The organism is Agarivorans sp. DSG3-1 (assembly GCF_046774965.1).
Classification (GTDB): Bacteria; Pseudomonadota; Gammaproteobacteria; order Enterobacterales; family Celerinatantimonadaceae; genus Agarivorans.
In genome coordinates, this window is sequence record NZ_CP177241.1 from 2,705,368 (window position 1) to 2,762,438 (window position 57,071).

General features: G+C 44.3%; 54 protein-coding genes (2 of these 54 only partly in view). 28 read left to right on the plus strand and 26 right to left on the minus strand.

What is annotated here, in order from left to right:
* The 3 genes from ACLD71_RS12665 to ACLD71_RS12675 form a co-directional block, all read right to left on the minus strand.
* On the minus strand, positions 1-657 hold the 5' portion of the coding sequence (locus ACLD71_RS12665; RefSeq protein ID WP_411990925.1) for an SDR family oxidoreductase. It extends 177 nt beyond the left edge of the window; only the first 657 of its 834 coding nucleotides appear in the window; its start codon is at positions 655-657; its stop codon lies off the left edge, out of view.
* A complete protein-coding gene (locus tag ACLD71_RS12670) occupies positions 654-1,322 on the minus strand; it encodes a PilZ domain-containing protein (protein WP_137672656.1) in 669 nt (222 codons plus the stop codon). The genes ACLD71_RS12665 and ACLD71_RS12670 overlap by 4 nt, the downstream gene beginning before the upstream one ends.
* Before the next feature lie 224 nt (positions 1,323-1,546).
* Positions 1,547-1,765 carry a DUF1127 domain-containing protein gene (locus tag ACLD71_RS12675; RefSeq protein ID WP_137672657.1) on the minus strand — a complete coding sequence of 73 codons (219 nt, stop codon included), beginning with the start codon at positions 1,763-1,765 and terminating at the stop codon, positions 1,547-1,549.
* 94 nt (positions 1,766-1,859) lie between these two features.
* Between ACLD71_RS12675 and ACLD71_RS12680 the strand changes: the two genes are divergently transcribed.
* Positions 1,860-2,810 carry a LysR substrate-binding domain-containing protein gene (locus ACLD71_RS12680; RefSeq protein WP_411990926.1) on the plus strand — a complete coding sequence of 317 codons (951 nt, stop codon included), beginning with the start codon at positions 1,860-1,862 and terminating at the stop codon, positions 2,808-2,810.
* A gap of 37 nt (positions 2,811-2,847) precedes the next feature.
* On the opposite strand, the gene ACLD71_RS12685 is transcribed toward ACLD71_RS12680, so the two are convergent.
* A complete protein-coding gene (locus ACLD71_RS12685; RefSeq protein WP_137672659.1) occupies positions 2,848-3,570 on the minus strand; it encodes a DUF3108 domain-containing protein in 723 nt (240 codons plus the stop codon).
* A gap of 124 nt (positions 3,571-3,694) precedes the next feature.
* Complete coding sequence (adhE, locus tag ACLD71_RS12690) at positions 3,695-6,367, minus strand: bifunctional acetaldehyde-CoA/alcohol dehydrogenase (RefSeq protein ID WP_137672660.1); 2,673 nt, start codon at positions 6,365-6,367, stop codon at positions 3,695-3,697.
* Positions 6,368-6,929: 562 nt separating this feature from the next.
* On the opposite strand from adhE, the gene ACLD71_RS12695 reads away from it, so the two are divergent.
* The 5 genes from ACLD71_RS12695 to oppF all read left to right on the plus strand — a co-directional run bounded on the left by ACLD71_RS12695 (position 6,930) and on the right by oppF (position 12,480).
* Positions 6,930-8,558 (plus strand): ABC transporter substrate-binding protein, encoded by a 1,629-nt coding sequence (locus ACLD71_RS12695; RefSeq protein WP_137672661.1) that lies wholly within the window; start codon positions 6,930-6,932, stop codon positions 8,556-8,558.
* A 102-nt stretch (positions 8,559-8,660) separates the two neighbouring features.
* On the plus strand, positions 8,661-9,581 hold the full coding sequence (gene oppB, locus ACLD71_RS12700) for an oligopeptide ABC transporter permease OppB (protein WP_137672662.1): 921 nt from the start codon (positions 8,661-8,663) through the stop codon (positions 9,579-9,581).
* Positions 9,582-9,590: 9 nt separating this feature from the next.
* Positions 9,591-10,499 (plus strand): oligopeptide ABC transporter permease OppC, encoded by a 909-nt coding sequence (gene oppC / locus ACLD71_RS12705; RefSeq protein WP_137672663.1) that lies wholly within the window; start codon positions 9,591-9,593, stop codon positions 10,497-10,499.
* 15 nt (positions 10,500-10,514) lie between these two features.
* Entirely contained in the window at positions 10,515-11,489 is a 975-nt protein-coding gene (locus ACLD71_RS12710; RefSeq protein WP_411990927.1) for an ABC transporter ATP-binding protein, read from the plus strand.
* A gap of 1 nt (position 11,490) precedes the next feature.
* Positions 11,491-12,480, plus strand: a complete 990-nt coding sequence (oppF, locus tag ACLD71_RS12715; protein WP_137672665.1) for a murein tripeptide/oligopeptide ABC transporter ATP binding protein OppF — start codon at positions 11,491-11,493, stop codon at positions 12,478-12,480.
* 75 nt (positions 12,481-12,555) lie between these two features.
* On the opposite strand, the gene ACLD71_RS12720 is transcribed toward oppF, so the two are convergent.
* Positions 12,556-13,512, minus strand: a complete 957-nt coding sequence (locus ACLD71_RS12720; protein ID WP_411990928.1) for a 3'(2'),5'-bisphosphate nucleotidase CysQ — start codon at positions 13,510-13,512, stop codon at positions 12,556-12,558.
* The gene (locus ACLD71_RS12725) at positions 13,512-14,495 is read right to left on the minus strand and encodes a phosphotransferase (RefSeq protein ID WP_411990929.1); all 984 of its coding nucleotides are present in this window, start codon (positions 14,493-14,495) and stop codon (positions 13,512-13,514) included. The genes ACLD71_RS12720 and ACLD71_RS12725 overlap by 1 nt, the downstream gene beginning before the upstream one ends.
* A 281-nt stretch (positions 14,496-14,776) precedes the next feature.
* On the opposite strand from ACLD71_RS12725, the gene ACLD71_RS12730 reads away from it, so the two are divergent.
* Positions 14,777-17,977, plus strand: a complete 3,201-nt coding sequence (locus tag ACLD71_RS12730; RefSeq protein WP_411990930.1) for a diguanylate cyclase — start codon at positions 14,777-14,779, stop codon at positions 17,975-17,977.
* A gap of 129 nt (positions 17,978-18,106) precedes the next feature.
* Positions 18,107-19,117: an MBL fold metallo-hydrolase gene (locus tag ACLD71_RS12735; protein WP_411990931.1), complete on the plus strand. Its 1,011-nt coding sequence runs from the start codon at positions 18,107-18,109 to the stop codon at positions 19,115-19,117.
* A 62-nt stretch (positions 19,118-19,179) separates the two neighbouring features.
* Here the strand turns inward: ACLD71_RS12735 and ACLD71_RS12740 are convergent, their stop codons facing one another.
* On the minus strand, positions 19,180-19,557 hold the full coding sequence (locus ACLD71_RS12740; RefSeq protein WP_411990932.1) for a cellulase family glycosylhydrolase: 378 nt from the start codon (positions 19,555-19,557) through the stop codon (positions 19,180-19,182).
* A gap of 383 nt (positions 19,558-19,940) precedes the next feature.
* Entirely contained in the window at positions 19,941-21,320 is a 1,380-nt protein-coding gene (locus ACLD71_RS12745; RefSeq protein WP_411990933.1) for a glycosyl hydrolase family 8, read from the minus strand.
* A 397-nt stretch (positions 21,321-21,717) separates the two neighbouring features.
* On the opposite strand from ACLD71_RS12745, the gene ACLD71_RS12750 reads away from it, so the two are divergent.
* The 3 genes from ACLD71_RS12750 (at position 21,718) to ACLD71_RS12760 (ending at position 23,612) form a co-directional block, all read left to right on the plus strand.
* Positions 21,718-22,593, plus strand: a complete 876-nt coding sequence (locus ACLD71_RS12750) for a WYL domain-containing protein (protein WP_411990934.1) — start codon at positions 21,718-21,720, stop codon at positions 22,591-22,593.
* A gap of 10 nt (positions 22,594-22,603) precedes the next feature.
* Positions 22,604-22,822 (plus strand): DUF6500 family protein, encoded by a 219-nt coding sequence (locus ACLD71_RS12755; RefSeq protein WP_137672673.1) that lies wholly within the window; start codon positions 22,604-22,606, stop codon positions 22,820-22,822.
* 97 nt (positions 22,823-22,919) lie between these two features.
* Positions 22,920-23,612: a cation transporter gene (locus tag ACLD71_RS12760; protein ID WP_411990935.1), complete on the plus strand. Its 693-nt coding sequence runs from the start codon at positions 22,920-22,922 to the stop codon at positions 23,610-23,612.
* Positions 23,613-23,663: 51 nt separating this feature from the next.
* Here ACLD71_RS12760 and ACLD71_RS12765 read toward each other — a convergent pair whose 3' ends face one another.
* Positions 23,664-24,041, minus strand: coding sequence for a hypothetical protein (locus ACLD71_RS12765; RefSeq protein WP_137672675.1), 378 nt, complete (start codon positions 24,039-24,041; stop codon positions 23,664-23,666).
* 438 nt (positions 24,042-24,479) lie between these two features.
* Positions 24,480-25,370 (minus strand): NAD(P)-dependent oxidoreductase, encoded by an 891-nt coding sequence (locus ACLD71_RS12770; protein WP_137672676.1) that lies wholly within the window; start codon positions 25,368-25,370, stop codon positions 24,480-24,482.
* A gap of 320 nt (positions 25,371-25,690) precedes the next feature.
* Between ACLD71_RS12770 and ACLD71_RS12775 the strand changes: the two genes are divergently transcribed.
* Positions 25,691-26,173 (plus strand): pyrimidine dimer DNA glycosylase/endonuclease V, encoded by a 483-nt coding sequence (locus ACLD71_RS12775; RefSeq protein WP_174235934.1) that lies wholly within the window; start codon positions 25,691-25,693, stop codon positions 26,171-26,173.
* Between the two features lie 136 nt (positions 26,174-26,309).
* A complete protein-coding gene (locus tag ACLD71_RS12780) occupies positions 26,310-27,674 on the plus strand; it encodes a PLP-dependent aminotransferase family protein (RefSeq protein WP_411990936.1) in 1,365 nt (454 codons plus the stop codon).
* Position 27,675: 1 nt separating this feature from the next.
* Here the strand turns inward: ACLD71_RS12780 and ACLD71_RS12785 are convergent, their stop codons facing one another.
* Positions 27,676-28,038: a winged helix-turn-helix transcriptional regulator gene (locus tag ACLD71_RS12785; RefSeq protein ID WP_137672679.1), complete on the minus strand. Its 363-nt coding sequence runs from the start codon at positions 28,036-28,038 to the stop codon at positions 27,676-27,678.
* A 156-nt stretch (positions 28,039-28,194) separates the two neighbouring features.
* On the opposite strand from ACLD71_RS12785, the gene ACLD71_RS12790 reads away from it, so the two are divergent.
* Both ACLD71_RS12790 and ACLD71_RS12795 read left to right on the plus strand, forming a co-directional pair.
* On the plus strand, positions 28,195-28,875 hold the full coding sequence (locus ACLD71_RS12790) for a glutathione S-transferase family protein (protein ID WP_137672680.1): 681 nt from the start codon (positions 28,195-28,197) through the stop codon (positions 28,873-28,875).
* A gap of 40 nt (positions 28,876-28,915) precedes the next feature.
* A complete protein-coding gene (locus ACLD71_RS12795; RefSeq protein ID WP_411990937.1) occupies positions 28,916-30,004 on the plus strand; it encodes an alkene reductase in 1,089 nt (362 codons plus the stop codon).
* Between the two features lie 96 nt (positions 30,005-30,100).
* Here the strand turns inward: ACLD71_RS12795 and ACLD71_RS12800 are convergent, their stop codons facing one another.
* Both ACLD71_RS12800 and ACLD71_RS12805 read right to left on the minus strand, forming a co-directional pair.
* Complete coding sequence (locus tag ACLD71_RS12800) at positions 30,101-30,559, minus strand: invasion associated locus B family protein (RefSeq protein WP_137672682.1); 459 nt, start codon at positions 30,557-30,559, stop codon at positions 30,101-30,103.
* A gap of 56 nt (positions 30,560-30,615) precedes the next feature.
* Positions 30,616-31,854: a nidogen-like domain-containing protein gene (locus tag ACLD71_RS12805; protein WP_137672683.1), complete on the minus strand. Its 1,239-nt coding sequence runs from the start codon at positions 31,852-31,854 to the stop codon at positions 30,616-30,618.
* A 292-nt stretch (positions 31,855-32,146) separates the two neighbouring features.
* On the opposite strand from ACLD71_RS12805, the gene ACLD71_RS12810 reads away from it, so the two are divergent.
* Positions 32,147-32,689: an NUDIX hydrolase gene (locus ACLD71_RS12810; protein WP_411990938.1), complete on the plus strand. Its 543-nt coding sequence runs from the start codon at positions 32,147-32,149 to the stop codon at positions 32,687-32,689.
* 6 nt (positions 32,690-32,695) lie between these two features.
* Here the strand turns inward: ACLD71_RS12810 and ACLD71_RS12815 are convergent, their stop codons facing one another.
* On the minus strand, positions 32,696-33,322 hold the full coding sequence (locus ACLD71_RS12815) for a class I SAM-dependent methyltransferase (protein WP_411990939.1): 627 nt from the start codon (positions 33,320-33,322) through the stop codon (positions 32,696-32,698).
* 107 nt (positions 33,323-33,429) lie between these two features.
* Here ACLD71_RS12815 and ACLD71_RS12820 point away from each other — a divergent pair, with 107 nt between their 5' ends.
* Entirely contained in the window at positions 33,430-34,314 is an 885-nt protein-coding gene (locus ACLD71_RS12820) for a LysR family transcriptional regulator (protein WP_174235935.1), read from the plus strand.
* Between the two features lies 1 nt (position 34,315).
* On the opposite strand, the gene ACLD71_RS12825 is transcribed toward ACLD71_RS12820, so the two are convergent.
* From ACLD71_RS12825 to ACLD71_RS12855, 7 genes are all read right to left on the minus strand, one after another.
* Positions 34,316-34,804, minus strand: a complete 489-nt coding sequence (locus tag ACLD71_RS12825) for an ureidoglycolate lyase (protein WP_137672687.1) — start codon at positions 34,802-34,804, stop codon at positions 34,316-34,318.
* A complete protein-coding gene (gene alc, locus ACLD71_RS12830) occupies positions 34,804-35,820 on the minus strand; it encodes an allantoicase (RefSeq protein ID WP_137672688.1) in 1,017 nt (338 codons plus the stop codon). Before alc ends, ACLD71_RS12825 begins: the two co-directional genes overlap by 1 nt.
* Positions 35,821-35,971: 151 nt before the next feature.
* Positions 35,972-36,799, minus strand: coding sequence for a MurR/RpiR family transcriptional regulator (locus ACLD71_RS12835; protein WP_137672689.1), 828 nt, complete (start codon positions 36,797-36,799; stop codon positions 35,972-35,974).
* A gap of 39 nt (positions 36,800-36,838) precedes the next feature.
* The gene (locus ACLD71_RS12840; RefSeq protein WP_137672690.1) at positions 36,839-37,567 is read right to left on the minus strand and encodes an amino acid ABC transporter ATP-binding protein; all 729 of its coding nucleotides are present in this window, start codon (positions 37,565-37,567) and stop codon (positions 36,839-36,841) included.
* Entirely contained in the window at positions 37,554-38,204 is a 651-nt protein-coding gene (locus ACLD71_RS12845) for an amino acid ABC transporter permease (protein ID WP_411990940.1), read from the minus strand. The genes ACLD71_RS12840 and ACLD71_RS12845 overlap by 14 nt, the downstream gene beginning before the upstream one ends.
* Positions 38,205-38,216: 12 nt before the next feature.
* Positions 38,217-38,885, minus strand: a complete 669-nt coding sequence (locus tag ACLD71_RS12850) for an amino acid ABC transporter permease (protein ID WP_411990941.1) — start codon at positions 38,883-38,885, stop codon at positions 38,217-38,219.
* A 15-nt stretch (positions 38,886-38,900) separates the two neighbouring features.
* Positions 38,901-39,686, minus strand: coding sequence for a transporter substrate-binding domain-containing protein (locus tag ACLD71_RS12855; RefSeq protein WP_411990942.1), 786 nt, complete (start codon positions 39,684-39,686; stop codon positions 38,901-38,903).
* Positions 39,687-40,128: 442 nt separating this feature from the next.
* Here ACLD71_RS12855 and ACLD71_RS12860 point away from each other — a divergent pair, with 442 nt between their 5' ends.
* From ACLD71_RS12860 to ACLD71_RS12885, 6 genes are all read left to right on the plus strand, one after another.
* Entirely contained in the window at positions 40,129-40,827 is a 699-nt protein-coding gene (locus ACLD71_RS12860; RefSeq protein WP_411990943.1) for a spondin domain-containing protein, read from the plus strand.
* A gap of 13 nt (positions 40,828-40,840) precedes the next feature.
* A complete protein-coding gene (locus ACLD71_RS12865) occupies positions 40,841-41,548 on the plus strand; it encodes a spondin domain-containing protein (RefSeq protein WP_137672695.1) in 708 nt (235 codons plus the stop codon).
* A 79-nt stretch (positions 41,549-41,627) separates the two neighbouring features.
* Positions 41,628-42,329 carry a response regulator transcription factor gene (locus ACLD71_RS12870; RefSeq protein WP_303516178.1) on the plus strand — a complete coding sequence of 234 codons (702 nt, stop codon included), beginning with the start codon at positions 41,628-41,630 and terminating at the stop codon, positions 42,327-42,329.
* The gene (locus ACLD71_RS12875) at positions 42,319-43,812 is read left to right on the plus strand and encodes a sensor histidine kinase (RefSeq protein WP_137672697.1); all 1,494 of its coding nucleotides are present in this window, start codon (positions 42,319-42,321) and stop codon (positions 43,810-43,812) included. The genes ACLD71_RS12870 and ACLD71_RS12875 overlap by 11 nt, the downstream gene beginning before the upstream one ends.
* Positions 43,813-44,043: 231 nt before the next feature.
* Positions 44,044-44,235 carry a hypothetical protein gene (locus ACLD71_RS12880; protein ID WP_411990944.1) on the plus strand — a complete coding sequence of 64 codons (192 nt, stop codon included), beginning with the start codon at positions 44,044-44,046 and terminating at the stop codon, positions 44,233-44,235.
* An 18-nt stretch (positions 44,236-44,253) separates the two neighbouring features.
* A complete protein-coding gene (locus tag ACLD71_RS12885; protein ID WP_411990945.1) occupies positions 44,254-45,462 on the plus strand; it encodes an MFS transporter in 1,209 nt (402 codons plus the stop codon).
* Between the two features lie 137 nt (positions 45,463-45,599).
* Here ACLD71_RS12885 and ACLD71_RS12890 read toward each other — a convergent pair whose 3' ends face one another.
* From ACLD71_RS12890 to ACLD71_RS12900, 3 genes are all read right to left on the minus strand, one after another.
* The gene (locus ACLD71_RS12890; RefSeq protein ID WP_137672700.1) at positions 45,600-46,460 is read right to left on the minus strand and encodes a DUF2971 domain-containing protein; all 861 of its coding nucleotides are present in this window, start codon (positions 46,458-46,460) and stop codon (positions 45,600-45,602) included.
* Complete coding sequence (locus ACLD71_RS12895; protein ID WP_137672701.1) at positions 46,420-46,686, minus strand: hypothetical protein; 267 nt, start codon at positions 46,684-46,686, stop codon at positions 46,420-46,422. The genes ACLD71_RS12890 and ACLD71_RS12895 overlap by 41 nt, the downstream gene beginning before the upstream one ends.
* Positions 46,687-47,325: 639 nt before the next feature.
* Complete coding sequence (locus ACLD71_RS12900) at positions 47,326-48,774, minus strand: polysaccharide lyase family 7 protein (RefSeq protein ID WP_235836173.1); 1,449 nt, start codon at positions 48,772-48,774, stop codon at positions 47,326-47,328.
* A 612-nt stretch (positions 48,775-49,386) separates the two neighbouring features.
* Here ACLD71_RS12900 and ACLD71_RS12905 point away from each other — a divergent pair.
* The 4 genes from ACLD71_RS12905 to ACLD71_RS12920 all read left to right on the plus strand — a co-directional run bounded on the left by ACLD71_RS12905 (position 49,387) and on the right by ACLD71_RS12920 (position 56,187).
* Positions 49,387-50,049: a hypothetical protein gene (locus tag ACLD71_RS12905; RefSeq protein ID WP_137672702.1), complete on the plus strand. Its 663-nt coding sequence runs from the start codon at positions 49,387-49,389 to the stop codon at positions 50,047-50,049.
* Entirely contained in the window at positions 50,021-50,764 is a 744-nt protein-coding gene (locus ACLD71_RS12910; protein ID WP_161985117.1) for a DUF3307 domain-containing protein, read from the plus strand. Before ACLD71_RS12905 ends, ACLD71_RS12910 begins: the two co-directional genes overlap by 29 nt.
* Positions 50,765-50,799: 35 nt before the next feature.
* Positions 50,800-52,749, plus strand: coding sequence for an ATP-dependent DNA helicase RecQ (locus ACLD71_RS12915; RefSeq protein ID WP_137672704.1), 1,950 nt, complete (start codon positions 50,800-50,802; stop codon positions 52,747-52,749).
* 432 nt (positions 52,750-53,181) lie between these two features.
* Entirely contained in the window at positions 53,182-56,187 is a 3,006-nt protein-coding gene (locus ACLD71_RS12920) for a carbohydrate-binding protein (RefSeq protein WP_411990946.1), read from the plus strand.
* Positions 56,188-56,246: 59 nt separating this feature from the next.
* Here ACLD71_RS12920 and ACLD71_RS12925 read toward each other — a convergent pair whose 3' ends face one another.
* Positions 56,247-56,636, minus strand: coding sequence for a ribosome recycling factor family protein (locus ACLD71_RS12925; RefSeq protein WP_411990947.1), 390 nt, complete (start codon positions 56,634-56,636; stop codon positions 56,247-56,249).
* Between the two features lie 146 nt (positions 56,637-56,782).
* On the opposite strand from ACLD71_RS12925, the gene ACLD71_RS12930 reads away from it, so the two are divergent.
* Positions 56,783-57,071 carry the 5' portion of an STAS/SEC14 domain-containing protein gene (locus tag ACLD71_RS12930; RefSeq protein WP_137672707.1) on the plus strand. It continues 92 nt past the right edge of the window, so 289 of the gene's 381 nt are visible here — the first part of the coding sequence; its start codon is at positions 56,783-56,785; its stop codon lies beyond the right edge, outside the window.

A 57,071-nucleotide genomic window follows, 5' to 3' on the forward strand; every position in this document is an offset into this window, starting at 1 on the left:
TTCTTGCGCTAATCGCTCAAGCGTTTGCTGGTAAGCTTGCTGGTGGCGAGTATTGTTAGCATCGATATGTTGCTCAAAAGCGCGTTTGGCATTTTGTCTAAACTGGCTAGTAATAGGACCGGGTTCGATAAGTGATAAGTGCAGCGGCGTGTCAGATAGTTCCAAACGCAGCGTATCGGTATAACCTTCTAGGGCAAATTTACTGGCGTTGTAAGCTCCACGGTACTTCATGGCCACCAAGCCTAATACCGAGCTGTTTTGTATGATACGACCATGTTGCTGTTTGAGCATGTGTGCTATGGCCAAACGGCTTAGGTGGTGCCAGCCAAAAAGATTGGTTTGAAACTGCTCACGTAAGGCCTGGGTAGGTAAATCTTCTAATGCCCCTGGCTGGCCATAAGCGCCGTTGTTAAACACTGCGTCGAGCTGGCCATTGCTAAGGTTTAAGGCTTGTTGCCAAGCTGACTCTATAGAAGTATCACTGGCCAAATCTAGCTGCACGCAGTGAAGGCCAGCTTGCTGGAGACGCAGAACATCATCAGCCTTTCGGCAGGAAGCAATAACCTTATAACCGCGCGAATGAAGTTGCTGGGCGCAATACAGACCAATGCCTGAACTACAACCAGTAATTAAAATGGAACGGGAGGTTTGGCTCAAGCAATACCCTGTATTTTCTTCTCATAGGCTTTATCAACTAATTGCCTATCAATTTGTTCATTTACAATCTCGTAATCTTGAACAAACTGGCAGCCGAGTGCAAATTCATTACGCTCGTTCGGAGTGTTTTTTATTTGGCAGGTAAGAATTATCGGGTCATCTCGTTTAGGAAAGCGAGTTTGTAACTGAAGGTTCTTATCTTTAAGCACATTGATATTAAATTTGTTAGCCGCGCTAGGTACAAACTTACAACCGCGTGAGGAGATGTCTTTTAGTACACCGCGTAATACGTGTTTAGAGTCTAAGTGTAAGGTAGCGGGTTGGTAACACTCGTAACGGTCGTATTTACGCAGTGGCATAGACATAACATTTTGCGGATATTGTAAAATCATCCAACGGGCAGGTTCATTAATTAGCGTGACAATTTCAGAGCGGAAGGCAATAAGTTTGCCGTCCCAATGAAAACGCGCGTTGACTTCGCAGCCTTCACTAATAATGTTAATACCTGAGTTTGCGTCCCCGCCATTGAGGCGACAAATAATATAGCTGGTTTGATCAACACCAATCCAATGGCCCTTAAAGTCAGCGGCCTTTTTGAAACGAGTGGTAATGCTTAGGTTAATCCCGCAATTAGGCGGTACTTTGTGAAATTGTACTTGATCCATAAAGAAGAAACGCTAAATCCATTTATTGCTGCCACTAGAGGCGGGCGGCGTGGCTTAATTTCGATGATTCTAGCGGAAAACAATCAAAAAAAACATCTTGTAAAAATATATCTCAGAGCAGATTTTATTTTGTAAAAACTCAATTAGTTTAGGGCTTTAAATAAAACACATTAACATCAACGAATTATAAAGCCCTTATGATAAATACCTTTGTTTGCGTAGACTTAGTATTTCCAAAATGGTTTTTCCGCTTCGTGCATCGCTTCGGCTCTGCTTACCCCAATGTCTTTAAGTAAGTAGTCTGGAAGTGACGCTAGCTCTTTGCGGCTTTTTCTGCGTAACAGTAAGCGGCTAATGTAGTTTGGCAAGCGTGTAATGCTTAATTTAATTACATCATAAACACTGTGTTGAACGTGACGGTTGGCCTGATTTAAGTAACTCATGATGAACTCCTTTTGTGTTGATGGTTAAAAAGTACGCTAAATTGGGGTAAGCTGACAAACGACTAAAATTGACTTTCGGTTAAGGAAAACTTAAGTGAGTGAGCGTTTGCCACCCTTGCAGGGCTTGTACTATTTTTATCTGGCGGCAGAGACGGGCAGTTTTAAACAAGCTGCCGAGAAACTGTTTGTTAGTGCCGCAGCCATGAGCCAGCAAATTCGCCAGTTAGAAGAGAGAGTTGAGGTACAGTTGTTTGAGCGGCAACATCGTAAGGTAGTGCTAACGCCGGAAGGTGTTACCTTGCATCACTATGCCAAACAGGCTTTTCGTAGCCTGCAGGATGGGGTACGACAAATTAGCCAAGACCCAGATCCACTCAGCTTATCGTTATCGGTATTGCCATCGTTCGCTCAGCATTGGCTGGTGCCACGGCTTGGTGAGTTTAGCCAGCAGCATCCAGATTTGTCGGTAATGCTTATGCCCAAAAACAGCTTGATTGATTTTCGCCAGGATCGCGTGGACTTATGTGTACGTTATGGCTTGGGTGATTACGAAGGATTGCATTCGGTTAAATTGATGGATGATCATCTTTATCCAGTATGTCATCCCTTGTATTTAAAGCAGCACCCCATTGAATCGCTCGATAACTTAAGCGAACACACCGTGATAGATGATGCGAGGCCAGATATGAACTGGCAACATTGGCTGCAAGTGGCTGGTTATGAATCAAGTACAGCTAAGGCTAATTTACGTTACCAGGGCGCTCATGTGGTTATTGAGGGGGCGTTAGCGGTGCAAGGAATAGCCTTAGTAAGACATAGCTTGGCATGGAAATATATTCAGCAAGGTGTGTTAGTAAAGCTAGGAAAGGTAGAAGTGAAGCCGCGTTACAGCTATTACTTGGTTGCACCTAAACCCTATTTTAATCGTGACAAAATAAAGCAGTTTAGCGACTGGATTCAGTTGCAAGCGCATCAGTTTTGGGCAGAAGCAGAGCAGCAGCGTGTTCAAAGTAAAATAGTGAACACGCAGGTGATGAAGTATTAACGGTAGGCTTTAGTTCTTTCGATTTAGTTTTTCTGATTTAGTTCTTAACGATTTGTTGATCGTCTAAACCTTGAATATCAAGTCGAGTGGCCTCAAGGGTTGCCCAGCTTTTACCGTTACGAATAATCTCAGCTTTAACCAGATGGTAATCTAACTCTGGCGCTAGCCATAGCCAAGTGCTGCGGCCTTCTCGTTTCTTTTGTTCAACTTTTAAGGCTTGAAAAGTGCCCAAGTTAGTTTCAACGGTTTCTTCCGCCACCACGGTAAAGCGGTAGTTATCTACCTCGTCAATCACGTTGTAGTGATAGTCTAAATCGGTTAGGCCTTTCTTTAAGTCATTCTGTAGTTGTACTGAAAAGCCCGCCGCATCCATTAACTGGTGTACATCTTCTGGCGCTTCAAAATGATGGCGCTCGCCATCAACATCTACAATTAATCCACCCTTTCTATCGGGATGCCCTGTGACCTGGGTAGTAGAAAAAAGACCGCTTTGCTTCAGCACAAAACCTAAAGTTTGTACGTCTTGTTCATGATAGGTAAAACGCGAGGTATCGTCGTACTTTAAACCGCCAGCGAGGGCAGTGCCAATGCTTTTAATTTGATAGGTATCGTTACCTAAATCGATAAGTTGACGATAGCCTTTTGCAATAGGGATGCCTTTAAAGTTCGCGCTATATTCAGCCTCAAAGGGCAAAACCTCGGCTAGGCTGGCGGTGCTAATTAACAAAGCCGATAGAGCAATAGCTTTTGAAAGTGACATAACAATAACCCCAGAATATCTTTAAATGAGTATAGCTGCCCGATATGACAAAGCGTAAGGCGAATTTTAAAGTAAAAAAAAGGCCCCGTAAACGGAGCCTTATAGTTCAGGACTTAGTTAGCAATTAAGCTTTCGCTTTAGTTGCTTTCTTAGCCGCTGGTTTTTTAGCTTTTTGAGACTCAGCTTCAGCACTGTCTGCTGCTTCGGTGTATGGACGACCGTAGTATGAATCAAGTAGTACTTGCTTCAATTCGCTGATTAATGGGTAACGTGGGTTTGCACCAGTACATTGGTCATCAAACGCGTCAACCGCTAGCTCATCAACTTTCGCTAAGAAGTCAGCTTCGTTCACACCAGCTGCTTGAATTGATAGTGGAATATCAAGCGCCACTTTCATTTCATCTAACCATGTTAACAATGCGTTAATCTTGTCTTCAGTGTTACCTGCAGTGAAGCCTAAGTGTGCCGCAACTTCAGCATAACGAGCACGCGCTTTAGGGCGATCGTACTGCGAGAATGCAGTTTGTTTAGTTGGGTTGTTAGTTGCATTGTAACGAATGGTGTTCGAAATCAACAACGCATTTGCTAAACCGTGTGGTACGTGGAACTCAGCACCTAGTTTGTGCGCCATTGAGTGACACACACCCAAGAAGGCATTCGCAAAAGACATACCAGCGATAGTTGCAGCATTGTGAACTTTCTCACGAGCAACTGGGTCTGTTTTACCGTTAGCGTAAGAGCTAGGTAGGTATTCTTTCAGTAACTTAAGTGCTTGTAGTGCATGTCCGTCAGAGTACTCGTTGGCTAGTACAGAAACGTAAGCTTCCATAGCGTGAGTAATCGCATCGTAACCACCAAAGGCACATAAAGACTTAGGCATATCCATTACTAAGTTAGCGTCAACTACTGCCATGTTAGGCGTTAGTTCGTAATCAGCTAATGGGTATTTTTGACCAGTTGAATCGTCAGTTACAACGGCGAACGGTGTTACTTCAGAACCCGTACCAGAAGTAGTAGTAATACATACTAGTTCTGCTTTAGAACCCATTTTAGGGAACTTGTAAATACGTTTACGGATATCCATAAAGCGCATTGATAGGTCTTCGAAATCAGTTTCTGGGTGCTCGTACATTACCCACATGATTTTTGCAGCGTCCATTGGTGAACCACCACCAACAGCTAGAATAACGTCAGGCTGGTAGCTATGACATGCTGCAGCGCCGGCTTTTACTACTGTTAATGTAGGGTCAGCTTCAACTTCGTGGAATACTTCAACTTCCATGCCTTTCTCTTTAAGGATAGAGCGAAGGTCGTCGATGTAACCATTGTTGAATAAGAAACGGTCAGTCACGATAAGTGCGCGTTTCTTGCCATCTAGATCGTCCATAGCGATGGGTAATGAACCACGACGGAAGTAGATAGATTTAGGAAGTTTATGCCACAACATATTCTCAGCTCGCTTCGCTACAATTTTCTTGTTGATTAAGTGTTTTGGACCCACGTTTTCAGAAATCGCGTTACCACCCCAAGAACCACAACCTAGCGTTAATGAAGGCGCTAATTCGAAGTTGTAAAGGTCACCAATACCACCGTGTGAAGAAGGTGTATTCACAAGAATACGTGCAGTCTTCATTTTGTCACCGAAGTAAGCAATACGATCAGCGTTTGCATCTTGGTCGGTGTAAAGTACAGATGTGTGACCAACACCACCGATGTCTAATACGATACCCGCTTGGCGAACAGCATCTTCAAAGTCTTTCGCTTTGAACACACCTAGCGTTGGAGATAGTTTCTCATGAGCAAACTCATCATCGTAAGACGCTTCTAAGCCTTCACCGATTAAGATTTTGGTTGCTTTCGGTACTGTTACGCCCGCTAGCTCAGCAATTTTGTATGCTGGTTGGCCAACGATTTTAGCGTTAAGCGCGCCATTGATAAGCAGTACTTTACGTACTTTATCTGCGTCAGCCTTGTTAAGCACAGCTGCGCCGTATTTAGCGAAACGCGCCATAACTTCGTCGTACTTAGATTCAACGATGATAGCCGCTTGCTCAGAAGCACAGATTACGCCGTTATCAAAAGTCTTAGACATTAAGATAGAAGAAACAGCACGCTTAACGTCAGCAGTTTCGTCGATAACAACAGGTGTGTTACCCGCGCCAACACCAATTGCTGGCTTACCTGAAGAGTAAGCAGCTTTAACCATGCCTGGGCCACCAGTTGCAAGGATAAGAGAGATGTCATCGTGCTTCATTAATGCGTTTGACAATTCAACAGAAGGAGTATCAATCCAACCGATGATATCTTTTGGGGCACCGGCTTCAATTGCTGCATCTAACACGAGCTTAGCAGCGAAGTTAGTTGAGTTTTTAGCACGTGGGTGCGGAGAGAAGATACAACCGTTACGCGTTTTCAAGCTGATTAAAGCTTTGAAAATGGCTGTAGACGTTGGGTTAGTCGTTGGTACGATTGCACACACAATACCCACTGGCTCAGCGATAGTAATTGTGCCGCCTTCGTCGTTGCGGTCGATAACGCCACAAGTTGGTTCGTCTTTATATTTGTTGTAGATGAACTCAGAAGCGAAGTGGTTCTTGATCACTTTGTCTTCCATAATGCCCATGCCAGACTCTTCAGCCGCCATACGAGCTAGTTCAATACGTGCTGTAGAAGCAGCGAGTGACGCAGCGCGGAAAATCTTGTCCACTTGTTCTTGGTCAAAAGATGCAAATTCAGCTTGCGCTGCCTTTACTCGAGCAACCATTGCGTTTAACTCATCAATATTACCTACAGGCATCCTGTTCTCCTCATTTAAACTAAAACTAATTAGTAAACCGATACTGTCTAATTCGAATCTGAAAATCGTAGACCGTTATGTCGCTTTAGTGGTTTAGTAATTAACTTTCACCAGCGATTATAATAGCCCTTTAGTGGTACCACTTGATCCAGATCATGTGTTGCTAAGTTACAAATGTAAAAAAATCACTAAATAATTACAGCGATATTTAGCGATTGGTGTAATTTTTGAACATTTATTGTAATTTTAACCATATTCTTTTGTAATACAAAAGGGTGGTAATTCTAAGTAAAGGTGATTTTTACTGATCATTAACAATAATTGTTAGAGGTTAGCTTAACTTAGTGCTTTAACAATAAAAAACTATTTATTTGCGAGAATAATAGGGATGAATGGGCTGTAAAAGGTAACTTATTATTTGTCGTTTTTGTTATTCGAGTGTAGCATCTGGCGTGTATGAGCTTTTTATTAGAATATTGTACTGATTTAATATTCATGTAAAGTGAATGGAAATATCACAGAAGGCTAAAATATAGCTCACTGTGTCAATATGGAGATGAAAATGAAAACTGCTAAAACCCTCGCGGCTAGCCTCGTTAGCGCCGCAATACTAAGTACCTTCACTACCGCTACTTTTGCTGCAGATGTTCCTGCTGGCGTTAAACTTGCGCCGGTACAAGAATTAGTCCGTGGTAACGGTACTGAGCCTGCTTCTTTGGACCCTCATAAAACCGAAGGTGTTCCTGAATCAAACGTGATTCGAGAGCTTCTTGAAGGGTTAGTAAACCAAGACGGCGATGGCAATTTAGTGCCTGGAGTAGCAGAGTCATGGGAAACTAAAGACAATAAAACCTTCGTTTTTCACCTACGTAAAGACGCAAAATGGTCAAATGGCGATGCATTAACGGCTCACGATTTTGAATATAGTTTCAAACGCGCTGTAGACCCTAAAACAGCCGCTCCTTACTCTTGGTATTTAGAAATGACTACCATGGTAAACGCAGCAGAGATTATTGATGGCAAAAAACCAGCCTCTGAATTAGCGGTTACCGCCTTAGACGATTACACCCTCGAAATTAAACTTGAGCAAGCGCTACCGTATTTCGTAGCGATGACTTCTCACACCACCTTGAAGCCAGTTCATCGCGCAACGGTAGAGAAGTTTGGTGACAAGTGGACGCTACCTGCAAACTTCGTGGGTAATGGCGCTTATAAAGTGAGCGAGTGGGTAGTTAACGAGAAAATCGTAATGGCTCGCAATGATAACTACTGGGACAACGACAGTACTGTTATTAACAAAGTGACTTACCTACCTATCGAGAACCAAGTCACCGACATGAACCGCTTTTTAGCCGGTGAAATCGATATGACTTACGAAATGGCTAACGAGCACTTTAAGCGTATGCAGAAAGAGCAGCCAGATTCGTTAAAAGTAACGCCTTACTTATGTTCTTACTACTACGGCTTTAACAACAAAAAAGCCCCGTTTGACGATGTTCGAGTGCGCAAAGCTTTGTCTTACGCCATTGATCGTGACGCAGTCGCTAAATTCATTGTAGGTAAAGGCGAATTGCCAGCTTACAATTTTGCTCACCAAAAAGTGGCTGGCTTACAAGTTGATACGCCAGATTACGCAACCTGGACACAAAAAGAGCGTAACGCTAAAGCAGCGGCGTTACTGGCCGAGCTAGGTTACGGTAAAGACAAGCCTCTAGAGTTTACTTTGTTGTATAACACCAGTGAGAACCACAAGAAAATTGCTATTGCGGTAGCGTCTATGTGGAAGAAAACGTTGGGTGTTAAAGTTAACCTTGAAAACCAAGAGTGGAAAACTTTCCTAGATAACCGCCGTAACGGTAACTACGATGTTACTCGCGCGGGTTGGTGTGGTGATTACAACGAAGCGTCTACCTTCCTTTCGTTAATGCAAAGCAACAACGGTAACAACGACCAATTCTACAATAGCCCTGCTTACGATGGCTTTATGAATGGTGCGATGGCTGCTGTAGACGATGCCGTTCGCAGTGATAACTACCGTCAAGCGGAAGCGCAACTTGCTCAAGATATGCCGCTTGCACCTATCTACCACTATGTAAATGCGCGTTTGGTTAAACCAACAGTGGGTGGTTACCCAATGAATAACGCGGAAGATAAAATTTACACCAAAGATCTATACATCATCGCTAAATAATTGATGTTTGTTGAATAAGGCACCTTGCTTATCAGGGTGCCTTATTTTGTTGTTAGCTAGTTAATAGTGTGCAACGAAAATAAATAAAAGCTGGATACTTGTATGATTAAGTTCATCTTAAAACGAATGTTAGAAGCAATCCCCACTTTGCTGGTATTGATTACTATCACCTTTTTCATGATGCGTTTTGCCCCGGGAAGCCCTTTCTCTGGTGAGCGCTCACTACCGCCTGAAGTCCTCGCCAACATCGAGGCGAAATACGGTTTAGATAAACCGGTTTTGGAGCAGTATTTCTCCTATTTAGGCAGTTTGGCTCAAGGCGACCTTGGCCCTTCATTTAAATATAAAGACTACACCGTGAATGAGTTAGTGGCGCAAGCCCTACCGGTGTCTGCCAAAATTGGCTCAATCGCCTTTATATTCACAGTATTAATGGGTGTGTCTGTTGGCACGCTAGCGGCACTTAAACAAAACACCTGGATGGACTTTAGTATTATGTCTACGGCAATGGCCGGGGTGGTGATGCCTTCCTTTGTATTAGCCCCTACTTTGGTGTATATCTTCGCCATTAAGCTGCAATGGCTACCCGCAGGCGGGTGGAATGGGGGGCAACTGCAATACATCATATTGCCGATGCTTGGCATGTCTTTACTCTACGTTGCGTCTTTTGCGCGGATTATGCGCGGTAGCATGATTGAAGTATTAAGCTCCAATTTTATCCGTACCGCTAAAGCTAAAGGCCTACCTTATCGCCACATCATATTGCGCCATGCTTTACGTCCTGCACTGCTACCAGTGGTGTCGTATATGGGGCCAGCGTTTGTCGGTATTATTACTGGCTCGGTAGTGATTGAAACCATTTTTGGTTTACCGGGCTTTGGTAAGTTGTTTGTAAACGGTGCGCTTAACCGAGATTACTCATTAGTATTAGGTTTAACCATTCTGATTGGTAGTTTCACTATTATTTTCAATGCGATTGTCGACATTCTATATGCCTTCATCGATCCGAAAATTCGCTACTAGGAGGCTGCTATGTTAGATAATAAACAGAACAGCGAAGCGCTTAGCGAGTTCGCCGATAAGTTGGAAATTGAAGGTCGCAGCCTGTGGCAAGACGCCCGCATGCGCTTTATGCGCAACCGCGCGGCGATGGTGAGTTTGGGCATCTTAGTATTTATTACCTTGTTAGTGGCATTTGGCTCGCACCTTAGTGAGTTTGCTTTTGACGATACTGACTGGGGCGCTATGCATCATGCACCGTCTATCGAGAGTGGCCATTATTTTGGCACCGATTCTTTAGGTAGAGACATGTTTGTACGTACCTTATTAGGTGGTCAAATATCGTTACTTGTTGGTGTAATGGGGGCATTTGTAGCGGTGCTTATTGGCACCTTGTATGGCGCCACCTCTGGCTTTTTGGGTGGCACAGTAGACCGAGTCATGATGCGCTTGCTAGAGATCCTTTATGGTATTCCATTCATGTTCTTTGTGATTTTGTTGGTGACCTTTTTTGGCCGTAACATCTTCTTGGTATTTGTGGCGATTGGTGCAGTATCGTGGTTAGACATGGCGCGTATTGTTCGTGGCCAAACCTTAAGCCTTAAAAACAAAGAATTTATTGAAGCCGCCGAAGTATGTGGTGTATCTAAATGGAAGATCATTACTCGCCATATTGTGCCAAACGTATTAGGCATTGTGGCGGTGTACGCCACTTTACTGGTGCCGCAAATGATTCTTACAGAGTCATTCTTAAGCTTTTTAGGTTTAGGTGTACAAGAGCCAATGACATCTTGGGGCGCACTATTACAAGATGGTTCGCAGACCATGGAAATTGCCATTTGGCAATTGCTGTATCCAGCGGCATTTATGGTTGTCACACTATTCAGTTTTAACTATGTAGGCGACGGTTTACGTGATGCCTTAGATCCGAAAGATCGGTAAGGCAAGGGTATAACAATGAGTTTATTAGACGTTAAAGACCTTCGCGTGGAGTTTTCAACTCCTGAAGGCAGTGTTACAGCAGTGAATGATTTAACCTTTTCATTGGAAGCCGGACAAACCTTAGGCATTGTGGGTGAATCGGGTTCTGGTAAAAGCCAAACCGCTTTTGCTTTAATGGGATTACTAGCGAAAAACGGCATCATTTCTGGCGAAGCGCTGTTTAATGGTCAGCAAGTGCTTAACTTGCCTGAACAGCAGTTAAACGCTATTCGTGCTGAGAAAATCTCGATGATTTTCCAAGACCCAATGACTTCGCTCAACCCTTATATGAAAGTAGGTGAGCAGCTTAAAGAAGTATTGCGTTTGCACAAAGGCATGAGTAATCGTGAAGCCCATCTAGAAGCAGTGCGCATGCTAGATGCGGTGAAAATGCCAGAAGCTGAAAAGCGCATGGCGATGTATCCACATGAGTTTTCTGGCGGTATGCGTCAGCGCGTAATGATTGCGATGGCCTTACTTTGCAAACCACAATTATTGATTGCCGATGAGCCTACCACTGCCTTGGATGTTACCGTTCAAGCGCAGATAATGACTTTGTTAAACGAACTTAAAAGTGAGTTTAATACGGCGATTATTATGATTACTCACGACTTAGGAGTTGTAGCGGGTATTTGTGACAAAGTGCTGGTGATGTACGCCGGGCGAACCATGGAATATGGGAGCGCTAAAGACGTATTCTATCGACCAAGCCACCCCTATACCGAAGGCCTGTTAAAAGCGATTCCACGCTTGGATACCGAAGGCGAAATACTGCCAACAATTCCGGGTAACCCACCTAACTTGTTAAAGCTTCCGCAGGGCTGTCCATTCCAGGAGCGTTGCCACAGAGTGAGTGATCACTGTCGTCAGCACACGCCTGAACTAAGCACTTTTGGCGATCAGCGTCAGCGTGCTTGCCATGACAACTTCCACTTAAGCGGAGGCCAATAACATGAGTGATAAAGCCTTATTGCTGGACGTAGTGGATTTAAAAGTCTATTTCAAAATTAAGAACAACAAAGGTTTGCCTTGGGCACCGGCGGCTACTTTAAAAGCGGTAGACGGTGTATCACTAAAACTCTATCAAGGTGAAACCTTGGGTGTGGTTGGTGAGTCTGGCTGTGGTAAATCTACCTTTGCGCGTGCGGTGATTGGCTTAGTGCCAGCCGAAGCGGGTAAGGTGGTGTGGTTAGGCCAAGACTTAACTAAATTGCCACATAAAGAACTACGTGAGAAACGTAAAGAGATTCAGATGATCTTCCAAGATCCGCTGGCCTCGTTAAACCCACGCATGACCGTTGGCGATATTATTGCCGAGCCTTTACAAACCTTTTACCCCAAGCTGAGCAAGGCAGAAGTTAAGCAGCAGGTAAAAGAGATGATGACCAAAGTAGGTTTATTGCCTAACGTTATTAACCGTTATCCGCATGAGTTTTCTGGTGGTCAGTGTCAACGTATTGGTATTGCACGGGCGCTAATCTTAAAACCTAAGATGATTATTTGTGATGAACCGGTCTCTGCCTTAGATGTATCGATTCAAGCACAGGTGGTTAACTTACTTAAAGAATTACAGGCTGAAATGGGGCTTAGCCTTATTTTCATTGCTCATGATTTATCGGTAGTGAAACACATTTCTGACCGAGTGTTAGTGATGTATTTGGGGAATGCAGTAGAGCTGGGCACATCGAAAGCACTATTTGATAAACCCACACATCCATATACTAAAGCCCTCATGTCGGCAGTGCCAATTCCTGATCCTGATTTGGAACGTAACAAAACCATTGATTTGCTAGAAGGCGATTTACCTTCGCCTATTAGCCCGCCATCGGGGTGTGTATTCCGCACTCGCTGTCCAATTGCTACCGAGCAGTGTGCTCAGTTAAAACCGCAGTTGGAAGGTACTAGCGATCACTCAGTGAGCTGTATTCATACTGCAGTGTAAGCCTTAGTCGGGAATAAAAAGCCAGACACTTGTCTGGCTTTTTTGTTGCTTAGCTTTCGCTTGGTCGCTTTGACCTTAGATATCACTAAACTGTTGATTCAGCTTTAAAGCTAAAATCTGTTCGGCTATATCTTGGGAGCTGGCATACAACACGCCTTGCTGATTCATAAAGCTAGATCTTGAGTTATTTAGCGCTAAGGTTTGGCCCATACTGTCACTTACCCACGCCTCTCTTCCCCTCGCAATAGCAGCGGTAGCGGCAAAATCCCAAATGCTGCCACCGCCCTCGTTGCGCTTAGCTAGTTTCAAGTAAAAAGCATCATTGCTTTCCATTGCTGAGCAAGCGTTTACTACCGCGCCAGCATCTTGATTAACCACTAACTCTTGGTAGCCTAAACGATTTGCTAAGGCGCTTAGCTGCTGCTTTAGCGGGCTAAAGTAGGCTTCTTTCAAGCTACTTCTATCACAGTAAAATACTAAGGCTTGGCTAATTTTAGCCGTGCTAAGGCTAAACGTTTGCTGCTGTTTAATGCTTCGGTATTGATGGGAGTTCACGTCAAAGTAGCTGTGATACAAAACTTTGGAGAAGGGAAGGTATACCACTCCAATCAATGGCTGACCTTGCTTGTTTACAAGGGCGATAGACACCGCGCAACCATTGCCGCCTTCAATAAAGGGTAGGGTGCCATCAAGAGGGTCAATGGCCCAAAATGCTGGTTGAGTGAGCCTTGGGTGTTGGCTAAGACTGTGTTGCTGAGTATTTTCTTCGGCTAATACCGCCAGCTCAAATTGCTGAGTAGCCTGTTTCAAGTGGTCTAAAATCAATTGCTCACAGTACACATCAACCTGAGTCACCACTTGCGCACTTAAACTTAGGGTAGAAGATTTGCGATCAACCTCTAGCGAGCTACGCGGGAAGGCGGCGATGTACTCACCGGCTTGTTGTGCGGCTTCAATGGCGAGTTGCGTAAGCTGCTCAAGGTTCGCCGCGCTAAATGGGCAGGATATTGATGGATGATTAATGCTATTCACTAAGCTAGGGCCTTAAGCGCACGTTGGGTTTGTTGTTCGCTGTAACTATTGAGTTTCCAATGGTCAGGGCTCCAGCCAAGCAGAAACCGCTGAAAGTCGGCCCAGGCGAAGGGATATAACGCGCGCCACTGACGTTCTAGCTCGGCAACGTTTACTAAGCTTATCTTATAGTGCGAAATAGCCTGCTTAAGCTGGTTAAAGTAGACTGCAAGAAAATGGTCTTGTTGTTCAAAACATTGCTGTTCACTTAAACAGCTGCCCATAAACAAGACTAAATCCTGAATGCCACAGCCTTTACCCACGTATTGAAAGTCTACCGCAGCTGCTTGGCTCACCTCTTGGTTAAAGCAAAAATTAGCAAGTTTGGCATCTCCGTGAATCAAACAATGGTAGTCACTGTTTTGTAGTTGTTGGTCGATGGCCGTCGCTGCTTGCTTGAGTGGACTATCTTCCATGGCAGCGAGTTCGTCTGGGCGGGTAGCTAAATGCCAGTAGCTACCTTGTTGCCAAAGTTGTGCTGCTGAGGCTTGTAAAAAACGCGCATGAAAGTAAGCCAGCCAACGCACACATATCAATGCTTGTTCTGCGCTTACTTGTTGTTTTACTTGATTGAAACCGAGAGTATGTAAGTCTTCAAGAACCAGCCATTGTTGATTGTTATCTGCACTTAGGTCTAACAGGCTTGGAACGTAACAATTGTTATCACAGGCTGCTGCAAAGTGTTGATACCAAGCAAGTTCAACTTGATAAGAGCGAACTTTACGTTGGTGAGAGCCTTGAGTATTCCATCCGCGAGGGTGTTCTACTTGCTCTGGATAACGAATATTTTTAACCACTAGGCTAGAGCGCAAACCCTGCTTAAAGTGCACTCTTAGTAATTCGCCATATCCGCCCCATAGTGACTGAATCAACTCGCTATGGTGAATCTGTTTGGCTTGGTTTATTTGGCAAAGTTTTGCTTGTTGTTGGATACTTAAAGACATTAAAATAATTGTGGTTCGAGTATCTAGATATAGTACGTCATACGAGCACCTAAACACGAGTGTGACTATCAAGTTTAATTTCTTGTTGTTTACCCATGGGCTGTTTGATTCAGCGTTGGCGAGCTAAACACTAAATAAAGTTGACCAAGTTATCAGTTTTATTATCTGGCTGTATATATAGGCTTTTTCCCGAGCTTTATGTGACCATCTTGGCATCGATTATTGAGTAAATATCTTACTATAGCGAGTGTTCAAGTTTGCCTGGGAGGGCGATTTCAAGTATGCCCCAAGTAGACCATTTCTCTAAGCGATTGACCATTGACTGGCAATTAGCGCTGCAAAACAAAGCAAGTTTTAGCTTTTTCCAGTGTTCCGATCCTGAAAACTTAGCGCGTTGTGCTTCTGATTTTTCAGAGCAGCAAGCAGTGCCGATGTACATGATTACGCTCAACAATCTTAGTGCTTATTCGCCCTATAGTGCTTTGTTTGCCTTGTTAACCGCTCGTTTTGAATGCTCACCGTATACTGCCAAAGAATTATCGAAAAAAGTCACCGACTTTGTTCCTCTGCAGCAGAATATATGCGACATGTTAGAAGGCAAACCCTATTCCCGCAGTGAAATGGTCATAGTGGATGATTTGTACTTTGAGCAGCAATCTATTGAAAAAGCGATCCTTAAGTTAACCGAACTGTTGGTGCTAGAGCCTTGTTTGGTAGTGCTTAGTGGTTGGCACTTTGCTTCTGCTTCGGCCATTCAGCTGGTCAAAGCTTTGGTCAATCAAAAACCTAACCTTCCGCTAATGGTATTGGTATCAATTGATACTCAATATGCCTTAGCCAATCGCCAAGACGATGAAGCGTGGGAAGGGTTTCTAGATTGGTTAGACGACACCACGCTGATTCACAAAGTACCTGCAAGCCAATCGCCTTTAAAAGCACGTTGGCAGTATCGTGATTGTATAAAAAGTGCAGACGCCTTAGTGGCCGAAAATATTGCTTTTATGGCTTGGCCAGAAGCTGAAACGGCGGCGCGTTTAATGCTTGAAAGCAACGATTTAGACGATGCTACAAAAGCTAGCTTGCAGCTTCAGTTAGCTGAAGCCTTGCTTTATCAAGGCGAGTTGAATTCTGCGGTGACCGAATTAGAGTTGCTACAAGTGTTTCAAGAAACCTTAGAGCCGGCGTTTAATAAAGTACATTTACTTAATTTGTTAAGTATTACCCTGGTACAGCAGCAAAGCTTTGAAGAAGCGATGCAATGTTCAGAAGCAGCCTTAGAGTTGGCAGAGCAAGCGGCCGATGGGCACTTGTTAGCGCAATCTTTATTTGTGAATTTTTATGCCCACGATAAGTCATCTACACCTTTACAGTTACTTGAGTTTGAACATCTAGACAAAGTATTGAAGCAATACAATATGGATTGTTCACGCCTGTATGCACTGCGTAACTACTACACGTATTTGCGGTTTTATGAAGAGCTCGATTCAACTATTGCACTAGATTTTACTCAGCAAGCACTGATACTGGCTCGCCGTATGGGGCATCGCCAAGGCATTGCCGCCAGCTATCACAGCAAAGGCATTATTTATTCTTACATTAGCCGTTACCACGCTACGTTTCGTTGTTTTGCTGTAAGTTCGCGTATTCGCGAACAACTGGGTGAAGCCAGCGAACGGGTAAGAATGTATAACGGTACCGGTTACTTTAATACCTTGTTGGAAAAATACCCAGAAGCACAACAGCAATACCTAGCCGCTTATTCTATTGCTCGCCATACTGGTGATTACTCGGAATTAGTAGTTACTTTGTACAACTTTGCGTGGTTGTATTTTTGTACCCGAGATTACCAGCAAGCCTGTGACGTATTAGAGCAGTTAGTGCGAATTTGTCGTATACGCCAAATGACTCACTTTCCTTTTCGTAACCTTTACGATGTATTTAGTCTAAAAGGCTTTTGCCATACTAAATTAGGTGAGTTAGCTCGTGCCCAGCAGTGTTTAGAACGCATGCAAGGTTTACCATTTAACCCGTCTAGTACTGGTGCCTTTTTAAGAGCATTATTGCAAGGCTCACTTGATGTTGTAGATGACCGACTCGATGAGGCTCAGCAAACCTTTGAAAAAGCGCCCGCCTTGTTAGGCGAAGTCGTGGATATGGATAGCCGCCTACTGCCGCAATGCAGTACCGAATTATTGGAAGTCTATAGCCGACAAGGTAACTGGGAAGCGTGCGATAGATTGCTGCAATCTAGCTTAGCCATGTGCGAATCCTTAGTCTTGCCGCGTTTCACCGAAATTTTTAAGGGTATAAAAAAGGTTATTGATAAACGTAATGCCTTTTATGCTAAAGACATTGAGAAGTTTCCGCTAAACGATGTTTCTTTAAACTTGCTCGATTTGGTGCGTAATGCCAAGCAAGATACTCAGTTACGGCAAGTGCAGCAGCGGCTGCGCGAGATGCAGTTGATTAGCCGAATGCAATCATTGCCTGAACGTTTTGAAAGCACCATGGATTTAGCCGTTGAGAGCTTAAAACTGGTGTGTGGCAACTTTACCGTGCAAGTCGGCATGATTCATCACTTTACTTCTGAAGGTTGGACAGAGTGGACTCATGTAGGAAAAGCGATTCCCGAAGAACAAGTACAACATTACTTAGCCCATATTGAAGATAACCATACCACCTGGATAAACAACAGTTTTAGCTCCAAAGGTGAAGATGGAAAACGCGCGACGTATAACTCATTAGCCTGTTTACCTATTTTTGTTGATGAGCACCTTTATGGCGCTTTAACGCTTTGTAACTTTAATAGTAACCGTTACTTCGATAGACAAGATCAAGACACTTTAAATCTTATTAGTCGCCAGTTAGGCAGCCAATTACAGCAACTAAAACACCGCGAAAATTTGCTGAAAATGTCGACCACAGACTCGCTTACGGGCTTATTTAATCGCCAAGCTTTGTTGGCACGATTAGACCAAGAATTGGTGATGTTTGAGCAGCAAAATGGCACGTATCACTGTTCGTTGGCTTATATCGACTTGGACAATTTTAAAATCGTTAACGACTTGCTTGGTCATGATGTTGGCGACAAAGTACTTAGCGCGTTTGCCGATTTACTCGTACAAACCATGCGTGCTGGAGACATTATTGCGCGCTGGGGCGGCGACGAATTTGTGGTGGTGTTTCCTAGTGCAAATCATGCTCAAGCAAAACTTACCGCAGAGCGTTTACTCACTAATTTACAGAACCGAAATCACTTTAAGAATGAATTGAGTGCTTGGGCTGATAAACCAGAGTTAGTGACCGAACTGCCAGATTTAAGCTGCTCAATTGGTATCACTGATTGCGGTGGAGTAGAGCATGCCGACCTAAATGAAGATTGGCTGCTTAAACAAGCAGATCGCGCTTTATATCGCGCTAAAGCTGAAGGCAAAGGACGCGTTAGCGTGATGAGCTTAAGCCAAGAGTTTGTTTTAGATTAATTTTTTCTAGCTGTGAAGATGAAGCGTTAGCGGGTAGCTAGCGCTTTTTTATTGCTCTGGTACTTGCCTTAAGCGCTATAGAACTTTTACAGTGGCAATATTATTGAGTGTAACTCCAAAGGATTGATAGTGGCGAAGTTGTTAACTGGGCTAGTTGTAGTGTTCACCGTAGGCCTGATTGTGGCGTGTAGTTCGTCGGATAAGGTTTATCAAAACAACCATATTCCCCCTATAGAGAAAAACCCTTTCAAGTTTTTGTATGTTCGCTATTTTGGCGAGCAAGTGTGGGCTGACCAAGCTGCCCAGGCCAGCGATATTCCACGTCAAACGGTAGATATAGCGCTAATCAATAACCCGCAGCAAACCAATAAAATTACCTGGCTAGGCCACTCTAGCTTCTTGGTGCAGTTACCTAGTGTTACTTTTCTTACAGATCCCGTGTTTAGTGAACGCGTATCGCCGGTGAGTTTTGCTGGCCCTAAACGATTAGTCCCGCTTACCTTTAATCCGGAAGATTTGCCAAAGATTGATTTTGTGGTGATCTCACACAATCATTATGACCACCTAGATAAAATGGCAGTTAAAGCCTTAGGTAACTCTACCCATTACTTAGTTCCCGAGGGCTTAGGTGCTTGGTTTGAAAAAATGGGGGTGGATAGCAACAATATTAGTGAATTGGCTTGGTGGGATTCAGAACAGCGAGCAAATACCCAGATTACAGCTACGCCTAGTCAGCATTGGTCAGCACGTGGTTTGTTTGACCGCAATAAAAGCCATTGGGCCAGTTGGTTAATTGAAGTAGACAACAAACGTTTATGGTTTGCCGGAGACACTGGTTACAACCCTTACGACTTCAAGGAAATTGGCCAATGGGCGGGTGAGATAGATTTAGCTTTTATCCCTATTGGAGCCTACGCCCCTCGCGACTTTATGAAAGACCAGCACGTGAACGTGCCTGAGGCGATTAAGATTCATAATGATGTGCGCTCAAAACTGTCGATAGGCATGCACTGGGGCACATACCCTTTAACCGCTGAGCCTGTAATGGAGCCTGCAGAGCAATTAATAGAGCTGAGCGAGCACGCTAAACAAGGTGAGTTTGTGAGTATGGCAATTGGTGAAACACTGCGATTAGAATAAGCACTAGTGAACTAAGGCTTGGCGTTTACATCATAACCGTAGCGCTTAACGTAGTTATGGCCTTAGCCTAAGTAATCCCACTCAGTACAAATAGTTGGGTAGTTGTTTAGCAGGTCATTTAAGTGGGTAATTTCTTGGTTCATGTTGCCGTTAGGCGCGCCATAAAAGTGAAAGCCTACCGAGGTATTACTCCAATCAATCCAAGAGTATTGATCAACGATACTTTTCATATTCAGCGCAATTGAATGGAACGAGAACATAATAATATAGTGTTGAGGTGCATCACGTCTTACTTGTTGGTAGACCTGAGGCATTGGCTCCATAAAAGCAGATGATTTGTAATCTGCGTCATTCCAGGCTTGTTCATTGTTCAATTCATAATAAACCAAGTCATTATCTTTATAGCGGCTTGCCACCTTACGCCAGAAGTCAGCCATCATGTCAAAGCCACGAGTGCGTTGGAATTCACTTCATCTACCGACCAATTAGCCCCTAGACTAGGTGTCCCTTTTGGATCCCAAGCAACAAAGGGGTCAACCTACGCTACTCGAACGGTATTAAAACCTAAGTTTTTACCTTCCTCCGCAATTCAATATTGGTAGTGACAGTGCGCTAGGTTTTGCATAAGGGTTACCGAGGGGCATCGGTGCTCTCGCATTACTTGGCCATTTTATCGGTTAATGTCGCGGCATTTCATCCGTATGCTAGGTTAGTCATTACAAGTAATAACAATACTCTTATTAGTTTGTTCATTAGCTGTTCCACCTAGAGTTGCGGGTTAAGCAAGGGTTGTACGGCACAACCAACCCTTGCAGGTTTGTTGTCAGTTCGCTGCGGGTTTATAGGTATTGCCGGTTAGGGTGAGCGCATACAGCGTTGATAACGCCATGCCGTAGTAATCGTTGTTGGCATTCTCATAACCGTTTGCACCTATGTTCCACGGTAAACTACCATTGAGGGTTTCGTTAACCCAATGGTTGGTATAGTTGTTTGCGTTAGCGGGGTACCAATCATAAAGCATGGCTGCAACCGCAAAGCCGCCAGAAAATGACCGCCCGTTGTAACCGGCGCTATTACCAGTAGATCGAGCAATATCAGCCTCAATACCTGATATGTCTCCGTTGTTGGAATTGTTGACAAGGTCATTGATTAAACGGCGTGTCCAGTTACGCGATTCGTCGGTGCCATACCAGGCGTAGTCCATGGTCACTCTCCATGGGATACGTGAAGCGTCTGAACCATAATTAGTACTGCGACCGGATACATCGCTACCGTCTAGCTTCATCCAATCAGGCACAAAGGTTTTGTCTCCGTTAGGGCCCGCTTTTTGTTTATCTAGCAACTTGGCATATAAATCACGTGCAGCTGAATTCCAGCGATCGTTGGTGTTGCTTACTTTGCTGTCTAATGCGGCCACTTCTGCAAAGAAACGGAAAAAAGCAGGAATGGAGTATGAGGCATCAATTTCGTCTTTACAGGGATCAAAATTAGATTTTTGGTAGGGCTTAACAACCCAAGTGCCACCGTCGTCGGCGCACCAATGCAGCCAGTTGTCGTGTAGTTCGTTAACGGTGTGAATGGCCTCAGCGCGATAATCAATACCGGTACCGCTCCATTTGTCTGCGGCAACAAATAAGGCCATCGCGATATCAACATCGCCATCGGTAGCAGGGCCGCCACCGCCAGCACCAAAGCAGGTTTGGTTTTGACCCACAATGCCGTAACAAATTTGATTAGTTACTGGAGAGGCGTTGTCCCATACCAACCAAGGCATTAAGGCTGCGTTGTTATCATCAATAGTTTTTTTGTAAAAACGGTACAGTTTATCGAAGCGAGTCTTGTCGTTGCCATAAGCGGTAATCAGCATACCGTAGCCCATGCCTTCGGAGGCGGTAGCGTAAGCATCCTTACTTACGTTTCCGCTGCCATCACGCAATGCACCGCCAGATCCCCATTTTACACGGGCTTTATCGCTACCAACATTAACGATGTAGTTATCTACAAAACGATTGTAAATGGTGTTCAATTCAGAGGCGCTAATTGCGTTGTTATCGGGTAGCAAAATACCACCCCAATATCCGGAGTTGGCTAAATTTTGCTTGCTAAGCGCTGCTTCTGCCGAAAAGCCGGTAGCACTTAGTAGTAACACTGAGCTAAACAGTGCACAGCTAAAGAGTGGTCGCGTAGTTATAAAAGGCTTCATTTTATATCCTTATGTTTTTGTGTTTGTTAGCGTTAACATCTGTAGTTTATATTTTGTACATATTGAGTTGGGGGAGGCTAAGGCTTGTCGCTAAAATTATGTGACGTAGATGTGTGATGTAAAACAGGATTATTTTTTAAATTTTTGATAATTAAATATAAATTGATTTCATAGGTATCGTCTTATTTTGCGGCTTACGGCAGGTGTTTTGATTAAAAATCAATTTGAGATGTAAAAAATAATGATCAATATTTGATATTTATAGTGCTATGGAAGTAACGGGTTGCAGTTTTGTTTGCTGCCCATCAACACTAAAATAAGTGCTAATCAAAATGATTGCCTGTCTAAAGCTCCCTTGTTAATATTTTTGCTTTCTGGGAATGTAGAGTGTTAATTAATGGAACTAAAAGACTTAAGTCATGGGCAACGCAGTCGCCTAGCGTTTATCGATTTTAGCTTAGAATATTTTGGTGAAGTAAGCCGAGCCGATTTGATTAGCCGTTTTCAAACTGGTCTTGCGGCTGCAACTAGAGATCTATCAAGCTACAAGCAGTTTGCGCCCAACAATGCTTTTCTTGATCACAAGGCGCGTCGCTATTTAAGACGAGATCAATTTAGTCCGCTGTTTTCCCATAATCCAGAAGCCATTTTAACCGGCCTATCTCATGGCTTTGGCGACGGCTTATCATTTCCACTAGAACCTAGTGATACCTGCTTTGACGCCGTACGCTTGGTGCACCCTAAAGCAGAGTTTATTGCGGCTATTATGCGCGCTATTCATCATCGCGTTCCCTTACAATGTTTGTATTTGTCTGTTTCATCGGGAGAATCTAGCCGAGAGATCGTTCCGCATAGCTTGGTTAATAATGGTCACCGTTGGCATGTACGTGCTTTTGACCGGGTGAGTAGCAGTTTTCGTGATTTTGTATGCACCCGTTTTACCCAGCTTGCTGTGCTGGATCAGTCTATCGAGACCTTAGAAGCCCGTGAATACGATAAACAGTGGAATCACATTGTTGAGCTTGAACTGATTGTTCACCCAAGCTTGGTTCATCCACAGGCCATTGAGCTGGACTACGCGATGCATAATGGCTTACTAACCTTAGAAGTAAGGGCTGCGTTAGCAGGGTATTTGCTGCGACAATGGAATGTAGATTGTTCGACTGCACATAGCTTAAGTGGTGGCGAGTATCAGCTAGCCTTAAAAGACTGTTCAGTGCTTAAAGGTGTGGCTGGCTTGGCCATTGCGCCTGGTTGGACAGCTAGCGAATAAGGGGATCAAAATGCGCGACAGTCTTAAACAACATATTGTGACAGTGTGCGATAAGAAAATGGCCAGCAAAGGGAGTGATGTAGGGCTCTCTTTTTATGCGTTTTTCGCCAATAAAAATGATGATCCTGTTTTGCTAATGGAAGCCGCTAGCTGGTGGATAAGCGCCCATCAGCTTAATCATTTTGAAAAAGCCCACAAAATTAAGGCTTTAGTTGAGTCCGAGCTGTAATTACGAAGCAAAGAGTGTTACTAGCATAGCGTGGCACTCTTGAATGTAGATTATTTACCCACTAGAATGGCGAACTTTTATTGTTTAATAGAAGGTTATGTCGCTTAGCTGCGCCATTGGTAGTGAAATGTTTGGTTCTGGTTGGTCGGAAAAAGCACTGTTAAGCTTTTCTAGTTTCTCCTCTTTATTTTTTGCATTACTGGGTATCAGTTTAGGGTTATGGGCTGGTTCTTTAGTGATTGTATTTGATGGTGCTTACTCCTTAGTCAGTTTAGCGCTCACCTTGGTATCACTAGGTTCCTTAGCGCTAAAGAAGCACCCTGTATTTGATGATAAACCCAACAAAGCGCTGATGATTGAGCCTGCGGTTGTTGCTTTTAAAGGTTTAGCGATTAGCGTGATGTGTCTGGTGTCTTTTGCTACTGCTGTGTTAGCTATTACTCATGGCGGGCGTGACGTTGATACAGGATTGGCGTTAATTTTTGGCCTTGTTAATGTAGTGGGTTGTGTCGCAACGTATTGGATTTTAAATAAAAGTGCTTCTCAGTCGGCGCTGTTAGATGCGGAGGCAAAACAATGGTTAATGGACAGTGTTATTAGCGCGTCGGTGTTAATGGGCTTTGGCATTGCGATTGTGCTGACTAAAACACGGTATGCAGAATTTGCGGTGTATGCTGATCCGGTGATGGTTATACTGGCTTCAGCGTATTTTATTTGGGTGCCGTTAAAGATGACCTTGAGTGCCGTGAAGCAATTACAACAAATTAACCAAGTAGAACTCGGCTATTAGGCCATTATTGGCGCTAATCGAGGATTTGCGCCAATAAAAATGGGATGAGACTTACTCTGCGTAGCAGCTATCCCAATCGCCATAATTTGCATCACCAGCAAGAACTTGCAGTTCAACATCGCCTAGTACTTCAACGATAGTGGCATTTGCTTGTGCAACAACAGCTTCTAGCTCAGCTTGCTCAGTGAAGAAGTTGATTGCTACGTGGTATTGCTCGTTAAAGTAAGCAATAAACAAATCCCAACCTTGCTGCTGTTGAGTCGCGGCAAGTGCAGCGTCTACTTCGTCAAATTTCTCGATATCAGCAACAAATCTAATCTCTGCGCAGGTTTGCGCGAAAGGACCAATCGCTAACTTTTTCAAATGGCGTGGTTTGTGATGGCTTTTAGCTTCAGGTTTCGCTAAATCTGGAACGGCAATAAGAGTCATTATTGTTACCTAGTAAAGATGGAAATAGGGTAGCGTAATGGGCAATCAAAGTTGCCAACTACAATTGCACGCGAGCTTAGTCTAGCTCTAGGTATAGCGCAAGCTAAAGCTGAACAATCGGCTTTTCTTTAGCTCTCGAAGAATCTGTATAGTAATGCTTACAGCGAATCATGCTGGATCTAAGTGGCTTCTCTCAAGATGGGTTAGTATTACTAGTGTGCTAGCGAAGATGTTGTTGGTTTGAGCCACTGACGCTGCGCGAGGTATTGAAAGCCTATTTAAACATGCAGGCAATAAACACTTCCCTTATTGCCGTCTTGTTAGGCTGAATGTTTCGCACTTTTCGCTTTATTTGAACTTCTATTTTATTTTATATATTCACGTTCTCGCGTGACTCCCACCTAAGGCCTGCGGCCTTAGGTTTTTTTTGAGCGCAACTTATCGCGCTTCTTGATCAAATTGTTTGATTAAGGCTGAGGTATCAGCACGTGAGAACCCACGTTGCTGCAATTTGGCATACTGTTCATCAACCTGTTTTGCCAATGGTAGCGGCACACCTAGCTTGTCAGCTTCATTAAAACAAATGGCTAAGTCTTTACGCATCCAGTCTATCGCAAAACCAAAATCAAACTGGTTGTTTGCCATGCTTTTCGCTCGATTCGTCAATTGCCAGCTTCCGGCTGCGCCATGTTGCAATACCTCCACAACGGTATCAATGTTTAGGTCAGCCGCCTTTGCAAGCTGTAAAGCCTCAGATAAGCCCTGTAAAATACCACTGATACAAAGTTGATTGACCATTTTGCAGGTTTGTCCGTAGCCTGCAGAACCAACTAACGTAACGGCTTTGGCATAACTGCCAAGTAAGCTCTCCACTTTATCTAGGGTGGTTTGCTCGCCACCCACCATGACTGTTAATGCGCCGTTTACTGCACCCGCTTCACCGCCAGATACCGGGGCGTCTAGAAATGCTAATTCATGTTGTTGAGCGGCACTATATAGCTCACGTGCTAATTCAGCAGATGCGGTGGTGTGGTCGATTAAAATGCTACCTGGTTTGGCTGCAGGCATAATGCCATTTTCGCTAAGGCATACAGCCCGTACATCTTGGTCGTTGCCCACACAAGTAATAATTACATCGGCTTGGGCGGCGGCTTCTGCTGGGGTAAAGGCTTGCGTGCCGGTGTATTGCTCTAACCAGCGTTTTGCTGTGGCATCGGTGCGGTTATACACCACCAACTCGTAGCCCTTGTTGCTTAAATGTCCAGCCATAGGAAAACCCATTGTTCCTAAGCCAATAAATGCAACCGTGGTTAGAGGTGCTTTACTCATCGTGTATTCCCTTTAAATGTTTAAGCAAGTAGTTTGCGGCAATCAATAAAATGATGTTTACATTGAACTAGTTCAATGTAAACGGTTCACTGAACTTAGCGTAAGTTTTCGACAAATTGACTTGTTTTACTAGTGCAATGGCAAAGCGCACTACTAGTTCAACATAGTGAGTTGTTGTGACTATTGAAAGCGATAAAAAATGTGAAGTGTTCTAATCGATTGAGCGCTTAGCAACGTAGTGATTTTATAACTTCAAATTATTGTCACTGGCACTGCTCAATAGAGCGGATGCAGCTTATACAATCCACATGAGAAACCTTATGAACATTTTTATTCTGGACCATGATATTAAACGCTGTGCGCAGTTTCACTGCGACCAACATGTGGTAAAAATGATTTTAGAAAGCGTTCAAATGTTGTGTACCGCTTTAAATAAAAAAGGATTTACTACGCCTTACAAATCTACTCACCTTAACCACCCTTGTGTGCTTTGGGTTGAGCAATCTTATGACAATTTTTTGTGGCTTAAGCAATTAACAGTAGAATTAAACCGAGAGTACCGTTATCGCTATAACAAAGAGGTAGACCATAAGTCGATGGCGGTGCTGGAGAAGCTTACCGAATTTCACTATGGCCAAAAGGGCTTGACCGAATTCGCTCAAGCTATGCCCCTTGAATATAAACAAACAGGGGATGCGGTAGAGGCTTATCGCCAGTTTTATTTGGCTGAGAAAATGTCGTTTGCAAAATGGACTAAGCGACCAATGCCAGCTTGGGTGAATCAAAATTCCTTTTCTAGGTAGCTGCTTTACTGCGTGCTCAGCAAAGCGGTGTAAAAATAAAAACCTGGCTAGTTTGATATACTTGCATAGTATCTCGTAAGGCTCTTCGCTTCAGCGTTCGCCCTCATGCTATTTTTTATGGAATATCGATATCTCTATGCAAGCTTTGTTAGCGAGTTTTAACCCGCAAGCTCGTCCTTTATACCTGGAAATAGCCCGTTGCATTGAGAATGCAATATTAAAGGGGCACTTAGCTTACCAAAACAAGTTACCTGCTCATCGCGTTTTAGCCAAAGAGATTGGCAGTAGTGCCGTTACGGTGCGGCAGGCTTATCAAGAATTAGAAATCAAAGCCTTGATAAGTTCGGGAGTGGGGCAAGGCACTTTTGTTTCATTTAACGTAAACCTTAGCGACGGTATAAAAGGGCGAACTCGAAATGAGTTTAACCTTTCCTTGGTTACACCATTAAATGGCCCCTTATTAGCCCCCTTACGTACTCAGCTTGCGGCCTTAGCTGGCGATGACTTGGCAGCATATTGCGATTACGAAGATGATGCCGGTAATCCAGAGCAACTAGCTATTATGCACCAATGGCTACAAAGCCAAGGTGTTGTGTCTGAGCAAAGCCAAGTAATAGTTTGCCACGGTGCGCAACATGCATTGTTAGTGGCAGTGCTTGCCACTACCCAAGTGGGTGATCGAGTAGCGGTAGAGCGCTTATGTTACCCCGGGATTCTTTCAGTACTTCGACAAACGGGCCGTATACCGGTACCTATTGACTTAGACGAACAAGGTTTATTGGTTGAATCGTTAGAAAAACAACATCAACAGCAAGCTATTAGGGCCTTAGTATTGGTGGCTTCTTGTCAAAATCCAACCGCAAGCGTGATGCCAAACCAGCGGCGACAACAGTTGGCTGCGCTAGTTAATCGCTATGCTATTCAAGTGATTGATGACGATATTTATGGCTTTTTAGCAGACGACAACATCAAGCCTTTTTATTGTTTTGCGCCACAGCAAACGGTTTATTTAACCAGCTTGTCTAAGTGCGTCTCGCCTAGTTTGCGTTTAGGCTTATTGGTGGTACCCAAAAGTGAGCGTGATGACTACATAAACTTAGTGAGAACAACGGTATGGCTGCCTTCCCCTTTACTCATGCAATTGGCTTGTCAGCTAATAACAAGCGGGGCTGTGGCTCAAATTAGCCAGTGGCAAAAGCGCCAGGCCTTAGTCCGTCAGCAAGCTGCGAAACACATTTTTAGTGAGTTAGAGTTTGTGAATCAAGCGCTCGTTGAGCACTGTGCTTATCATCTTTGGCTTTACTTGCCACAAGGCTGGACCAGTAAATCCTTTGTAGCGGTGATGCTAAAACACCGTATTCACCTTAGCGGTGAGCAACATTTTAGTGTTGAAGGCCAACAAAGACCCGCAGTGCGGATAAGCTTAATGGCCACGCAGGACATTGAACAATTAAAGCACGCACTTGGTTTGATCCGTGATGTATTGCTGAGGCGTATTTAGATCACTCGTGGGCTTTTTGATAGTCTTTTCCCCAAGCACATAATAAATCTAAGGCTGGATTTAGTTGCTCGGCTAAAAATGTCGGGGTGTACTCCACTCTAGGCGGCACTTCAGCATATACTTTTCGTTCGATCAGTTTATCTTTTTCCAAATTACGCAGTTGCTGGGTTAGCGTTTTTTGAGTGATTTTAGGGATCTCTCTTTTCAACTCACCAAAGCGAAGCGTTTTCCCTCGTAGCTGATACAAGATAATCACTTTCCATTTTCCACCAATCACATCAATGGCTGTAGTCACCGGACATTCATGCATTGTCTCAGAAACTTCATATTTTTTTTCGTGGCTGGAAGCCGCTGAATCCAACATTAGGCACCTCTAGGAAACTAAATATCTAATTTGTGCGTACTTGTAGTTCGTCAAAACATTCTTATAGTTACCAAAAGATACTATGTTTCGTTTGGATACAAAAGTTGTATTTGGTAACCAGGTGAATATTTGTTTGTTACAACAAGGAAAAATATCATGCCCACCACCTACCAGCCCAATCAAAGTATTGAACTGATTAGTTTTAAGCTTTGCCCTTTTGTTCAACGTTCGGTGATTACCTTACTGCACAAAGGGATCGACTTCAAAATACAATATGTTGATTTGGCTAACAAACCAGACTGGTTTCTCGCACTGTCACCTTTAGGTAAGGTACCAGTATTGAAATATGGCGACCAAGTCTTGTTTGAGTCAGCAGTGATTAATGAGTTTCTAGATGAAATTACCGAAGGCTCGTTGATGCCAGTAGATCCTTTGCAAAAAGCCAAAGACCGAGGGTGGATTGAATATGCTAGCCAAGTGTTAATGGCTCAGTATCAAACGTCGATGGCGAAAAATCAAGACGATTACCATTCAGCCTTAGCGGGCCTAAAAGACAAGCTAAGCCGCTTAGAAAATCTTACTACTGAAAACGCCTATTTTAATGGGGATGATTTAGCCTTAATCGATACTGCATTAGCTCCTCTATTCACCCGTTTCGCGGCTACGAAAGCATTATACGCTAAAGATTGGTTGGCCGATTTTCCTCGCTTAAGTGGTTTAGGCGAGCGTTTGTTGGCCTTACCTGCGGTGCAGCGTTCAGTGGTCGACGACTTTAATCAATTGTACGCCGAATATTGGCTTAAAGCCGAAAGCTATTTGGCACTAAGTAATAGATAAACCAGCCAAGCCATTTTGTGATAACTGAAAGGATTTAATTATGTCTCTAGCAAACTTATTTTCTCCGATTAACTTAGGCGATATTAGCTTAAAGCATCGCGTGGTGATGGCACCGCTTACGCGTTCGCGCTCAGCCCAACCCGGTGATATACCTCAGGCGCTTAACGTTGAGTATTATCAACAACGCGCCAGTGCCGGGTTAATTATTACTGAAGCTACTCAAGTTTCACCGCAAGGCAAGGGTTATGCTTTTACACCGGGTATTCACAGCGAGCAACAAATTCAAGGTTGGAAAGCCATTACCGATGCGGTGCACGCTAAGGGCTCAAAAATTGTGCTGCAACTATGGCATGTTGGCCGCATTTCTCACTCAGCTATTCAGTTAAATGGGGAGTTACCCGTTGCACCTTCGGCCATAGCACCAGAAGGGCAAGCATTTACCGAGCAAGGCTTTTTAGATTTTGAAACCCCCCGTGCTTTGGAAAGTAATGAAATAGCTTCTATTGTTGAGCAGTTTAAGCAAGCAGCAATTAACGCCAAGCAAGCAGGTTTTGATGGCGTAGAAGTGCATGCAGCCAATGGCTATTTGTTAGATCAGTTTCTTAAAGATGGCACTAATCAGCGTAGCGATAACTATGGTGGCTCTATCGAAAATAGAGCGCGTTTGACGCTTGAAGTTACTGCTGCCGTTGCTGAAGTATGGGGGAGCGGGAGAGTTGGAGTTCGCATCTCGCCAACCGGTACTTTCAACTCAATGTCTGATAGCAGGCCTCAAGCTCTTTTTAACCACTTAACTGAGCAGTTAAGCCCAATGAATTTGGCTTACTTACATGTTGTTGAGAACTTCGCTGGCGCGAGTAACGAAGGCTTTAGCTTTGCCCAAATACGCAGTCGTTTTGCAGGTGCATACATGGCAAACGGTGGCTATGGCGCAGAGAGTGCAGAACAAGCGATTGCAAATGATAGTACTGACGTGGTGTCTTTTGGCGCGCCATTTATTGCTAACCCCGATTTACCAGAGCGCTTTAAACAAGGCGCGGATCTGAATGAATTAGATCAAGATACTTTATATGGTGGTGGCGCCAAGGGGTATACCGATTACCCAAGCCTAGTAACCGTAAGTTCTTAAAGTTTCATTTTTTGCGAAAAAGCTAAAGCAAAAAATGTTTGTGCAAGTCCACATTCCCTGTGGTGTTTGGCCTCGCTTGCGAGGCCTTTTTTTTGCTTATTGAATAGAGCCATAAGCTTGTTTAAAGCCAGTGAGTATTACCGGAAATGCGGTTTGTTGCTGGTTACTTTTAAGGATGTAAGCAATCGACATCAATTTTCCGTTCTGTAGATCCTCTATCAATTGCCTATCGGCGACTACATTTACTTCGCAAAGCTTGTTGTCACAGGTAGTGATAGGCAAGTGAAGTGCTTTTTGCTCATCGATTTTTAACCCCAAGCCCTTTTTAGGCTCAGCGTTTGCGCTAATTCTAATTTTTAAAATGGGTTGTTCTGCATGGTTGAAGTAGCTCACTCCGGCTATAACGTTTGCTGCATCGCCTTGTTTCTTCATAATCATTTGAGTGATTACGCAGGGCTTACCCGGTGGGCATTTAACTGTCCACGCTTCAAAATCTTCAGCTAAGGTGGTGCTAGTGATAAGCAATGAAAATAAAGCGATAAATACATTTTTCATAAGTTGTCCGTAACAAAAAAGGGAGCCTTAAGCTCCCTTATTTTTAACCGTTTAGCTTATGCAGGCATTAAGCTTATTGGTGCAGAGTTGCTGCGTTTGCGAGAGCTAAGTAACAATACTACTGCTACTAACATCAACAACCAAGTGCTAGGTTCTGGTACTGCGTTACCTGGGCCAGGAATAAACTCTAGAATTGGTAATTGGCGCATGGCAACGGTGCCTGAACCAGCAAAAGTTAATCCGGTAACAAATGCTAGTTCGTCATTTGGGTCCAGCTCGTTTGACGTGTCAATGCCTGTTACGCGGAAACGATCAACACCATCAACACCAAAGTCATAAACATCACCGGCAGCTAAATTGGCAACTTGTTCCCAATCTACGCCAGTCCATAACCAGATAAAGAACATATCGTCGTCGAAACCAGCAGGTAGCGTAACCGTGCGAATGTTTGGACCTGAATCAACAATGTAGTCGTAACCAACCGCTACATCTGGATCAATAAAGACTAATTCATCGGCATCTACGTTGAATTCAAAACCCCAACCGCCATCTACTACTACTGGCATTATTGGGTTGTCAGGGGTTGCACCTGGTAACGCGCCTTCGCGAATAGCAAAGCGCCATACGCCGTCTTCGCCAGTATTAGAGCTTGAAACGAGATCTAAAATATTCTCGCTAAATGAACCAGGCAGAGCGAAAAAGTTTTCGCCGTCACCAGCATCATAACCTGCTTGAGCGGGGGTGCCACCTAAGCCGTTTGATCCGTTAGAGGCATCACCAGTAGTCCATTCTAATTTGTCGTAACGAAATTCAACATCAAAGTTGCCAGCACCTGTATCTGAACGGTCGATCAGTACAGCTTGGAAGCTGTTAGCTTTGTCTGAGTTTTCATCGTAGTAACCCACGTTATCCCAAGTAACTGCTACTACACCGTCAGAAGGACTACCTACATATACTTCTCCACATTCAGCACAGCCGGTATCTACATCAGCCCAAAATGGCGCAATCATTGGCTGCTCAGCAACGGGGAAGGCGACTGGAGTGAAGCCATCTAATGCGCTTTCGAAAGTAATGTTCCCGTTGTTGTTTACGAAAAACTGATTGTAACTATTGCCAAAGTAGTTAATTTCAAAGGGTAGGTCGAGTTGATTCGATGAACCATCATCATTTCTGCCCATGGCTAGCTCACCGTAACCAGCGTCTCCACCAAATCCGCTTAACATGGTGGCTTGAGCGGTAAAGGACCCAAGGAGGAGGCTCGCTGTTGTGATTAATGCTAAAGATGTCTTTTGCACAAGTATATTCCTTCAATGTTGTTACAAAGATGCTTAGTTAAACCAATGATTTATAGTTATTTTTCGAATTACGACTTAGCAAGAATCAAGCCCTATATAACTATCCTTTATTTTTCATGTAGTTAAGGTTTAAGGTAAGACTTAATATTTGTCTTATGTAAAATTTATCGACATAAATATTTATAAATAAAAAACTTTATTTATACCCAGAAGTCACCGCATTAATGTGGGTTTGCTTGTTTAGGACTTAACTGCTAAATTCGCCAGCCATTTTTCAATCAGCTAAATCTCTATGCGCTTACTCAAATCAACCATTCATTCCGATTTAGGCTCTCTTACCGGTAGTGCCTTAGAGCGTATTGCGGCACGTGCGATTGTGTTGAAGGGTGACGATATCTTGCTGATGTATACCGAGCGCTATCATGATTACACACTACCTGGTGGTGGCGTGGATCAAGGTGAAGACCTTATTACTGGCTTAAAGCGGGAATTGAGTGAAGAAACTGGTGCACAAAATATTCGCAATATAGAAGCCTTTGGCTGCTATGAAGAATATCGCCCCTGGTATAAAGATGATGCCGACTATATGCATATGCTGTCTTATTGTTATCTGTGTGAAATTGACGATGAGCTGGGCAACAATGCCTTAGAAGACTATGAAATCAACAATGGCATGAAGCCAGTTTGGTTAAACATTCATCACGCTATTCAGCACAACCTAGACACCATAGCAAACAACCCGAAAGCGGGGATGTCGGTTGAGCGAGAAACCTTTTTGTTGCAACAAATTTTGGCAGAATGCCTAAGCGAAAATCCACTTAAAGCGGCGGTGTAAACACCGCTATTCTGCCTTTGGTTTTCGAGCGACTATAAAGCTAGAAATGGCTTTATTAGGTCGCCATTGCTGTTCAATGCTAAAACCTTGCTGAATAAAACTACTCAGCAATTCTTGCTCGGTAAATACCTTAACCAAAGGCATTAGGCCTAGTGCTTTACCTATAGGGCCTATTACCTTAAAAAACTTCATTCTGTCGCCTAAACAAGGGGTACTGGTAATCAATACGCCGCCCGGTTTTAGCCAGGTCATTATTTTGCCAATGGCGGTCTCTTTGTCTTCGAGAAGGTGAATTATGTTAAGTGCTAACACAACATCTACCGGTTCGTTTACATCTAAATCTTCAATCGTTGCTTGCTTAAAATCTACGTTCTCGATGTTTTGCTGCTGGCGTTTTTGTTCGGCAATGTCTAGCATTCCCGACGATAAATCGGTAGCAAGTAAATGTTTAAGGTAAGGGGCGTGCAACAGCGCTGTTGAGCCGGTTCCACAACCTACTTCTATAGCGGTGGCTTGCTTGGAAAAATACTGGCGACTTTGCTTTAGCTTGTATTGGTAAGCTTGATTATCTGCAATCACTCGCTTGGCATAGCCCTTAGCATGTTTATCCCAAAATTTAACGTTAGCCGCCATCGAGTTCTTCCCTTTAATATTTGCTTTGTCTTGCTAATGGGTAAATAGTAACCATGCAATAAAGCTATAACAATGTAGTTTTATGTATCTTAGGTATGCATATTCGAATGGATTGGCGTTCAATAAACTTTGATTGGAATCGAGCAAGAGCCTTCTTGGTGACTGCAGAAGAGGGCTCTTTGTCGGCTGCGGCGCGAGCTTTGAATATGACGCAACCTACACTTGGGCGGCAAGTTAGCGCCTTAGAGCAAGAGCTGGGTGTGTCGCTGTTTGAAAGGGTGAGTGGGCGCTTACAACTTACTGGCAGTGGGCTGGAGCTGCTGGCACACGTGAAGGCGATGGGCGATGCGGCGAACAGTTTGTCGTTATCTGCATCTGGTCGCGCAGAAGCGATTGAGGGCGATGTGTGTATTTCAGCATCTGAAGCGGTCGCAGCTTACATTTTACCGCCAATTATTGCTAAGTTGCGAGATCATGCTCCAGGTATCCGTGTAGAAATCATTGCCAGTAATGACAGCAGTGATTTATTGCGACGAGAAGCTGATATTGCCATTCGCGCCTATCAACCCAAAGAGCTTGAACTGATTGCGCGTAAGCTCAAAGATATTAATGTGCATATGTACGCTGCGCGGGCTTATCTTCAGCAGTGGCCCCAGCCGCGTACGATAACAAGTTTAGCTAAGGCGGATTTTTTGGGTTTTAGTAAAAGTGATGAATTAATCGACGAGTTAAGTAAATCCGGCTTTGCGCTTGAGCAAAGCAACTTTCCGGTGTCGGTGAGTAATCACCTTGTGCAATGGGAGTTGGTTAAACAAGGTTTAGGCATAGGCTTTATGCTGGAGAACGTAGGAGACAAGGAGCCCTTAGTTGAGCGCGCTTTTGCGGATTTACCCGCCTTTGCTACGCCGTCTTGGCTGGTGGTACATCGTGAGCTCAATACCAGTAGGCGCTTGCGCATGGTGTATGATTTTTTGGCCAAGCACCTTAATTAAGCTAAGCGATTAAACGTATCGCCGCACTTAAGGTTTTTTCAACGCAGTTAGCTTCTTTGCCGCTGCGGTCAATAACTAAAAAGTCACTGGTTTGCTGCAAGCTGATAAGAGGGTGATGCCAAACTCCACTATGGTAATTTACCCCTTGATTACCTTGAGCTAAAAAAGCGCGAATGTGTTGTTCTTTGAGTGCTCCAGCACTGGCCACCACAACCACATAGGGGCGAGCAGATAACGGCATAAATAACTGGCTACCAAAGGGGTGGTGCTCCATCATCGAAATAGTGAGTGGCAGCTCAAATGCTTGACCACGAAAGATAGAGCAAATCATTGCTGAGTGGCTGCCGCTGTGCTGCAATTTAGCTAAATCGTGATAACGCTGGGTAGAGCCGCCATTTATCGCAAAGTGCTCTGTGTTCTTGGTTTCTATCACGTCACCAAAAGCAGCAAAAGCCGCTTTGGTGAGCGGTTCGAGTGTTAGCTCCAACATTAATTATTACCTTTTACTTTGCCCCAAAGTCGTACTCGGCTAATCCCACCATCGGGGAAAATGTTTATCCGAATATGGCTAATAGTACCTAAGGGATTTAATTCGCTAAAGTGATGATCGTTGTCGGCACTTAAAGTCTGGGGCGCCAGTAACTCTTCCCAAAACATACTCTGGCTGATTAAACTCAAATCGTTAGGGTCGCTGATATTGGCGGCTTGAATAGACAGTTTATCGGGAAAGTTACCTTTAAAGTGAGTGGTCGCAATATCGATGTCTTCAACACTACCTGCTTGGCCTAGCGCGATAATACACCAGTCGTTGCCCGGTTCGCGGCGGCGGCGGGTTTCCCAGCCATCTCCCATGTTTACCCCTTTGCCTGGTGCTAATAAGTTGCTTGGTGTGCCGTAGTGGGCATCGTTAAAACCAACCACTCGGCCACCATTTTTAAGGGCGATTAAATCAATGCGTTGGTCACTGTTCGCGGTGGCAGCAGGTTGACCAAATATTCTAAGCCTTGCGATACCGCCATCAGGGAAAATATTTACTCTCACGTGGCTAATGGCTTGCTCGGTGCTTACTTCAAAAAAGTGGCTGTTGTCGGCACTTAAGGCGCTGGCCGGCACTAGTGCTTGCCACTGGGTATCGCTTGCCGGTAAATCACTTTCGCAATGGCAAACCTCAATACTTATTGCGGGCGCATAGTTACCGGTGAAAAAACTGGTGTCTATTTGTAAGCCTTTAACGCTGCCAGCTACGCCAAGTTTAACAATGCTCCAATCGTGGCCTGAGTCGCGGCGGCGACGGCTTTCCCAGCCATCCATCCATTTACCATTATCATCGTATTTATCGGGATAAAATTCGGCCGGCAGGTGGTTAAGCATACGATCAGCAGCCGCAAAAAAATCATCACTTACCGCTACCACTTTACTGCCTAAACGTTGGTCGGCTAGGTTAATAAACTGCTGACTAAATGCGGGGGCATTGGCTGGCTGCTCGGCAATCATTACTTGGCTCATGTGTATCCTTATTTATCGAGTTTTATGTGGTTATACGGTGGCGTTTTTTTATGAGCTAACTGGCTCTTAATTTAAGATTTTGGTTCAATTGTTTCATTGCTGTTTACTGTTTCTCTCTGTTTTGTGTCAGGGAATAGGGAACAACAGGCTGTTAGTTGTGTGGTTCTAGTTCGTCTAATAATTGATAATTGTTACTGATTTGGTGGCTATGAGTGTGCGCCGAGTGTGCCAAATAATCGTAGACCTTATTGCTTAAATGGGCGAGTAAACTCATGGGGGCTGCGTAACTGTCTAGGGGCGAATGGTTGCTCATTGGGCACACTAGCAAGTGTTTTACTTTAGAGCGATAGCATTGGCCGCTTTGGTCGGTGATCAGCAAACAATTAAGGTGCTCCAATTGGTCAATCAGCGCTGAAAATATTTTAGGACGGCGGCGAATGCCAATCAGAATCACCAAATCTTTATCGTCAAACTGCACTAGTTCTTCACCAATACTTTGTCCGGGAATAGGCAGTAAATGTACCTGCTTACGGCATTGCATTAGCTGCTGACGAAAGTGCATGGCCAGCGGAAAGCTGTTGCGGTAACCAATAATGGTGACACGCTTGGCTTGGCCGATTTGCTGCACTAGCGCCTCGCAATCCATTTGTTCTAGCTGCTTGAACACCTGGCTAATGGCCGCTAAATCACTATGTTCGCTAGTATCACTGGGCTCACTGGTGAGTAGCGGCTGGCCCCATTCGCGCTCTTGTCTAAGCTCGTCACATACTTGTTGGTGATCTTGGTAATCTAGCTGGCGAAAAAAACGGCTAACACTGGCTTTAGAGACTTGGCAAGCATTGGCAATTTCTGCGGTAGATTGAATCAACACTTTATCGGGATGATGCTGTAAATAGTCGGCCACTAAACGCGCTTTAGCAGAAAGTTGCGAATAGTGTTCAACAATACGTTGGTTAAACGCACAGGCCGATGTAGTCATAAATGATTCATTCCTTTCACGAGATTGGTTTGCTAAAGCTTAGAGTACTGCTGAGATAAAGCTTTGTAATTCTGTGGTTTGCGGCTGAGCAAAAACCTGTTTGCTGTCACCGGTTTCCCACACTTTTCCTTGATGCATAAACACCACTCTATCGCCTACATCGCGGGCAAAATTCATTTCGTGGGTCACCAATATTAAGGTCATGCCATCGGCGGCCAGTTGCTCAAGCACCTTAAGCACTTCGCCCACCAGTTCGGGATCTAAGGCCGAGGTGATCTCGTCACACAGCAATACTTTGGGCGACATAGCTAACGAGCGCGCAATGGCTACCCGCTGCTGCTGGCCGCCAGACATACTGGTGGGGTATTGATCAAACTTGTCCGCTAAACCCACTTTTTCGAGTACTTCTTTGGCTAGCGTTAGGCATTCTTGCTTGTTTTTCCCCAGTACTAATTTGGGGGCCAACATAATATTTTCGCCGGCTGTCATATGGGGGAATAAATTAAAGTTTTGAAACACCATGCCTACACTGCGGCTCAGTTGCCTAAGCTGTTTTTCATCTTCACTTACGGCTTGTTTATCTACAATTATCGCACCGCTTTGAAAAGGCTCTAAGCCGTTCACACAGCGTAATAAAGTGCTTTTACCCGAACCACTGCGGCCGATGATAGAGATAACTTCGCCCGCTTTTATTTTTAGATCTATACCTTTTAATACGTGGTGTTGGCCATAATATTTATGAATGTTTTCGATACTAACCAGTGACATTGAGTTTCTTCTCCAAATGCTTGCTGTACAGCGACAGCGGGAAACACAATAAAAAGTACAGTACAGCCACTAAGGCAAATACTTTAAAGGGTTGGAAGGTGGCATTGTTTAACATGGTGCCAGCCTTGGTTAACTCTACAAAGCCGATGATTGACGTAAGTGCGGTGCCTTTTACTACTTGCACTGAAAACCCCACGGTGGGGGCAATAGCAACTTTTAATGCCTGCGGCAAAATGATGTAACGCATAGTTTGAAAAAAGCTTAGACCTAAGGTTCTAGCAGCCTCCCACTGCCCTTTGGGTAAGGACTCTATACAACCGCGCCATATTTCACATAAGAAGGCACTGGTGAATAGGGTTAAGCCAATAATGGCAGCGGTCCAAGCGCTAACATCTAAACCTATTAGCGATAACCCAAAAAAGATAATAAACAGCTGCATTAATAAAGGCGTGCCCTGAAACAGCTCCACATAACCTTTTACCAGTGCGGCTAAAACAGGGTTGTTGCTAATGCGCATAAAGGTAAGCATTAGCGCGACTAAGCCGCCGCTAGCAAAGGCGACAAGGGACAGCAATATGGTCCAGCGAGCGGCGAGTAGCAGGTTGCGTAAAATGTCCCAATCAGTAAATTGCATCATAAACATTGGCTCCTACAAGACCGGGTTTTTAAATAAACGCCTAGCGCTTAACTCGAACAACTGGCGCATGGCAATGGCGAGCAATAAGTAAATCAGTGCCGTCACCAAATAGGATTCAAAGCTGAGAAAATTGCGCGATTGTATAAAGTTGGCAGAAAAGGTGAGCTCTTCTACCGATATCTGCGATACCACGGCAGAGCCCAGCATGACTATGATGCATTGGCTTACTAGCGCAGGATAAATTCTTTGAATAGCGGTAGGAAGTACGATGCGACTAAAAATGTACCAGTGACTTAACCCTAAGGTTTTACCCGCTTCCCATTGGCCTTTTGGTGTGGCTTCAATCCCCGCGCGAATAATTTCGGTGAGGTAAGCGCCAAGGTTTATTACCATCGCCAAACAGCCTGCTTGCCATGCGCTAAGTTTAAGCCCTAGCGCTGGCAGGCCAAAAAAGATAAAGAATAACTGCACAATAAAGGGGGTATTTCGAATCACTTCTACATAGGCGCTAATCAGCCACCGTAACCAAGCTTTGTTACTTATTCTCCCTGCCGCACCTGCGGTGCCAAGCAGTATTCCTGCAAAGGTGGAATACACGGTTAGCTCGGCGGTGGTTAATAAACCTTTGGCGAGCTCGGGTAAGTAGGGCAGTAGGCCGCTAAAGTCCATTTGGTAGCTCATTATGCGCTCCTTGTCTTATAGCTCTTTAGGCAACGAGGTTTTAAACCAGGCCAGTGATAGGCGCTCTAGCTCACCACTGCTTTTCGCTTGGGCAATTAAGCCGTTCACTTTGTCTACTAAAGCTTGCTCGCCTTTAAGTACACCAACATAACAAGGTGAGTTTTTAAGTAAAAACTTGGTTTCAGGCTTGCGGGTAGGCACGCGCTTGGCGATTTCAGTGGCGACCAAGTTACCGGTAGCAATCAGTTCAACTTGGCCAGATAGGTAAGCAGAAAGGGTGGTGTTGTTATCTTCAAAGCGTTTAATGGTCGTGGTGCTGTCGACCAGTTTACTTAACTCAATATCTTCAACAGCGCCACGGGTTACGCCTATGGTTTTGCCTGCAAGTTCTTGGGCTGAGCTTACCGTTACGTCTTCAGCACCAAATACCCCTAAGAAAAAAGGCGCGTAGGCTTCACTAAAGTCGATGGCTTTTTCGCGCTCTGAGTTTTTACCAAGGCTAGAAATTACCAAATCTACCTTACGTGTTTGTAAGTAAGGGATGCGGTTGGCGCTGGTCACCGGCACTAGCTCCAGCTTTACATCCAGTTGTTCGGCTAAATAACGCGCCATATCAATGTCATAACCCATCGGTTGTAGGTCACTGCCCACAGAGCCAAAAGGAGGGAAATCCTGAGGTACCGCCACTTTTAGTGCACCGCGTTCCATAAGTGTTGATAGTTGGTCGGCTTGACTTACGGTGCTGGTTAGGGCGCAGACTAGGATAGCGGCGCTAGCAATCAATTTTTTTAAAGTAAACATAGGGCTTCCTTAGCGGGTTAAATTTAAATGAAACGAATGAATCTATATTTCTATCGTTGCAACGAATGAGCCTAAGTTCATCTGTATGAATAACTATTTAGCTAATTGTTTAATAACAATGGCTTAGCGTATTTTTGTAGGCTGTTGTTTGCTTTGGGATTGGAGAGTACGCAGATTATTCACCCACTTTGGTGCCGAGTAACGACCAAAGCGGTGCAATAAATACCACTAAAGTGGTATTTATTATTGCTGTTTAAGTCAGTAGATATTTATCTGTACCGTTATAAAAGGAATATTTTTAATTAAATTTTAGTCTTAACTATTTGATTTAAATTGAAAATGTATACTGTGATGAAAAAGTGATAACTCTGTGAATTGGTTGGGACATGTGCTTCTTATACTGGATTTGACTGTTAAATAAGGACCGCAAAAGGAGCGAACCATGGATCTCAAGTCATCGTTGTTAGCAATGCCATTGATTGCTGTAAGTACATTAAGCCAAGCCGCAGTGGTAGACGTTAAAATCACTAACCTTACCCAAGGTATCTATTACACACCGCTATTAGTTACTGCACATACCTCTGACGCACATTTGTTCGAAGTAGGCCAAACCGCCTCTTCAGCTCTGCAAGCAATGGCTGAAGGTGGCGATATCTCTGGTCTACAAACCATTGCCGACGGTATATCTGCTGTTTCATCGACTAACCCTGCTGGTGGCTTACTTGCCCCAACCGAATACGCAATGGTTAGTGATTTAGACACTGGCAGTAATACTCACCTCAGTATCGTGGCAATGTTATTGCCAACTAACGATGGTTTTGTGGGTAAAGATAGCTGGGAAATTCCGAGCGAAGCCGGCACTTATACCTTCTACATGAATGGTTATGACGCTGGTACCGAAGCCAACGATGAAATTGTAAACGGTGGTGGTATGTCTGGTGTTCCAGGTATTCCAGCTAACCCCGGCATGAACGGAGGTACTGGTGGTAGCGGCGTAGCAACCGCTTCAGCTAATAGCAAAATTCATATTCACCCTGGTAACGTAGGTGACCAAGACGCAGCTGGCGGCATGAGCGATTTAGATAGCCGCATTCACCGTTGGTTAAACCCAGTGGCTAAAGTAGTTGTTACCGTTAAGTAATTAAGGAGGATCTATGGCTATCTCAAGTTTTGCAAAGAGAGCCTTGGCCGTAGCGGTAATGGCGGCAGGACTAAGTGCATGTGGCAGTGATGATGACACCATTGTTGTATTGCCACCCGATACACTAGACTTTGAAGTCACCGTGTACAACGACACCGCGGCACAACCTTTATCGCCAGTAGTGGTAGGTATACACGGTGCTACGATGAGTTTGTGGTCGGTAGGTTTATCTGCAAGTGTACCCTTAGAAACCATGGCTGAAGGCGGAAACGCTGCCGACTTAGCGGCGATGTTTACCGATACTAACGTTGCAGTACTAGGTGCAGGGGCTATTGGCCCAGGTAACTACGAAAAACTAATGATTAGTGCTGAAGATCGCACTGAGATGAAATTATCCCTAGCAAGCATGATGGTAAACACAAATGATGCGTTTACTGGTTTGAATGCTATTGATGTTTCAGGCTTAATGGTAGGCGACAGCATGAGTTACACGCTACCCGCTTACGATGCTGGCACGGAAGCAAACAGTGAAGCAATGGGTTCTATTCCTGGCCCAGCAGACGGCGGCGAAGGCTTTAACGCAGCCCGAGATGATACGATGAACAAAGTTTCTCGCCATCCCGGTCTAGTAACCCAAGCCGACGACGCAATGTCAGTATTGCTGCCTGATCATCGAATCTCAGGCACTGTTGGGCGCGTAGTCATTACTCGTACCAACTAATACTGTTTGTTATTACGCCCGTGCTGCGGTGCGGGCGTAACTATTTGGTCTGTCTATAAATACAAGGAAAGGAGCCTGTATGTCCCCTCGGATCCTGGTCATTGAAGACGACCACGATATTAATAACCTGATCACCATGAACCTGAGTGACATGATGTATCAGGTAGAAAGTTGTGAAAACGGTTCGGAAGGTTTTGCCAAAGCCAGCCAAGACAACTTTGATTTAATCGTTCTCGACTTAATGTTGCCCGGCATGGATGGCCTCGATATTTGCCGCCAACTGCGCGCGCAACAACAAAACACCCCAATTTTAATGCTTACCGCTCGAGACTCTGAAGCCGACCGTGTGGTGGGTTTAGAAATGGGCGCAGACGACTACCTCACCAAACCCTTTAGTGTACGCGAGCTACAAGCGCGGGTTAAAGCTATGTTGCGCCGAGTAGATATGTTGATTCAAAGTCAAAACCAGCCTGCACCCAGTGTGATGCAATGGAAAGACTTAACTATCGATGTCGCCCGCCGCTTAGTGTCGGTGCGCGAGCAAGCCGTTGAACTTACCTCTACCGAGTTTGATTTACTGCATCACTTAGCCAAGTCACCCGGTTTGGTATTTAGTCGCGCACAGCTGCTTGACCAAGTGTGGGGATATAAACACAGTGGATACGAACATACGGTGAACTCTCATATCAACCGCTTACGCACTAAATTAGAAAGCGATCCGTCTAATCCTGAATATGTGCTCACCGTGTGGGGAGTAGGGTACAAGTTTAATGATGTTTAAATTTATTAGTTCTTTTTACAGCAAATTAATGCTGGCGGTAGTAGTGTGCTTTATCCTTGCCGGTGGCCTGTTGTTAGGTTTGGCTCACCAAAGCTCGCAGCAATACCAAAATGAAATTGAGCAGAAGCTGCACCTACAATTGGCCGAACATTTGGTGCACGACAGCCAGTTATTCAAAGACGGGCAGCTTGATCCCAAAGCAATTAAACAAGCTTTTCATTCAATGATGATTCTAGGCCCTAGCTTTGAGTTTTATATTCTCGACACCAGCGGCAACGTGGTGACCTACTCAGCAGATCCCAGTAAAATTAAACGTAAGCAAGTGGCCTTAAAACCGATCCGCCACTTTATTAATGGCGACAGCGCCATGCCGATTATTGGAGACGACCCACGCTCCAGCAGCCGACGAAAGATTTTTTCGGTGGCCGAAATTCATGAAGGAAGCAAAGTTAAAGGTTACTTGTACATCATTATTGGTGGTGAGATATACGATAGCGTGGCCGAGCTATTGCAGGGCAGCCACATAATGAAGCTGAGCATGCTGGGCTTACTGTTCATCCTTGGATTTAGTTTGCTGGTGGTATTTCTTATATTTGGTTTGCTCACCAAACCCTTGCGCCGCTTGGCTAAAGATATCGATCAGTTCCAGCATGTGGGTTTGGAACAAAGCTCGAACATAGCGGGGCATTGGCAAGATAACTCACACGACGAAGTACAAAAGTTGGGGGCGGCATTTAGCGATATGGCCACCACCATTAAAGGCCAATACCAAAAGGTAAAAGATACCGACCAATTGCGCCGCGAGCTTATTTCTTACGTATCTCACGATTTACGTACACCACTTGCATCGCTGCAGGGCTATTTAGAAACCTGGCAATTAAAACATAAAGATTTGTCGGCCGAAGAAGGCGAGCAATTGATTAAAGTGGCATTGAGCAGCGCCCGTAAAACCTCTAGTTTGGTGGAACAGCTATTTGAACTCGCTCACCTCGACAGTGACTCCGCCACCATTAACGAAGAGCCAGTGGCCATTGCAGAGCTGGCACAAGATGTCATTCAAAAGCTCGAGTTAGCGGCTCATAAAAAGAACGTAAGCATGCGTGTCGACCCGCAAGACCCATCGCTGCTCGCGTGTGCTGATATTCAACGCATTGAGCGGGTATTTACTAACTTACTGGAAAACTCGATTCGCCATTGTAGTGATGGAGATGAAATTAAGGTGCTAATTAGTCCAGCACAGCAAAGTGACAAACTGTTAATTACCGTGAGTGATACCGGCACCGGTATACCCGCCGATGACTTACCGCATATTTTTGACGCCCACTATCGCGCGGCTAATCGCGCGAAAGATAAAAGTTCGCACGGGGGTTTAGGTTTGGCAATTGCTAAGCGAATTGTGCAATTGCATCGGTCTTCTATTAGTGTTGAGTCAACCTTAGGCGAGGGCACTCGCTTTAGTTTTAGCTTAGACAAACCCATGTAAGTGCCCCTACCTGACACGTATACACTAACAAGCCAGCGAATACTCGCTGGCTTTTTGGTTTTGCTTAGCGTTTATTTCAGCGTTGTTTTATAGGGCGAAATACACAAACGCTGCCTAACAAATAAACTATGCGCTCACTGCATAACTTAAGTGACAAAAATTCATTTGGAACATGTCATCGACTTCCTTACACTCCGCGCTTCTTTTTATTGTTTGTAGCTAATAACGCCCATGTTTTCGCAATCTACCCTTGCTCAAGTATTAAGAATACTCACCTTATTGAGTTTGTCTTTGCTGCTGGTACATCACTCGCCAAGCTTATTAAAGCTGTTGGCCGAGCAAGCTATGAATAGCGGTTGCCACCAAATGAATGATGAAGGCATCCATAGCAGCCACCATCACTCTCATCATCAACATCATTAAAGTAAGTAAGAAGGCACAATGAGTATTTTTCGATTTCCCATTCTAGTTTGGCTTGGCATTGGCATTCTGGTGATATGCCTAGGTATTAGGCAGTCTTTTGGCATATTTATGATGCCAGTGTCTGAGCACTTTCAACTGGGTAGAGAGTTCTTTAGTTTTGCTATTGCGCTGCAAAATTTACTGTTTGGCGTGTTTCAACCCTTTGTGGGCATAGCTGCCGACAAATGGGGCGCTAAAAGAGTGATTATTTTAGGTGCTATTGCTTACGCTTTAGGCTTGTATTTAAGCTCTATCGCAGCTGAACCAAGCATGCTGTATTTGTCGCTAGGGGTATTAGTTGGGGCGGGGCTAAGTGCTACCAGTTATGTGATTGTATTAGGCGCAGTGGCAAAAGTAGTACCAGCCAAACATGCTGCCAAAGCCTTTGGGTTTACCACCGCTGCAGGCTCTTTTGGTATGTTTGCAATGATACCAGGTGCCCAACTAATGATGAGCCAAGTAGGCTGGCAGGGAGCACTTCAAGGCTTTGCCTTGTTATGTGCAGTAATGATTGCCTTTGCCATGTTCATGAAAACGGCAAAACCTAGCGCTGACAATCAAACTGTATTAGACGACAAGCAAACGCTAAAAGAGTCCTTATCAGAGGCGTTTTCTCATAAAGGCTATTGGCTGATTCACGCGGGCTTTTTTGTGTGTGGTTTTCATGTGATGTTTATTGCTACGCACTTACCGAGCTACTTGGCCGATAAAAATTTAAGCGCAACCACCGGGGCAATGGCTTTAGCCTATGTGGGTATCTTCAATATTTTTGGTTCGTATTTCTGGGGCGTAATGGGCGATAGGTTTAGTAAGCGCCATGTTATGTCGGCCTTGTACCTAATGCGAACCCTAGTGATTGCCGGATTTGTCACCCTACCGGTTACCGAGAGCAGCGCGGCTATTTTTGGTGGGGCAATTGGCTTTTGTTGGTTGGGTACAGTGCCATTAACCTCTGGCTTAGTGAGACAAATGTTTGGTGCACGGTATCTCTCTACCTTATACGGTTTAGTATTTTTTACCCATCAGGTAGGCAGTTTTCTGGGCGCTTGGGCAGGCGGGCGTATTTATGATTACTACGGTTCTTACGAACCTATCTGGTGGTCAACTGTGGCACTGGCTTTTATCGCAGCACTGATTCATTTGCCGATTAATGACAAACCGGTCATGCGTTTGGCAACTGCGAGTTAAGCCTGTTTAGGCATGTATCTGGTCATAAGTGAATCAGCTTAGACATTAACGCCGCAAGCACGGGCAAAGGACAGCGGCTTGCCGTGTCGTGGCCTTTGTCTCCGAGGAGCGTAGCGACGAGTTAGTGACTTGCATTGTTATATTCTTTCGAAGTCCAAAGCATATTTTGTTTTCGACTTAACTGCTTGATACCACTTCACGTGTGACCATTCTGTACCGGATATCATCTCTCTTAACGTCGATTTATCTCGAGCCTCCATTCGAAGCCCAAAGGCGATAGAATTAACTGCTTCTGGATCGAATTGCTTTGCTTCGGATCTATAGAACACAAGCCTGCGTTCTCGCTCATAGCGCCAACTCGAATACTTGGTGCCCAGAATTGAGTAAAGAATATCGCCAGCGACACTATCTACGTTATTCTCTCCAGGGAGCTGTTCGAAGTACTTGAAGCGCTCGATAATCTCTTCAAAAGGATACTCGTCTTGGTAAGTCACATCTATTGGTGCGATTGATGAACCTTCTGGCCTTAAAATATGCTCCTTAAAGCCAATACATACCCCTCTGTGTTCATCAGCATAGTGAGACCACATGAGCTGGTTTTTACGAGCTTTGCTAAATGAGCAGATACCAGTTTTGGCAAGTTGTTCTTCGATCTTTCTCTTGTACTTCTCGCGTTGCGACGAAGGAAATGGGTAGTGTTCCCAAACTGCATTCAATACTTCATTGAATGATGCTTCACCCTCAAACGGATCGTTCAGTGAAGCTGGGGTAGCAAACCATAGCTCACGGTTAAGTAATAACTCCAAACACCCTTTGTCGAACTTGCGGTATTTAAAGAGAATTTTAGGAAATAACATAAACCCTCTGGTAAATATAACGCCCCTAAACAGTGGCGAGTTTACGAGTCCAATGCCCGCCGCGCTAGCGGGAAAAGCGGGCATGAACTGCTTTGGTTTGTTATGTGATTGACTTGCATTTAAATTGAAGAAAATACTCATTCATTTCTACGACTTCCCAGCCATCAGATTCATGTACTGGCATTAGAAATACCCAATCCATTTTATTTTCATGAATAGTATATTTAAGATGAGCATCACTTCCGTCTAGTTTATGCCAAATATCAGCTACTTTTGTTTCTTGAAACCTTTCTTCTGCTGTAATGTATAAATTACCACTCAGAACTACATCTTGAGGTTTTTTTACTAAGCCAAATTCAACGATCACTGATTAATCCTTTTCTCACATAACAACTTATCATACATTTTAAAAGACCAAGGTATCACTTTTCCTAAGCTGCATCAGCCACCTAGCTCGAAAAATAACAAAAGCATCAGCACGAAAGAATGCAAGCCTTTGCGGAAAGAAGGAATCACAGTTCGCATGTGTATAAATACAGAGCTTCGTCCAAAAATAGAAAATTGAGGGTTGCATAGCTTTATTAAGAGTAGTGTTTTGGGAGCGGCAACTCGTAATGGGGCAAAAACATTTCATACATTCGACAGCCAAGACTGTGCTTTTAAATCCCATTATCTTCGCCGAGTCGCGCAAATGAACAAGGGAGCAGAGTTGAAGTCTGTTTGAGCATAGCGAGTTACTTCAACTCCCTTGTGAATGCGCAACGGAGGATCTAAGAAGATGCAGGGCGAGTTTTCTTTTTGCTTCGTTTTTCTTTGCTCGTCAAAGAAAAATGACGTCGCCGCAGGCGAAAGCTTTTACTCTATAGCTAACACATAGAAGGGCATAAGCGAGCTATCCATTACCTTAGCTAAACCTAGTCATCTACAATTTGTTGTTTTTAAAACATAAAAAAGGCCGCTTAACTAGCGGCCTTTGTCTGCTTGTTAGATACTCTGAAAGCTCAACTTATGGGTTGTAGTTATCGTGAGTATTGGTCAATTTATAGAACGTTACTTTTGCGTAGTCACTATCGTTACTGCTGTTGTCTTGCAGGTAGATGCCGGCTTTAAAGTACATGTAGTTGCTGGAATCATCATATCCACTGCCAGACATGTTGATCGTTTTGCTGGCGAGTTGGCTGCCATTTTGGCTGATCTTGGCAGTAAGTGAGTCGCCATTCACCGTAATGGTATAAGAGAACTCTTCGTTCAAGGCGATACCGTTTGATGGGTTAGAGGTGCTGTTTAAATCACCGTTTGAACTCACCATGCTGCCTAGTAGGTTGTACCACGTTTCGTTACCACCGTCTGATTTCGACGTTTCGTGGGCAAAGTAAATAGCACCATTACTGTTACCCGGTAGTTTGTGGTAGTAAAGGCGGATAGGTTCGTTCCCTTCTGCATGAATTTGCCCAATCACAATTCGCCCCACTTGCTCGTTGTTTGAGCTTGTTGTGGTCACGTGATTTACCGCAAGGGTTGCGTCTAGTACGCCGTCAATGCCGCCAAAAGCGCTTTGGCTGCTGCTTGGTATGCTTGAAAACGCCCAGTTGTTGTCTTTTCCGCTGGTAGAATACGAGGTATTTCCGCGGCGCAACATTTCACGCAATTCGGTGCGTACATACTTTGTGCCGCTTGAGGTGGTGACCCCTTTAACCGGCGTGTAAAACACCATGCCGCCATCACTACCGGTATAAAAATAGGCATCTTCGTAACTGGCAGCTAGCTCAACTTCTTTTATCGAGGTGGCGTAACCATCACCCTCATCTTTTGGAATGCTTAAGTACCAATCCAATAAATCAAAATTTGCAGAAGGTGCTTTAGAGGCATCTAAGTTGTAGTCACCACCGCCGCTGCCGCCACCAGATGTATCATCGGTTCTGGTGAGTTCCCATTGCTGGTTAACATTGCTGCTACTTGAGTTCCAAAGGTAGAGTGATTGGCGTAAAGCCCCACCGCTATTACCATCAATAGAAAAGCCCGGAGCATTACGTTTTTCGATACGGTAGATTTCGGTACCACTGGTGACTTTTACTTTTTTCCAGTGTTGGTCATAGTTGCTTGCGTCACATGCTTCTAATGTAACGGCTTGATTTTTTGCACCGCCAGAACCACCGTCCCAACAAAGGCTGGTGCCTTCTTTTTTATAGGAGTAGTAACCATCACCATGGCTAATTTGCACCCAGTTTTGGTTGGTATTGGTGGTTTTGGTTGTCCATAGGTAAAGCTGCTGTCCTTCAACAGCACCGCCGTTTCCGTCTATAGAGTAGCCCGTTTCATTTTTTTGCATGTTGAACGTTGCAGCAGTTGCTAACGAAGAAGATAGCGCTAGAACAACAAAGCACACTGATTTTTTCAGGGTGTTGTTGTTTAACAGGAACTTGTTCGATGCAGCGTGTTTATCAATAGGTTTCATCGCTAATATCCTTAATTGGAAAACCTTGTTGCTAAAGTAAATGTACATTTAGGTAAACTAAGACGAGCGGTTTTATCCTTAGCTTGCCCCACTATTTGTAGACCTACTGCTTACCTGCTTCTGTTAAGTAAATGGCCCTGTCATAAAATTGATAATCAACTTATGAAATTTAATGTTAGCGAGCTTAGTGATTAAAAAATCAGCTATTCATTGCAAAAGATAATTTTATAATACAAAAATGCTTGTTTTGTGAACTAGTCATACAAATACGGAGGTGAACCTTGCTTGATGAGTATTTTGTACTATTGGGCTAGCAGTGTGAGTAGTGGTAGGTTTTTGTTGGCTAAGCTTTGGTATAAAGGTTTACTCAGCGTTTAACTTAGAGCTTAAGTGATTGTTTTTGTTAGTTCGCTACGGCGTTATTTATCTGTATTTGTATGATGTTTGTTGGTGTATGGATTGCCAGAAAAATCACCTGTTTGAAGTCAGTATCACCGAGCGTGAAATTTTGAATAACGGAGTTACTTAAGCTTAAGTAACTTTAAATGGTTACATTTGATTAAGTAACTAATTTGGGTTACTTTTGTTCTATCAGTAAATACAGGCCTGAATATGCAACAAGTAGCAGTGCTTACCGGAGACTTAGTTGGCTCTAGTGAGCTGAGTAGCGAAGACTTCGCCAAAGTTTTACAACGTTTAAGTGAACACTTAGCGCAAGCGAGTGAGCAATATCAGTGTCGCTACGAGATTTTTCGGGGTGATGCTTTTCAGTTAGTGCTAAACGACCCACGCAATGCCCTAGAGTGCGCGCTAAGCATTCGCTTAGGTTTAAAAGCTTATGGCAGTAATGCACAAAATTTTGATGCGCGAATAGGCATTGGTATTGGTAAAATTGACCCGTTGGCGGAGTATGTTTCTCGCTCAAATGGCGAAGCTTTTATTCTTTCTGGGCGCGGGCTTGATAGTTTAAAGCGCCATTACTTAGGCATTTTTAATAACAATGAGCAGTTTGTGCAGCGTATTGCCTTGTTAACCAAGTTTGCCGATCGTCAAATACAAGAACTTACCGTTAGGCAGGCTAAGGCCTTATTCTTATATTGGCAATTGGCCGAGCCTAGCCATGCTGCCTTGGCCGAGCAACTAAGCAGTTCGCGGGTAAATGCCACTAAGCTGCTTAATCAGTCGCAATATCAATTGCTAGACGAGTACAAACACTTTTTTAAACAACTTATGGATGAGTTTTACTATGGAACAGCTAGCACAATTCGCTCTTAGCATCGGCTTGGCCTATGTCTTGTTTGAGTTTTATTGTATACCTGCTAACTGGGCTAGCAATATTCAGCAATTAAAATTTGCTGCGCCCAATTTATATGGCCGAGCACTGGTTCTAAGCTTGATATTTATATTGCTGGCTTGGGCTTTAATAGGTGCCAGTGTGTCTTTACTGGTAGCTACCGCAGCGCTGCTGGTGGCGAGTATATTAATTGGTGGCGTGAGCGCGTATTTACCCGATACAAGCCGCTACTTTATAGGCCGACAATTAGCGCAAATGCTGGTGTTATTGTTGCTGGTGGTAGAGTTAACGCAGTCATGGGAACAGGTAGACGAGTTAAGCCAAAAACTACTAGAACCAGGCCCTTTAGTTATTGCTTTAGCGTATCTACTGATACTTAGCCCAAGTTCTAAATTGTTGGCGTTAGTTCTACAGCGTTGGAGCCCAATTACCCATCAACCAGAGCAAAATTTGCCTATGGCTGGCCAGGCAATTGGCATGGTTGAGCGCAGCTTAGTTGTAACCTGTGTGTTGCTGCATCAGTTTGCGGCCATTGGTTTTATTGTGGCGGCCAAATCAATCTTTAGGTTTGGTGACTTAACCGGGCAGTCAGACCGTAAACTCACCGAATACGTTATGCTGGGCACTTTGCTAAGTGTGGCTATTAGCGTATTTACTGGCTTAGCCGCGCACGCTTTGTACGATGCTTTTAGCTAAATTTTCTTTTTAAACACTCAACGAGTAAACACAACATGAGCGACGCTTTATTATTCCAGTTACAACAAACCTTTGGCTTTGAAAGCTTCCGCCATGGGCAAGCCCCAGTGGTAGAACGTTTGCTGGAACAGCGCTCGTGTTTAGCGATATTTCCCACCGGTTCTGGTAAATCCTTGTGTTACCAATTCACCGCTTTACAGCTACCACACCTTACTTTGGTGGTGTCGCCTTTATTAGCTTTAATTAAAGATCAGTTGGAGTTTTTACAAGCTAAAGGAATCGCCGCAGCCAGTTTAGATTCAACCCTAAGCCCAGAGCAAAGCAAGCAGGTAATGAGTGATATTCGTAGCGGTAAAACCAAGATTTTAATGGTCTCGGTAGAGCGTTTTAAAAATGAGCGTTTTCGCCAGTTTATTCAATCGGTGCCTATGTCGATGTTGGTGGTTGACGAAGCGCACTGTATTTCTGAGTGGGGCCATAACTTTCGACCAGATTACCTAAAGCTGCCACAGTATCGCCAAGAGCTTAATATTCCACTGGTGCTGCTGTTAACCGCCACCGCCACTAAAAAAGTAAAGTTAGATATGGCTGCGCGGTTTGCGATTAATGAGCAAGACATTGTACAAACTGGTTTCTATCGTCCTAATTTAGATTTGTCGGTGCAAGCCTGTAGCAGTGCCGACAGACATCAAACCTTAAGCCAATTTGTTAACCAGCAAAGTGGGGCAGGGATTGTTTACGTTACCTTGCAGCACACCGCAGAAGAGGTGGCTAAACACCTGCAACAGCAAGGCATAAATGCGGTGGCCTACCATGCCGGTTTTGCCAACGAACAGCGCCAGCAAACTCAAAATGATTTTATGAATGACAAGGTGCAAGTGGTGGTAGCTACCATTGCCTTTGGCATGGGGGTAGATAAAAGCAATATTCGTTTTGTGGTGCATTATGATCTGCCGAAGTCGATTGAGAATTACAGCCAAGAGATTGGCCGGGCAGGGCGCGATGGGCAATTGTCGCAGTGTTTAACGCTAGCAAATTTAGACGGCTTAACCACTGTAGAGAACTTTGTTTATGGTGATACGCCAGAATTAAGCGGCGTGGAGAGTGTGCTAAACACTATACGAGAAGAAAGCCAAAACCAGCAGTGGGAAGTACAAATAAATACCCTGTGCAACCTAAGCAATATTCGCCAATTACCCTTAAAAACCTTGTTGGTGCAGTTAGAAATACAAGGTTTAGTTAAACCTTTATATGCTTACTATGCCGATTTTAAATACAAATTCTTACAAGACAAAAATGCCGTATTAGCGCGCTTTTCTGGCGAGCGCTTGCAATTCATTCAAGCCATTTTTGAACATACCCAAATGAAGAAAATTTGGGGAAGCCTTAATTTTGATACGCTGTATCAGCAATACCAAGCCGAGCGCTCAAGAGTCGTTGCCGCCTTAGAGTATTTGGCGGAGCAGGGCCTAATTGAACTGGAAACCAAAAAAATTACCGAAGTGTATCAAGTGAATACCCAAGCCTTAGCAGAGCCAGAATTAGCTAGCCGTTTAAGTGCTTACTTTAATGATACCCAAACCAAAGAGATAAAACGGATTGCTCAGCTCGTCCGCTTTTTTGAGCTAGATAGCTGCTTAAGCTACCAGTTAGCGCGTTATTTTGATGATAACAATGCACCCCAGCAATGTGGCCATTGCAGCGTGTGCCGAGGTCAAGTGGTTAAATTAGCTTATTCCACCGCAAGCGTTGCATTAAACGACGGGCAAATACTGAGTGACTTACAAGCTTTACACCTGCACCTTAGTACTGGCAACAAAGCCAAGCTAAGCCCGATTATGGCCTGCCGCTTCTTAACCGGCATTACCAGCCCTTGGTCTACCAAATTTAAGCTACGTCAACTCAGTGGGTTTGGCCGTTGTGAGCACTTACCTTACGCAAGTACGCTTCAGCAGGTAGAGCGACTTTGGCCGCAATTGGCTTAGCGTGTAGCGAATTTGACACTGCTGATACGGCCTTAAAATCTTTAAGTTAAACATATACTGCTAATTTAATAATATATTTGAATTTTTATTCGATTGATTGTTATTAATATTTTTGTTCATAAAATAAATAATTGTTGGTAAAAAGGTCACTGTTGATCGTTGATAGCCTTTTCAAAAAGGAGTTCGGCGTTTTCAACACCACAAATAAAAACAAAAATATACAAGCAATAGGTCAACTAGCTTTTCAATTTCGGTGGCTATTCACTGTTTTTGCATAGATTTTCCTAGTTTATACGTTCTTTGGTCACCACCATTTGGGTGGCCGGTTTAGTGCTAACTGATCTCACCCTAGTGGTGAGCTAATCGGTGCTGCGTAAGTTTGCACTAATCATTTATGCCGCAATACAGCGGTGATATTTAAGGACGAAGATCATGTTTACCAAATGGCCCAAGACGCCAATTGCTCTCGCAGTATCTAGTGCTGTGGCACTGGTATTTAGCAGTACACCAGTGAACGCAATCTATACCCCCTGGGAAGGCTCATTTCATCAATACCCCGATAGCTACTACGATGCTGACGGCCAATTGACAGAAGAAGCTTATGAAGAGCCTGAACAAGTGCCCGGAAATGGCTTATCTCCTTGGGATCCTGCCGATGCAGTTAAGCGTACTAGCCCTGAACATCAAAACTATCCGCTATCAGATTTAGCCAACCAAGGTGGTTGGACAATGGTAGAAAAACTTAGTGATGAATTTGATAGCCCTCAGTTTAATGAGTACAACCTTATCGGCAAAGAAGCCGGTAAATGGTTACCTAATAATCATATTTGGGGTGGAAGAGCGCCAGCAGTATTTGCGCCTAAAAATGTTAAGCAAGAAGGCGGCAAACTACACCTCAGCATTAGCAGCGACGAAGCCTATACGCCACACGGTTTTTGGAATGAGTGGTATTACGGTTGGACGTCGGCCAGTGTGCAAAACGTAAACCCTATTCGTTATGGTTATTTTGAAGTTAAATCTAAAGTGGGCATTGGTTCTAGTGGCTTCTGGTTGTATGCCGAAACCTTAGAAGATAAGGAGTTTTTATCACAGTTTAATGAGCCGGGACACGTTAAGAGTAAATTGGAGTTAGATGTTTATGAGCAGTCAGGTCGACGCTCAGAATGGGCACCTTATTACAATATGAACTCGTGGGTCTTTATTCACCAAGGCGAAGAAATGTCTTACGTGAATGAAGAAGGCAATGAATACACGGCGTATCAAAACGGTGGCCACTGGAAAGCCGACATCGATTTTGCTGATGATTTCCATGTCTACGGTTTTTACTGGGGACCTGAGGAAATCATCTGGTACTTCGACGGCAAGCCTATTCGCTCAATGAAAAACCGTTACTACCATACACCGCTGTACTTGTTGTTGGATACCGAAACCATGCCTGATTGGTTTGGTATGCCAAGTGCCAATGAGCTAGATTTTGCTCACCAGATTGAATACGTGAGAGTGTGGACAAACGAACAAACTGAGCAAAATTGGCGTGGTCGTTACTTTATGGATCCCACCATTAAAAGTGGTGACGGCTTAAACGGAAAACCCGGTGAGAACCGTGTAGCCGCAGAATACGGCGGTAGCGAAGCGTATCGTGAAAAATGGGGCAACCCTGTCAGTGGTTCGCCTGAAGTGATCACCTTGCAAGATATAGCGGCTAAGCAGAGCCATATCGAGATTCAAAGTGATATTCCTTATGTTTTAGTTCCACAATTCACTCCAAGCAATGTTACCGATAAGCAAATGAACTGGGTGTCTAGCGACCCAAGTATTGCTGATATTAATCGCTCTGGCATGGTCACAACGAAAACAGCTGGTAGTGTCACCTTCACTGGTTCCCATGCCGACCTTCCAAGCAAGAGCATTAGTGTTAGTGCAGACATTTTGCAAATTGGTAAGCGTTTTGATTTGGAGTTGGTTAACTACGGTGCAACCGGTAAAGACGGGGAAGAGGTTGAGAACGACAACGTGTTTGGCTGGGGCGTAGGCAACGGCGTAATTACCTTTAATACCCGTGGCGACTATGGAGACTTCTTTGACGTTGATTTTGGCAGTGGTGGCACTTACATGGCAGGCGTCTCTGCTGGCACCGACATTGCTAACGGCATTGGTGTAACGATATTCATTGATGGTGTTGAAGTTCTTAGCGGTGACATTGCTTCCTCAGGGAATTGGAACGTGAATAAACGCACTGATCTGGCAGGCTCGTTTGAGGTAGAACCCGGTACTCATACTGTTCGAGTGATGAGTTCAGGTAGTTCTGGCTGGCAGTGGAATGGTGCCCGCGCGCACTTTACTCAAGTATTAGAGGGGGATGTTGACCCAGGCGATGGCGGCACAGACCCAGGCGATGGCGGCACAGATCCAGGTGACGGTGGTACAGATCCAGGTGACGGTGGCACAGATCCAGGTGACGGTGGTACAGATCCAGGTGATGGCGGCACAGACCCAGGTGATGGTGGTACAGATCCAGGAGACGGCGGCACAGATCCAGGTGACGGTGGTACAGACCCAGGTGACGGTGGTACAGACCCAGGTGACGGTGGTACAGATCCCGTTGCAGTGACACTGCAAGCTCAAAGCTTTGTCGCAACCGGAGGCGATAATGGTGGATTTGAGGTGTATGACATTGCTGGCGGCCAAGGTATCAACTTTAACCAAACTGGCGACTACGCAGACTATACAGTGGAGTTGGCTGCGGCTAGTTATACAGTGACATTGCGAGCGGGTACAACCGTGGCTAATGCTGGTGTAGAGCTGTTTGTTAATGGTCAATCTGCGGGCGTGACTAGCATTAATGCCACTGGTGGTTGGGATGCTTTTCAAGACTTTGTCATCGCAGACAATCTATTGATTGACGCTAGTGGTGAACAAAGTATTCGCTTAATTAGTGTCGGTGAACCCAATGCGTGGCAATGGAACGCCGACAACCTAGTGTTTACACCCATTAGTGATAGTGGTGGCACTGAGCCCGGCACCGACCCAACCCCCGATGAACAAGTCATAGAGATAGAAGCTGAAAGCTTTAGCGCAACAGGAGGCGCTTATGATGGCTTCAAAACCTACAACGTTAATGGTGGTTCAGCGATTAACTTCAATCAAACCGGTGATTATGCCGACTACGTGATTAGCGTTAATGAGGCTGGGGTTTATCGTTTAAGCATTGATGCTGGCACAACAATGCCTAATGCGGGCATTGAGGTTTTAGTCGATGGGCAATCAGTAGCAACGGCTGTCATTAGCAATAACGGCTCTTGGGATGAATTTGTGGCTAATCTGATCAGCGACAGCGTGACGCTGAGCGAAGGCCAGCATACGATTCGTATTATGAGTATCGGTGAAGCGGGTGACTGGCAATGGAATGCGGATAAATTTTCGCTAACTAAAAGCTAGGGTTGATTGATTCACAACTAAAGCCATGACAATTGGTCATGGCTTTTTTTGTCGCTAAGTTATAGCTCCGATTCAAATCGCGCTAGCCTTGCTTCTGCCAGCGTACAATCTGTTAATTCGATGAGTTCGCTTAAAGTAATATTAGGTTTCTCACTCACTAAACGCAGTAACCTATCGTGTTTAGGCTCTTGCTGTTCTTGAAAAGCCTTGAGCTGTTCATCTAGCTTAGTCACTAAGTAGCGCATGCCTTCATCTTGCAAGTCTCTTAAGCTTTTTAAGAGTTTTATAGCGGCTTGTTCCGAGCCTATTAGCTGCCAATTACGTGAGCGGCGAATACGCTTTATTGCACAGCTATTTGCGTCTGCCAGTTGTTTGGCTAGTTTGGCATTGTTACCGCCAATTCTACGAATTAACGAGGGCAGTGGAATGTGTAGAGGTTCATCTTTCATCTGAAGGATCTTGCATTTAAATCGGCTAAACATCAAACCTAAACGCGGGTTTTATTGCTTGTTGTTAATGCCGAGCAATTCGGCTTGAGTGTGCGCCAATCTTTACCATACTGGTAGTGCGAGTTTAGCTTAACAAGGAAGCACTTATGACTATTCGCAGACACGGTATAACAGTGGGCATTGAGCGGCTAGAAACGCGCTTGTTGGTCTCATTTAAAGCTTGTGGCACCCTTACTCATCAAGATTATCAAACTATCACGCCGATTATTGAATCAGCTTTAGCCGAGGTTAAACACCCTCAAATTCGCGGTTTTTTTGATGCCAGTGAGCTTGAAGGCTGGGAAATGCGCGCTGCCTGGGATGATTTAAAGCTGGGATTGAAACATGGCCATAGCTTTGAAAAAATGGCCATATTAGGCCATCAGCAGTGGCTTG

What these genes read in the sequence shown, in the direction of transcription:
- ACLD71_RS12670 (WP_137672656.1), bottom strand. Translation starts at nt 1,322, where the DNA reads ATGGATCAAGTACAATTTCACAAAGTACCGCCTAATTGCGGGATTAAC.
- ACLD71_RS12675 (WP_137672657.1), bottom strand. Translation starts at nt 1,765, where the DNA reads ATGAGTTACTTAAATCAGGCCAACCGTCACGTTCAACACAGTGTTTAT.
- ACLD71_RS12685 (WP_137672659.1), bottom strand. Translation starts at nt 3,570, where the DNA reads ATGTCACTTTCAAAAGCTATTGCTCTATCGGCTTTGTTAATTAGCACC.
- adhE (WP_137672660.1), bottom strand. Translation starts at nt 6,367, where the DNA reads ATGCCTGTAGGTAATATTGATGAGTTAAACGCAATGGTTGCTCGAGTA.
- ACLD71_RS12695 (WP_137672661.1), top strand. Translation starts at nt 6,930, where the DNA reads ATGAAAACTGCTAAAACCCTCGCGGCTAGCCTCGTTAGCGCCGCAATA.
- oppB (WP_137672662.1), top strand. Translation starts at nt 8,661, where the DNA reads ATGATTAAGTTCATCTTAAAACGAATGTTAGAAGCAATCCCCACTTTG.
- oppC (WP_137672663.1), top strand. Translation starts at nt 9,591, where the DNA reads ATGTTAGATAATAAACAGAACAGCGAAGCGCTTAGCGAGTTCGCCGAT.
- ACLD71_RS12710 (WP_411990927.1), top strand. Translation starts at nt 10,515, where the DNA reads ATGAGTTTATTAGACGTTAAAGACCTTCGCGTGGAGTTTTCAACTCCT.
- oppF (WP_137672665.1), top strand. Translation starts at nt 11,491, where the DNA reads ATGAGTGATAAAGCCTTATTGCTGGACGTAGTGGATTTAAAAGTCTAT.
- ACLD71_RS12725 (WP_411990929.1), bottom strand. Translation starts at nt 14,495, where the DNA reads ATGTCTTTAAGTATCCAACAACAAGCAAAACTTTGCCAAATAAACCAA.
- ACLD71_RS12730 (WP_411990930.1), top strand. Translation starts at nt 14,777, where the DNA reads ATGCCCCAAGTAGACCATTTCTCTAAGCGATTGACCATTGACTGGCAA.
- ACLD71_RS12740 (WP_411990932.1), bottom strand. Translation starts at nt 19,557, where the DNA reads ATGATGGCTGACTTCTGGCGTAAGGTGGCAAGCCGCTATAAAGATAAT.
- ACLD71_RS12745 (WP_411990933.1), bottom strand. Translation starts at nt 21,320, where the DNA reads ATGAAGCCTTTTATAACTACGCGACCACTCTTTAGCTGTGCACTGTTT.
- ACLD71_RS12750 (WP_411990934.1), top strand. Translation starts at nt 21,718, where the DNA reads ATGGAACTAAAAGACTTAAGTCATGGGCAACGCAGTCGCCTAGCGTTT.
- ACLD71_RS12755 (WP_137672673.1), top strand. Translation starts at nt 22,604, where the DNA reads ATGCGCGACAGTCTTAAACAACATATTGTGACAGTGTGCGATAAGAAA.
- ACLD71_RS12760 (WP_411990935.1), top strand. Translation starts at nt 22,920, where the DNA reads ATGTCGCTTAGCTGCGCCATTGGTAGTGAAATGTTTGGTTCTGGTTGG.
- ACLD71_RS12765 (WP_137672675.1), bottom strand. Translation starts at nt 24,041, where the DNA reads ATGACTCTTATTGCCGTTCCAGATTTAGCGAAACCTGAAGCTAAAAGC.
- ACLD71_RS12770 (WP_137672676.1), bottom strand. Translation starts at nt 25,370, where the DNA reads ATGAGTAAAGCACCTCTAACCACGGTTGCATTTATTGGCTTAGGAACA.
- ACLD71_RS12775 (WP_174235934.1), top strand. Translation starts at nt 25,691, where the DNA reads ATGAACATTTTTATTCTGGACCATGATATTAAACGCTGTGCGCAGTTT.
- ACLD71_RS12780 (WP_411990936.1), top strand. Translation starts at nt 26,310, where the DNA reads ATGCAAGCTTTGTTAGCGAGTTTTAACCCGCAAGCTCGTCCTTTATAC.
- ACLD71_RS12785 (WP_137672679.1), bottom strand. Translation starts at nt 28,038, where the DNA reads ATGTTGGATTCAGCGGCTTCCAGCCACGAAAAAAAATATGAAGTTTCT.
- ACLD71_RS12790 (WP_137672680.1), top strand. Translation starts at nt 28,195, where the DNA reads ATGCCCACCACCTACCAGCCCAATCAAAGTATTGAACTGATTAGTTTT.
- ACLD71_RS12795 (WP_411990937.1), top strand. Translation starts at nt 28,916, where the DNA reads ATGTCTCTAGCAAACTTATTTTCTCCGATTAACTTAGGCGATATTAGC.
- ACLD71_RS12800 (WP_137672682.1), bottom strand. Translation starts at nt 30,559, where the DNA reads ATGAAAAATGTATTTATCGCTTTATTTTCATTGCTTATCACTAGCACC.
- ACLD71_RS12810 (WP_411990938.1), top strand. Translation starts at nt 32,147, where the DNA reads ATGCGCTTACTCAAATCAACCATTCATTCCGATTTAGGCTCTCTTACC.
- ACLD71_RS12815 (WP_411990939.1), bottom strand. Translation starts at nt 33,322, where the DNA reads ATGGCGGCTAACGTTAAATTTTGGGATAAACATGCTAAGGGCTATGCC.
- ACLD71_RS12820 (WP_174235935.1), top strand. Translation starts at nt 33,430, where the DNA reads ATGGATTGGCGTTCAATAAACTTTGATTGGAATCGAGCAAGAGCCTTC.
- ACLD71_RS12825 (WP_137672687.1), bottom strand. Translation starts at nt 34,804, where the DNA reads ATGTTGGAGCTAACACTCGAACCGCTCACCAAAGCGGCTTTTGCTGCT.
- alc (WP_137672688.1), bottom strand. Translation starts at nt 35,820, where the DNA reads ATGAGCCAAGTAATGATTGCCGAGCAGCCAGCCAATGCCCCCGCATTT.
- ACLD71_RS12835 (WP_137672689.1), bottom strand. Translation starts at nt 36,799, where the DNA reads ATGACTACATCGGCCTGTGCGTTTAACCAACGTATTGTTGAACACTAT.
- ACLD71_RS12840 (WP_137672690.1), bottom strand. Translation starts at nt 37,567, where the DNA reads ATGTCACTGGTTAGTATCGAAAACATTCATAAATATTATGGCCAACAC.
- ACLD71_RS12845 (WP_411990940.1), bottom strand. Translation starts at nt 38,204, where the DNA reads ATGATGCAATTTACTGATTGGGACATTTTACGCAACCTGCTACTCGCC.
- ACLD71_RS12850 (WP_411990941.1), bottom strand. Translation starts at nt 38,885, where the DNA reads ATGAGCTACCAAATGGACTTTAGCGGCCTACTGCCCTACTTACCCGAG.
- ACLD71_RS12855 (WP_411990942.1), bottom strand. Translation starts at nt 39,686, where the DNA reads ATGTTTACTTTAAAAAAATTGATTGCTAGCGCCGCTATCCTAGTCTGC.
- ACLD71_RS12860 (WP_411990943.1), top strand. Translation starts at nt 40,129, where the DNA reads ATGGATCTCAAGTCATCGTTGTTAGCAATGCCATTGATTGCTGTAAGT.
- ACLD71_RS12865 (WP_137672695.1), top strand. Translation starts at nt 40,841, where the DNA reads ATGGCTATCTCAAGTTTTGCAAAGAGAGCCTTGGCCGTAGCGGTAATG.
- ACLD71_RS12870 (WP_303516178.1), top strand. Translation starts at nt 41,628, where the DNA reads ATGTCCCCTCGGATCCTGGTCATTGAAGACGACCACGATATTAATAAC.
- ACLD71_RS12875 (WP_137672697.1), top strand. Translation starts at nt 42,319, where the DNA reads ATGATGTTTAAATTTATTAGTTCTTTTTACAGCAAATTAATGCTGGCG.
- ACLD71_RS12880 (WP_411990944.1), top strand. Translation starts at nt 44,044, where the DNA reads ATGTTTTCGCAATCTACCCTTGCTCAAGTATTAAGAATACTCACCTTA.
- ACLD71_RS12885 (WP_411990945.1), top strand. Translation starts at nt 44,254, where the DNA reads ATGAGTATTTTTCGATTTCCCATTCTAGTTTGGCTTGGCATTGGCATT.
- ACLD71_RS12890 (WP_137672700.1), bottom strand. Translation starts at nt 46,460, where the DNA reads ATGAGTATTTTCTTCAATTTAAATGCAAGTCAATCACATAACAAACCA.
- ACLD71_RS12900 (WP_235836173.1), bottom strand. Translation starts at nt 48,774, where the DNA reads ATGAAACCTATTGATAAACACGCTGCATCGAACAAGTTCCTGTTAAAC.
- ACLD71_RS12905 (WP_137672702.1), top strand. Translation starts at nt 49,387, where the DNA reads ATGCAACAAGTAGCAGTGCTTACCGGAGACTTAGTTGGCTCTAGTGAG.
- ACLD71_RS12910 (WP_161985117.1), top strand. Translation starts at nt 50,021, where the DNA reads ATGGAACAGCTAGCACAATTCGCTCTTAGCATCGGCTTGGCCTATGTC.
- ACLD71_RS12915 (WP_137672704.1), top strand. Translation starts at nt 50,800, where the DNA reads ATGAGCGACGCTTTATTATTCCAGTTACAACAAACCTTTGGCTTTGAA.
- ACLD71_RS12920 (WP_411990946.1), top strand. Translation starts at nt 53,182, where the DNA reads ATGTTTACCAAATGGCCCAAGACGCCAATTGCTCTCGCAGTATCTAGT.
- ACLD71_RS12925 (WP_411990947.1), bottom strand. Translation starts at nt 56,636, where the DNA reads ATGAAAGATGAACCTCTACACATTCCACTGCCCTCGTTAATTCGTAGA.